This is a genomic window from Thermostichus sp. OS-CIW-30 (assembly GCF_054060215.1).
This window is the reverse complement of the sequence record NZ_JBSSCZ010000022.1, coordinates 1-57,351: the sequence shown is the minus strand read 5'-3', so window position 1 is coordinate 57,351 and position 57,351 is coordinate 1. Positions and strand designations below refer to the sequence as shown.

49 protein-coding genes and 2 pseudogenes (1 of these 51 only partly in view) are annotated in these 57,351 nt (G+C 58.6%); 26 read left to right on the top strand and 25 right to left on the bottom strand.

The annotated features are described in order from the left end of the window. Positions 1-1,750, top strand: the 3' portion of a protein-coding gene (locus ACVWZF_RS10325) for a transglycosylase domain-containing protein (RefSeq protein ID WP_457411391.1). The gene continues 605 nt to the left of window position 1, outside the view; only the last 1,750 of its 2,355 coding nucleotides appear in the window; its start codon lies off the left edge, out of view; it ends in the stop codon at positions 1,748-1,750. 147 nt (positions 1,751-1,897) lie between these two features. Here ACVWZF_RS10325 and ACVWZF_RS10320 read toward each other — a convergent pair. The 3 genes and pseudogenes from ACVWZF_RS10320 to ACVWZF_RS10310 form a co-directional block, all read right to left on the bottom strand. Continuing rightward, positions 1,898-2,172, bottom strand: a pseudogene (locus tag ACVWZF_RS10320) (YccF domain-containing protein); the annotation flags it as partial. 367 nt (positions 2,173-2,539) lie between these two features. Then, complete coding sequence (locus ACVWZF_RS10315) at positions 2,540-3,820, bottom strand: MDR family MFS transporter (RefSeq protein ID WP_011432585.1); 1,281 nt, start codon at positions 3,818-3,820, stop codon at positions 2,540-2,542. Positions 3,821-3,910: 90 nt separating this feature from the next. After that, the gene (locus ACVWZF_RS10310; protein WP_457411389.1) at positions 3,911-5,104 is read right to left on the bottom strand and encodes an RNA-guided endonuclease InsQ/TnpB family protein; all 1,194 of its coding nucleotides are present in this window, start codon (positions 5,102-5,104) and stop codon (positions 3,911-3,913) included. A gap of 997 nt (positions 5,105-6,101) precedes the next feature. Here ACVWZF_RS10310 and ACVWZF_RS10305 point away from each other — a divergent pair. Then, positions 6,102-6,335, top strand: a complete 234-nt coding sequence (locus ACVWZF_RS10305) for a zinc ribbon domain-containing protein (protein WP_457392703.1) — start codon at positions 6,102-6,104, stop codon at positions 6,333-6,335. Between the two features lie 166 nt (positions 6,336-6,501). Here ACVWZF_RS10305 and ACVWZF_RS10300 read toward each other — a convergent pair whose 3' ends face one another. Further along, complete coding sequence (locus tag ACVWZF_RS10300; RefSeq protein WP_011432587.1) at positions 6,502-7,020, bottom strand: HNH endonuclease; 519 nt, start codon at positions 7,018-7,020, stop codon at positions 6,502-6,504. 155 nt (positions 7,021-7,175) lie between these two features. Here ACVWZF_RS10300 and ACVWZF_RS10295 point away from each other — a divergent pair, with 155 nt between their 5' ends. From ACVWZF_RS10295 to ACVWZF_RS10275, 5 genes are all read left to right on the top strand, one after another. Further along, positions 7,176-9,383, top strand: a complete 2,208-nt coding sequence (locus ACVWZF_RS10295; protein WP_457411388.1) for a glycoside hydrolase — start codon at positions 7,176-7,178, stop codon at positions 9,381-9,383. 27 nt (positions 9,384-9,410) lie between these two features. Beyond that, positions 9,411-10,361 (top strand): prolyl aminopeptidase, encoded by a 951-nt coding sequence (pip, locus tag ACVWZF_RS10290; RefSeq protein WP_414329348.1) that lies wholly within the window; start codon positions 9,411-9,413, stop codon positions 10,359-10,361. A gap of 240 nt (positions 10,362-10,601) precedes the next feature. After that, the gene (locus ACVWZF_RS10285) at positions 10,602-11,141 is read left to right on the top strand and encodes a PDZ domain-containing protein (protein WP_238376905.1); all 540 of its coding nucleotides are present in this window, start codon (positions 10,602-10,604) and stop codon (positions 11,139-11,141) included. A 31-nt stretch (positions 11,142-11,172) separates the two neighbouring features. Beyond that, the gene (locus ACVWZF_RS10280; protein WP_457411386.1) at positions 11,173-11,481 is read left to right on the top strand and encodes a hypothetical protein; all 309 of its coding nucleotides are present in this window, start codon (positions 11,173-11,175) and stop codon (positions 11,479-11,481) included. 5 nt (positions 11,482-11,486) lie between these two features. Continuing rightward, complete coding sequence (locus tag ACVWZF_RS10275) at positions 11,487-13,082, top strand: hydantoinase B/oxoprolinase family protein (protein ID WP_457411384.1); 1,596 nt, start codon at positions 11,487-11,489, stop codon at positions 13,080-13,082. On the opposite strand, the gene ACVWZF_RS10270 is transcribed toward ACVWZF_RS10275, so the two are convergent. Together ACVWZF_RS10270 and ACVWZF_RS10265 are read right to left on the bottom strand one after the other, a co-directional pair. Continuing rightward, positions 13,019-13,411: a thioredoxin family protein gene (locus ACVWZF_RS10270; RefSeq protein WP_041437173.1), complete on the bottom strand. Its 393-nt coding sequence runs from the start codon at positions 13,409-13,411 to the stop codon at positions 13,019-13,021. The genes ACVWZF_RS10275 and ACVWZF_RS10270 overlap by 64 nt on opposite strands. 34 nt (positions 13,412-13,445) lie before the next feature. After that, positions 13,446-14,186 carry an NnrU family protein gene (locus ACVWZF_RS10265; RefSeq protein WP_457395819.1) on the bottom strand — a complete coding sequence of 247 codons (741 nt, stop codon included), beginning with the start codon at positions 14,184-14,186 and terminating at the stop codon, positions 13,446-13,448. 68 nt (positions 14,187-14,254) lie between these two features. Between ACVWZF_RS10265 and psb27 the strand changes: the two genes are divergently transcribed. Together psb27 and ACVWZF_RS10255 are read left to right on the top strand one after the other, a co-directional pair. Next, the gene (gene psb27 / locus ACVWZF_RS10260; RefSeq protein WP_011432596.1) at positions 14,255-14,656 is read left to right on the top strand and encodes a photosystem II protein Psb27; all 402 of its coding nucleotides are present in this window, start codon (positions 14,255-14,257) and stop codon (positions 14,654-14,656) included. 190 nt (positions 14,657-14,846) lie between these two features. Next, positions 14,847-15,350 (top strand): YHS domain-containing (seleno)protein, encoded by a 504-nt coding sequence (locus tag ACVWZF_RS10255; RefSeq protein ID WP_071818149.1) that lies wholly within the window; start codon positions 14,847-14,849, stop codon positions 15,348-15,350. A gap of 24 nt (positions 15,351-15,374) precedes the next feature. Here ACVWZF_RS10255 and ACVWZF_RS10250 read toward each other — a convergent pair whose 3' ends face one another. The 3 genes from ACVWZF_RS10250 to ACVWZF_RS10240 all read right to left on the bottom strand — a co-directional run bounded on the left by ACVWZF_RS10250 (position 15,375) and on the right by ACVWZF_RS10240 (position 18,026). Next, positions 15,375-16,157, bottom strand: coding sequence for a sensor histidine kinase (locus ACVWZF_RS10250; protein WP_011432598.1), 783 nt, complete (start codon positions 16,155-16,157; stop codon positions 15,375-15,377). Positions 16,158-16,277: 120 nt separating this feature from the next. After that, the gene (prmC, locus tag ACVWZF_RS10245; RefSeq protein ID WP_041436326.1) at positions 16,278-17,165 is read right to left on the bottom strand and encodes a peptide chain release factor N(5)-glutamine methyltransferase; all 888 of its coding nucleotides are present in this window, start codon (positions 17,163-17,165) and stop codon (positions 16,278-16,280) included. Positions 17,166-17,177: 12 nt separating this feature from the next. Next, entirely contained in the window at positions 17,178-18,026 is an 849-nt protein-coding gene (locus ACVWZF_RS10240; protein WP_414350234.1) for a Tic22 family protein, read from the bottom strand. Between the two features lie 503 nt (positions 18,027-18,529). On the opposite strand from ACVWZF_RS10240, the gene ACVWZF_RS10235 reads away from it, so the two are divergent. The 4 genes from ACVWZF_RS10235 (at position 18,530) to ACVWZF_RS10220 (ending at position 22,725) form a co-directional block, all read left to right on the top strand. Then, positions 18,530-18,721, top strand: coding sequence for a hypothetical protein (locus tag ACVWZF_RS10235; RefSeq protein WP_011432601.1), 192 nt, complete (start codon positions 18,530-18,532; stop codon positions 18,719-18,721). A 145-nt stretch (positions 18,722-18,866) separates the two neighbouring features. Then, complete coding sequence (locus tag ACVWZF_RS10230; RefSeq protein ID WP_457411383.1) at positions 18,867-21,380, top strand: DUF3656 domain-containing U32 family peptidase; 2,514 nt, start codon at positions 18,867-18,869, stop codon at positions 21,378-21,380. Positions 21,381-21,544: 164 nt separating this feature from the next. After that, a complete protein-coding gene (gene ilvN / locus ACVWZF_RS10225) occupies positions 21,545-22,069 on the top strand; it encodes an acetolactate synthase small subunit (protein WP_011432604.1) in 525 nt (174 codons plus the stop codon). 74 nt (positions 22,070-22,143) lie between these two features. After that, positions 22,144-22,725, top strand: coding sequence for a hypothetical protein (locus ACVWZF_RS10220; protein WP_187147264.1), 582 nt, complete (start codon positions 22,144-22,146; stop codon positions 22,723-22,725). Positions 22,726-22,750: 25 nt separating this feature from the next. Here ACVWZF_RS10220 and ACVWZF_RS10215 read toward each other — a convergent pair whose 3' ends face one another. After that, on the bottom strand, positions 22,751-23,497 hold the full coding sequence (locus tag ACVWZF_RS10215) for a DUF3120 domain-containing protein (protein WP_148202699.1): 747 nt from the start codon (positions 23,495-23,497) through the stop codon (positions 22,751-22,753). Between the two features lie 152 nt (positions 23,498-23,649). Here ACVWZF_RS10215 and ACVWZF_RS10210 point away from each other — a divergent pair, with 152 nt between their 5' ends. Both ACVWZF_RS10210 and ACVWZF_RS10205 read left to right on the top strand, forming a co-directional pair. After that, complete coding sequence (locus ACVWZF_RS10210) at positions 23,650-24,693, top strand: glucokinase (protein WP_457411381.1); 1,044 nt, start codon at positions 23,650-23,652, stop codon at positions 24,691-24,693. Between the two features lie 262 nt (positions 24,694-24,955). Beyond that, complete coding sequence (locus ACVWZF_RS10205) at positions 24,956-25,960, top strand: methyltransferase domain-containing protein (RefSeq protein ID WP_414355484.1); 1,005 nt, start codon at positions 24,956-24,958, stop codon at positions 25,958-25,960. Here the strand turns inward: ACVWZF_RS10205 and ACVWZF_RS10200 are convergent. Continuing rightward, on the bottom strand, positions 25,897-27,624 hold the full coding sequence (locus tag ACVWZF_RS10200) for a helicase HerA domain-containing protein (protein WP_457411379.1): 1,728 nt from the start codon (positions 27,622-27,624) through the stop codon (positions 25,897-25,899). The genes ACVWZF_RS10205 and ACVWZF_RS10200 overlap by 64 nt on opposite strands. Before the next feature lie 327 nt (positions 27,625-27,951). On the opposite strand from ACVWZF_RS10200, the gene ACVWZF_RS10195 reads away from it, so the two are divergent. After that, complete coding sequence (locus tag ACVWZF_RS10195) at positions 27,952-29,175, top strand: RNA-guided endonuclease InsQ/TnpB family protein (RefSeq protein ID WP_457387689.1); 1,224 nt, start codon at positions 27,952-27,954, stop codon at positions 29,173-29,175. Positions 29,176-29,407: 232 nt separating this feature from the next. Here ACVWZF_RS10195 and ACVWZF_RS10190 read toward each other — a convergent pair. Together ACVWZF_RS10190 and ACVWZF_RS10185 are read right to left on the bottom strand one after the other, a co-directional pair. Next, positions 29,408-29,818 (bottom strand): annotated as a pseudogene (locus tag ACVWZF_RS10190) (Ig-like domain-containing protein); the annotation flags it as partial. Positions 29,819-30,074: 256 nt separating this feature from the next. Continuing rightward, positions 30,075-30,443 (bottom strand): AbrB family transcriptional regulator, encoded by a 369-nt coding sequence (locus tag ACVWZF_RS10185; RefSeq protein ID WP_011432615.1) that lies wholly within the window; start codon positions 30,441-30,443, stop codon positions 30,075-30,077. Between the two features lie 339 nt (positions 30,444-30,782). Here ACVWZF_RS10185 and coaBC point away from each other — a divergent pair, with 339 nt between their 5' ends. Then, positions 30,783-32,021 (top strand): bifunctional phosphopantothenoylcysteine decarboxylase/phosphopantothenate--cysteine ligase CoaBC, encoded by a 1,239-nt coding sequence (gene coaBC, locus ACVWZF_RS10180; protein ID WP_011432616.1) that lies wholly within the window; start codon positions 30,783-30,785, stop codon positions 32,019-32,021. 89 nt (positions 32,022-32,110) lie between these two features. Here the strand turns inward: coaBC and sppA are convergent, their stop codons facing one another. The 5 genes from sppA to ACVWZF_RS10155 form a co-directional block, all read right to left on the bottom strand. Then, the gene (gene sppA / locus ACVWZF_RS10175) at positions 32,111-32,917 is read right to left on the bottom strand and encodes a signal peptide peptidase SppA (RefSeq protein WP_011432617.1); all 807 of its coding nucleotides are present in this window, start codon (positions 32,915-32,917) and stop codon (positions 32,111-32,113) included. A 74-nt stretch (positions 32,918-32,991) separates the two neighbouring features. Beyond that, positions 32,992-33,696, bottom strand: a complete 705-nt coding sequence (gene fabG / locus ACVWZF_RS10170; protein ID WP_457411377.1) for a 3-oxoacyl-ACP reductase FabG — start codon at positions 33,694-33,696, stop codon at positions 32,992-32,994. A 105-nt stretch (positions 33,697-33,801) separates the two neighbouring features. Then, positions 33,802-34,650 (bottom strand): 16S rRNA (adenine(1518)-N(6)/adenine(1519)-N(6))-dimethyltransferase RsmA, encoded by an 849-nt coding sequence (rsmA, locus tag ACVWZF_RS10165; RefSeq protein ID WP_457411376.1) that lies wholly within the window; start codon positions 34,648-34,650, stop codon positions 33,802-33,804. Between the two features lie 75 nt (positions 34,651-34,725). Continuing rightward, positions 34,726-36,465 (bottom strand): sensor histidine kinase, encoded by a 1,740-nt coding sequence (locus ACVWZF_RS10160; RefSeq protein WP_457411375.1) that lies wholly within the window; start codon positions 36,463-36,465, stop codon positions 34,726-34,728. Between the two features lie 44 nt (positions 36,466-36,509). Next, positions 36,510-37,643, bottom strand: coding sequence for a PIN domain-containing protein (locus ACVWZF_RS10155; protein ID WP_457387685.1), 1,134 nt, complete (start codon positions 37,641-37,643; stop codon positions 36,510-36,512). Positions 37,644-38,157: 514 nt separating this feature from the next. Between ACVWZF_RS10155 and ACVWZF_RS10150 the strand changes: the two genes are divergently transcribed. The 5 genes from ACVWZF_RS10150 to ACVWZF_RS10130 all read left to right on the top strand — a co-directional run bounded on the left by ACVWZF_RS10150 (position 38,158) and on the right by ACVWZF_RS10130 (position 42,792). After that, positions 38,158-38,400 carry a NifU family protein gene (locus tag ACVWZF_RS10150; RefSeq protein ID WP_011432622.1) on the top strand — a complete coding sequence of 81 codons (243 nt, stop codon included), beginning with the start codon at positions 38,158-38,160 and terminating at the stop codon, positions 38,398-38,400. A gap of 132 nt (positions 38,401-38,532) precedes the next feature. Next, positions 38,533-39,630: an RIP metalloprotease RseP gene (gene rseP, locus ACVWZF_RS10145; RefSeq protein ID WP_011432623.1), complete on the top strand. Its 1,098-nt coding sequence runs from the start codon at positions 38,533-38,535 to the stop codon at positions 39,628-39,630. A gap of 6 nt (positions 39,631-39,636) precedes the next feature. Beyond that, complete coding sequence (nth, locus tag ACVWZF_RS10140; protein ID WP_011432624.1) at positions 39,637-40,341, top strand: endonuclease III; 705 nt, start codon at positions 39,637-39,639, stop codon at positions 40,339-40,341. Positions 40,342-40,451: 110 nt separating this feature from the next. Next, positions 40,452-41,435 (top strand): RNase adapter RapZ, encoded by a 984-nt coding sequence (gene rapZ, locus ACVWZF_RS10135; RefSeq protein ID WP_011432625.1) that lies wholly within the window; start codon positions 40,452-40,454, stop codon positions 41,433-41,435. Then, positions 41,428-42,792, top strand: coding sequence for a gluconeogenesis factor YvcK family protein (locus ACVWZF_RS10130; RefSeq protein WP_011432626.1), 1,365 nt, complete (start codon positions 41,428-41,430; stop codon positions 42,790-42,792). Before rapZ ends, ACVWZF_RS10130 begins: the two co-directional genes overlap by 8 nt. A 24-nt stretch (positions 42,793-42,816) precedes the next feature. Here ACVWZF_RS10130 and ACVWZF_RS10125 read toward each other — a convergent pair whose 3' ends face one another. Continuing rightward, positions 42,817-44,403, bottom strand: coding sequence for an ArnT family glycosyltransferase (locus ACVWZF_RS10125; RefSeq protein WP_457411373.1), 1,587 nt, complete (start codon positions 44,401-44,403; stop codon positions 42,817-42,819). Between the two features lie 75 nt (positions 44,404-44,478). Then, on the bottom strand, positions 44,479-45,330 hold the full coding sequence (locus tag ACVWZF_RS10120; RefSeq protein WP_414388112.1) for a hypothetical protein: 852 nt from the start codon (positions 45,328-45,330) through the stop codon (positions 44,479-44,481). 555 nt (positions 45,331-45,885) lie between these two features. Here ACVWZF_RS10120 and ACVWZF_RS10115 point away from each other — a divergent pair. Together ACVWZF_RS10115 and ACVWZF_RS10110 are read left to right on the top strand one after the other, a co-directional pair. Then, complete coding sequence (locus ACVWZF_RS10115) at positions 45,886-46,032, top strand: hypothetical protein (protein WP_414344636.1); 147 nt, start codon at positions 45,886-45,888, stop codon at positions 46,030-46,032. Next, positions 45,981-47,726, top strand: a complete 1,746-nt coding sequence (locus ACVWZF_RS10110) for a peptidoglycan D,D-transpeptidase FtsI family protein (protein WP_457385773.1) — start codon at positions 45,981-45,983, stop codon at positions 47,724-47,726. The genes ACVWZF_RS10115 and ACVWZF_RS10110 overlap by 52 nt, the downstream gene beginning before the upstream one ends. A gap of 111 nt (positions 47,727-47,837) precedes the next feature. Here the strand turns inward: ACVWZF_RS10110 and ACVWZF_RS10105 are convergent, their stop codons facing one another. From ACVWZF_RS10105 to ACVWZF_RS10090, 4 genes are all read right to left on the bottom strand, one after another. After that, positions 47,838-49,061, bottom strand: coding sequence for a glycosyltransferase (locus ACVWZF_RS10105; protein WP_011432630.1), 1,224 nt, complete (start codon positions 49,059-49,061; stop codon positions 47,838-47,840). A gap of 174 nt (positions 49,062-49,235) precedes the next feature. Then, positions 49,236-51,728, bottom strand: a complete 2,493-nt coding sequence (locus ACVWZF_RS10100) for an HD family phosphohydrolase (RefSeq protein WP_457411371.1) — start codon at positions 51,726-51,728, stop codon at positions 49,236-49,238. Between the two features lie 69 nt (positions 51,729-51,797). Beyond that, positions 51,798-52,220: a plastocyanin/azurin family copper-binding protein gene (locus ACVWZF_RS10095; RefSeq protein ID WP_457411370.1), complete on the bottom strand. Its 423-nt coding sequence runs from the start codon at positions 52,218-52,220 to the stop codon at positions 51,798-51,800. Between the two features lie 208 nt (positions 52,221-52,428). Continuing rightward, positions 52,429-53,166, bottom strand: coding sequence for a 4'-phosphopantetheinyl transferase family protein (locus ACVWZF_RS10090; protein WP_071818151.1), 738 nt, complete (start codon positions 53,164-53,166; stop codon positions 52,429-52,431). Here ACVWZF_RS10090 and ACVWZF_RS10085 point away from each other — a divergent pair. Further along, entirely contained in the window at positions 53,165-54,634 is a 1,470-nt protein-coding gene (locus ACVWZF_RS10085; protein ID WP_011432634.1) for an LCP family protein, read from the top strand. The two genes, ACVWZF_RS10090 and ACVWZF_RS10085, sit on opposite strands and share 2 nt — an antisense overlap. Before the next feature lie 107 nt (positions 54,635-54,741). Continuing rightward, positions 54,742-56,601 (top strand): molecular chaperone HtpG, encoded by a 1,860-nt coding sequence (gene htpG, locus ACVWZF_RS10080; RefSeq protein WP_457395793.1) that lies wholly within the window; start codon positions 54,742-54,744, stop codon positions 56,599-56,601. Here htpG and ribH read toward each other — a convergent pair. Beyond that, positions 56,595-57,179 (bottom strand): 6,7-dimethyl-8-ribityllumazine synthase, encoded by a 585-nt coding sequence (gene ribH / locus ACVWZF_RS10075; protein ID WP_414421259.1) that lies wholly within the window; start codon positions 57,177-57,179, stop codon positions 56,595-56,597. The two genes, htpG and ribH, sit on opposite strands and share 7 nt — an antisense overlap. Positions 57,180-57,351 lie beyond the last annotated feature (172 nt).

Below are 57,351 nucleotides of genomic sequence, written 5' to 3'. Positions count from 1 at the left end.
GTGGAGCAAGTTCTCAGTGGAGCCACCCCTCTCCGCAGATCGCAACCCCCTGATCGTCCTGGCCGGGGATCAGCAGACGGAGCTGCGCCGCCATCAGGGGGACACCTACCGGGAGCTGCCCAACCTAGAAGCTTTTGGGCCGATTTTGCCCAAGGTGGTGGTCGCCGCCGAAGATCACCGCTTTTACTCCCACTTTGGGGTGGATCTGCTGGGCATTGCCCGCGCCTTTTGGGTGAACCTGCGCTCGGGGGAAGTGCAGCAGGGGGGCAGCTCCATCAGCCAACAACTGGCCCGCACCGTGCTGCGGGACTACACCGGCTCCGGCAACACCTTCGGGCGCAAGCTGCGGGAGGCCGTCGCTGCCCTGAAGCTGGAACAGCGCTACAGCAAAGACGAAATCCTCGCTCTCTACCTCAACAATGTTTACCTGGGCAACGGCATCTACGGCTTTGAAACTGCTGCCCAGTTCTATTTCGGGATCCCAAGCCGCCAGCTCAGCCTTTCCGAAGCTGCGACTCTGGCGGCCATTTTGCCCGCGCCCAACGCCTTTAACCCCGTCGCCAACTATGATGCCGCCGTTCGAGGCCGGGATCGGGTGTTGGATCGCCTGAGCGAGCTGAAAGTCTTCCCCGAAGAGGAGATTCGGCGGGCCCGGCGCAGTCGCCTCACCCTCAACCCCAATTTGCGCTCCCAAACCATGACAGTTGCTCCCTACTTTTACAGCGCTGTCTTCCAGGAGCTGCGGCAGCTTTTGGGCCAAGACCTCTCGGCAGAGGGCAACTTCATCATCGAAACCACGGTGCATCTGCCCTACCAGCGTTTGGCAGAGCAAGTCCTGGCCCAAACGGTGCGCGAGTCGGGATCCCGCTTGGGCTTCAGCCAAGGCGCTTTGGTCAGTCTCGACAGCCGCAACGGCGAAGTGCTGGCTTTGGTGGGCGGGATCGACTACAACGCCAGCCCCTTCAACCGGGCTACCCAAGCTCAAAGGCAGCCGGGCTCCACCTTCAAAGTGTTCACCTATGCGGCTGCCCTCACCCAGGGGATCCCTCTCTCCCAAGTGTTGTCTTGCGAGCCCCTCACCTGGGGCAACCTCACCTTTCGGGGCTGTCGCTCGGGATCGGCCCCTATGGATTTGGCCCGCGGCCTGATCCTCTCCGAAAACGTGATTGCCCTGCGGTTGGCCCAACAAGTCGGTCTAGAGCAAGTGGTGGCGACGGCCCGGCAAATGGGCATCCAATCGCCGTTGCAACCCTATCCTTCTATGGTGATCGGCACCATGGAGGTGAACTTGCTGGAGTTGACAGCGGCCTTCACTCCTTTTGCCAATCGTGGCCTTTGGTCAAGGCCCCACACCATCCGCCGCATCTTGGATAGCAGCGATTGCGCCAACCCCAACGACTTTCGCACCTGCCGTGAGATTTACCCTGGTCGGGAGGATCCCCGCTCTCAGCGACTTGTCCTGCCAGAAACCGTCGCCCAACAGATGACAACCGTACTGCAAGGGGTGATCAGCTCCGGCACCGGCACTGCTGCCCGGCTCGGCATTGGAGAAGCCGGTAAAACCGGCACCACCACCGCCAACAAGGATCTGCTCTTTATCGGCTACACGCCCAACCCTCCCCTGGTGACCGGCATTTGGCTGGGCAATGATGACTCTAGCCCAACACGAGGAAGCAGCAGCATAGCCGCTCAAACTTGGGGAAATTACATGAGACAAGTCATTACCAATAGTTTGACGATGGTTCAATAGAGCAACTCCGAGAGCAGCCTTGGCAATTGGCAACCCCAAATCCTGACAACCCGACAGAAAACTCTCCTGCATCCCAAGTGAGAAATGCCTAATAACCAGTTTGGCCGTACCCCTCAATAAACCCACAATCTAGGTTCACCCACTTTCTCAGCGCAGATCTCGGCCAAAGGGCAACAACGACAAAATAATTAACTTCATGTGTTGTTTGGCAAAGGGGATCCCAACAATGGTGATTGCCAGAATCACAGCCCAGAAGAGATGGTTAAGCACCAACGGCCAGCCAAACAGCAATAGCCAGATGACGTTAAAGATCAGCAGCAGCGGGCTGTTGGCATCGGGATACTCCACCACTTTCTTTCCGAAGGGGGCAAGAACCCCAGTTTGATGCTCTGCCAGCCAAAGGGAATGCCGATGATTGTCAGCTAGAAATTGCAGGAGCCCCGCACTGTACCCGTAGGGTCGGTGTCGGGAGGAATGCTATAATAATACTGCGGACACCAGAAACGGCTGTTTAGGGCACTGGTAACGGTCGATTGGGGGTGCTGTAAACCACCCCAGAGGCTCGTGGTTGGCTTGCTAACTGCAGGGCTACTAAAAGCCCGCTCCGTACCGCCTAGCGGTTGGTGTCGGGTAGTTTACGCAAAGGCTCAGTCCTCTAAGATGTAGCCCAAACCTGTCAGCTAGAAATTGCAGGGTACAAGAGCAGAACTAGCCTTCCTGTTCGACATCCATACTCTAACCAGCTGTTGGCCAAGACTGGGATCCCAAAATCTGCTTCTTTCCTGGGCTCTAGCGTTCTGCGTCACCGAGGGGAGCGGGCTCCATCACCGGAGGCACTGCGGCCCTATTCACCTTGCAGGGCAGAATGCGGTTCAGAAAGCGGAGGATCCCCCAAACCCAACTGACGGTGATCACCCAAAAGATCCACAACCCGCTTGCCCACGGTTGCGGCAAGTCCAAGGCCATCCCCCCAATCATTGGGCCAAGAGCAAACCCCGCCGCCCAGCAGAGGGAGTTGACCGACAGATACACCCCCCGCAAGTGATCCGGCGCCAAATCCGCCACCAAAGCAGAGGCAGAGGGGTTGTAGCTCACCAACGCCAAAGAGAGCACCGCCAGCGCCAAGACTGCCACCGCCGGGGCCGGAGCCCCCAATTCCGCCGCCAGACCGCTAAGCCAAACCAAAAGAAATCCCACCCCCCACATCAGGGCGGATCCCTGCAACCCTTGGATGCGCGTCCGGCGATTCAACCAACGGGCCACCGGCATCTGCAGCAGAGCGATCAAGGCCCCATGCAAGGCAAACAAAATGCCGATTTGCACCTCTGGGATCCCTACCCCATTGCGGAAGTAAAGGGGCATGCTGCTGCTGAGCTGGGCCACATAGGTGGTGAACAGGATATTCGACAGGCCAAACACCAAAAGGGAGCGATCTCTAAGGGCGGTTTTCCAACCTGCCAACACAGGCTCTGCTGCCGGACAAGTCGCCCGAGTTTCCCGGATAAAAAACCAAAGTACTGCCAGAAAGATTAGAAAAGTGACACCGTCGATTACAAACAAGAGCCGATAGGCCCCCGTCAGAGCCACCAGCGTGCTGGCCATAGCCACCCCAAGGCTGAGGCCCAGGTTATCCCCCAGACGGTTGAGAGCGTAGGCTTCGTTGCGCTGCTCACGAGTGGTTAGATCTGCTACAATCGCTTCCGCAGGCGGCCAGTACAACCCCTGCCCCAAGCCTGCAGCCATATTGGCCAGGGCAAAACTCCAGAAGTCATAGGAGAGCGCAAACCCAAACGACCCCAAGGTGGAAATAGCCAGAGAGAGGATCAAAGTGGAACGGCGCCCCCAAGCTCCATCGGCCATCGAGCCGCCCAGGATGCGGCCAAACACCCCGGCAAAAGCCATAATGCCTAGCCCCAGGCCCACTTGGGTGGCGGTCAGCCCCACCTGATTCACAAAAAAGAGACTGGCATAAAACAAGGTAAAGCCGGTTCCAGTTTGGGAAAGCAGCCGACCGATAAAGATCAGCCAAACCTGAAAACTGAGCTTCGGCCACCAAGAAGGGATCCACATGTTGAGTGCAGCAGGGGAGGGCCTACCTAGCCTACGGGATCCCGATCCTTGAGGCCAGGGCAAGGAGCCTGCTCTGACAAGTAAAGTAAACTACCCGACCCTGACTGCTTCGCAATACAAAGCGGGCTTTCGGCAGCCCTGCAGTTGGCAAGCCAACCACGAACCTCTAGGCTGGTTTACGGCAGCCCCCAAAAGCGCAATCACCTTCGCACCGTTAAAATCCGCATCCCCTTCCCAACCGCAGTGCCCGCATTTGAACTGCTTACCCTTGCGACAGGATTGAGCGGAGTCGGGATGAATATGCAGGCACTTGTGGCAGATCTGCGAGGTATAGGCCGCAGGGACAGCTACCACTTTGACACCCGCCCTCACAGCCTTGTATTCGATAAACCGCCGCAGCTGGTAGAACGCCCAGCTATTGCTACGCCGCCGCTCCTCACGACTGCGGGGGTGTTGATTGGTGCGTTCTCGAATGCCGCTTAAGTCCTCAATGGCAATGCAGGCAGAAAGAGACTGAGCTGCTTTAACGATGCGCTTAGCGATACTGTGGTTCACCCAAGCTTGAAAGCGTCTCTCCCTGCCAGACAGCCGTTGCAGCAGTTGACGGCATCGCCGCCTGCAACTGCGGGTGCCCTTACTGGCCTTGCGCTGAAGAGACGCTCTTAACCGACAGTAGTGATCTCGGACTTTGTTCAGCTGCTGTCCATTCCAGTTGTCTCCTTCGGAGGTATGTGCAATGTCTCGCCGTCCCAGGTCAACACCAATCACCTTGTCGGTGTTCTGTTGCTTGGGGGGCTCTGCCTCGACACAAATCTGGATGGAGTAGGAGCCGTCTTTGCGCTGGACTAGGGTGGCCGATTTGGGGTTAGAGCCAGCCAGCATTCCCCTCTGGTAGTTGCCAATGGCTAGCTCAAAGCGTTCTCTTCCATCAACCGTGGCAAGCGACACTGTCCAGTCTTTCTCGCGAAACGAGAAGATACGTGCATCGTAGGTAACGAACCTACGCTTGAACTCTTTAACTGGACGGTTGCGCTGTCTCGCCACTTTGCGAGCGCCTGCCACCCGTCTGCAGACCTGCTGGGCCAGATTACTGGACAAGCCAAACCGAGCGCGAATCTGGTAATAGCAAAGGGACTGGAGTTTGACTGCGTTGACTACTTTTTCTGGTGTGTTTTGGTTGACCCAGTTCAACGCCTGCACAAAGGCATCCATTGTCGCATCCAACTTTGCGGCTTGCGACTGGGACACCTTGAGCTTGCAGGGGACGGTCAGGACTTGGGTCATGGTTCTATCATAACTTCCGCATTCCTCCCGACACTGACCCTACGGGTACAGTGCGGGGCTCCTGCGATTTCTAGCTGAAAATTTGTGCAGCCAGGCTTGATGTTCGTTGCCAGAAGGCTCTTCACCCAGCGAGCCAGCAGACAGGGCAACCCATTTCCCCAACTCCAATCGCGTCAGCGGGACGGAGTCCAATATATTCGCTCAACAGCCGCGCCAACTTATAAACTCGATAATCGAGCTGCACTAAGCTACTTTTCATCTGCCCCAAAACACCCAGTCCTCTTCTGAGCCGACTTACAACCTTTCCCAAAACCTGCTGAGCAGGAAGCCAACCCCCACCTTGCTTGCTGCAGCCGAGGTGCAAGTTCCCTTTGCCCACAACAGAGCACCTGTAGCTCAGCCGCAAACCTGGACAAAGCTAGAAGAAGCTGTGCCTTACAGTTCTAGTACCAACAATTTTAACTAACGGGGGTGCGGGGGCAATAGGTCCCATGCTCTAGCCGCAGGGTGAGCACTGGGATACATGGATCCCCGCCATACCCCTGAGCGAAATCTGTAGTAAAGCCTACTTATGCTGGCGGTAACCTACAAGTACTGGGCTTATCCAGATGCCTCCCAACAAACCAGCTCACGGGCGGACGACGGGGATTGACCTGGTTTTGGAGCAATTCCTGACGACTTCAGAGGGCGCTTTTGGGAACGGCCCAAGGGCTTCAAAGCCCTGCAAGGCCAGCTGAGAAGGCTGCAACCCAGGGGGGCGAGAAAACAGCAGGGGTCTTGCCACTGGAAGAGAGCACCACTGCAGGTTGCCAGGATGCAGCAGGGCATTGCCAATGGTTGCCAAGAGTTTCATTTCCAGAGGGCCCATTGGCGTTGAGACCGAGGGCAGACCCTCTCTATCTTTTCTTTGTGGAAGATCTTTGTGGAAGACCTCAAGGCCAAGGGCTGGGCAAGGGGGATGTTGCCCAAGGATTGCGTCGAGGCTGCCTGGGGATAGATTCTCTGCCTTCTGAAGTGGGTTTGCTGGAAGGGTGGGGTGGACTTTGCCAAGGTTGACCCCAAAGGAAGCGGCCAAATCGGTTGCAAGTGCTGGGGGATGGTTAGCAACAGCTGGGCTGTCGGGGGGCCTCAGTGCCCTGAATGCCGGTACCGGGTGCATCGGGACTCAGCCTCAGCCTTGGGAACTGTGCTGGGTGGATTAGAGGTTGTTTTGCGAGCTGGCAGTGCCTAGGGGGGAGGCTGGGGAAGGGGAACCGCCTGTCCAGTTGTTCTGTCGGGGGTTGTAGACCCAGACAAGTGGCGTGGGGCAGGAATGCCCGACCGCGAGGTAAGGACTCCGTCCTGCTGACGGGAAGGGTGGCCCGCGCTCTGTCCATAGGATGAGCGCCGGGAGGATGTCACTCTTGCCGACTTTGGTGTTCGCGCCAGAACTGCTCCGCAAAAGCCACCGTCGGGTGGAGAGGGGCACGGGGTTTGCTGCGCAGGGGCATGTTGGCTTCTTCAGGGGTGCGGTTGCCCTTGCGTTGATTGCAGCGTTCGCAAGCCGTCACCACATTGTCCCAACTGTGGGATCCCCCTTTGGAGAGGGGCACGACATGATCCAAGGTCAAATTGTGGGTGGTGCCACAATACTGGCAGGTGTGGTGATCCCGCCGCAAAACCTCCCGCCGATTCACAGGGGGCACGCGCCAAGCGCGCTCTTTGCCCTTGATGGTCAGGCGAATATGTTCGGGCACTTCAATGACCTGGCTGGGGGAGCGCACCTTCCACACCGGCACATTCATCATCGAGAGCGGTTCGGCTTTGCCTGTTAGCAGCAGCACGATTGCCCGCTTGATATTGACCCGGCTGATGGGCAAATAGTTTTGGGAAAAGACAACGATCGACTGTTCCAGAAGGTGGGTAGCGGCAGTCATGGCTCAGCTCTTCCTTTTGCCGCCATTCTCCTGAGGAATCTTGCGAATGGCAAGCTTTTCCCCACCGGCAGCGCTCAGACATTCAAGAGTTTCTTACGATCGCGAGCCAGACAGATGGGCTAGTATCCGGGTGATGGTTGGATCCGGTACCGCCCATGACCTACCCGCTGCACGTCGCCCTGGTTTGGCACCAACACCAACCCCTCTACAAAAGTCCGGTGGCGGGTAAATATCGCATGCCTTGGGTGCGCCTACACGGGATCAAAGATTACCTGGACTTGGTCTTGCTGCTGGAGCGCTATCCCCGCTTGCACCAAACGATTAACCTGGTGCCCTCCCTGATTCTACAGATCGAAGAGTATGTGGCCGGCTCGGCTTTTGATCCTTACCTGGAACTGACCCTATCCCCTGTCGAAAAGCTCAGCCCCGATCAACTGCGCTTTGTGGTCGAGCGCTTCTTCGACAGCCACTACCCCACCATGATCGAGCCCTATCCCCGCTATCGGCAGCTCTACAACCAACGGGAATCTCAGGGGGTGAACTGGTGTCTGCAGTACTGGACTCCGCAGGACTTCAGCGATCTGCTGGCCTGGCACAACCTGTCTTGGTTTGATCCTCTCTTTCAGGAGGATCCTGAGATTGAGGGCTGGATCAAAATGGGATCCGGTTTTACCCTGGCGGATCGGCAGCGGATCTACGCCAAGCAACAACAGATCCTCGGCGCTATCCTGCCCCAGCACGCCAAACTGCAGAGCAGCGGCCAACTGGAACTGACCACCAGCCCCTATACCCACCCCATCTTGCCCCTGTTGGTGAGCGAGCGCTCGGCGCGGGTGGCTCGGCCAGGGTTGCCTTTGCCTCGCTACCCCTTTCACTGGGAGCAGGATGTCCACAGCCAACTGGAGCGGGCTAAGCAGATCTATCGGGAGCGCTTTGGCCGGGATCCGCGGGGCCTGTGGCCTTCCGAGCAATCCGTAAGCCCTGCCATTGTGCCGATTGTGCAAAAACAGGGCTTTGAGTGGATCATCTCCGACGAAGGGGTTTTGGGGTGGAGCCTGGGCCAGCCTTTTCATCGCGATGGGCAGGGCCACATTCTGGAGCCGGAGAAGCTCTACCGCCCCTACCGCCTGGAAACCGAGCGGGGGGATTTGGCGATTGTCTTTCGGGATCACCGCCTTTCGGATTTGATTGGCTTCAGCTACAGCGCCATGCCCGCCGATGCTGCCGCCAAAGATCTCATTGGCCATCTGGAGAGCATCCGCAACCGCCTGCCCCAGGAGCAGCCCTGGCTGGTGACCATCGCTCTGGATGGGGAAAACTGCTGGGAGTACTACCCCCAAGATGGCCGGCCCTTCTTGGAAAACCTTTACACCCGCCTCAGCCAGCACTCCTCCCTGCGGCTGGTGACCGTTTCGGAGTTTCTGGATCAGTTTCCGCCCACCGAGTTTTTGCCGGCAGAGCAACTTCACAGCGGCTCCTGGATCGAGGCAGATTTCACCACCTGGATTGGGGATCCCGTCAAAAACCGCGCTTGGGAGCTCTTGGCTCAGGCCCGCCAGGTGATTCAGGATCATCCCCGCGCCAATCCCCAAGCCTGGGAAGCCCTCTGGGCCGCCGAGGGATCCGATTGGTTCTGGTGGTTTGGGGCAGGCCACTCTTCCGCCCATGATGCCGTTTTCGATCAGTTGTTTCGGGAGCACCTGCAGGCGCTCTACACCGCTTTGGGAGAGGCAGTGCCGACCGTGCTGCAATTTCCCCTAGAGGATCATGACGGCCTAGGGGATCGTCTGCCGCAGGGGTTTATCCACCCGGCCATCAACGGTCGTCCGGCAGAACGGGAGTGGAGCCAAGCGGGGCGGGTGGAGATTGGAGCGGCCCGAGGCACCATGCACCGCAACAGCGCCGTTCGCCGCCTCTGGTACGGGTTTGATCACTTCAACCTCTACCTGCGGCTGGATTTTAACTCGGTGGTGCAGCGGCCCAAGCAATTGCTGGTGCTGTGGTTCTACCCCAACCGTGTCACCGTCAACAGCCCCATTCCCCTGCAGGGGTTGCCGGCAGAAGCTCCTCTCAACTACCACTACCGCCACCTGCTGCAGCTGTCGCTGCCGCCGCCTGGCACCGGCCAGCATCCGGCGGAGGTGCAAGCTCAGCTCTTGCAAGCAGGGGAGTACCACACCTGGCACGCCATCGGCCATCAAGTGAAGGCGGTGGTGGATGCCTGTTTGGAGGTGGCCATCCCCTGGAGCAATTTGGGCGCCCAGCCGGGTCAGGAGCTGCAATTTGTCATCCTGGCCGCGGATGGCGAGACCTTTCAGGAAGGGATCCCGCCCAAGGCCACCATTGCCCTGCGCAGACCCTGAGAGTGATGACCAGCAGAGCTTCAAGTTATGTCGCGCGATCTCTATCCCCCCATCGAGCCCTACGATCAAGGCTTTCTGGCGGTTTCCTCCCTCCACACCCTGTACTACGAGCAGTGCGGCAACCCGGCAGGCAAGCCGGTGGTGTTTTTGCACGGGGGGCCTGGAGGCGGGATCGATCCCATCTACCGGCAGTATTTCGATCCCAGCCGCTGGCGGGTGGTGCTGTTCGATCAGCGGGGTTGCGGGAAAAGCCGCCCCTATGCCGAGCTGCGGGAGAACACCACCTGGGATCTGGTGGCGGATATCGAGAAGTTGCGCCAGCATCTGGGCATTGATCGCTGGTTTGTGTTTGGGGGCAGCTGGGGCAGTGCCCTTGCCCTGGCCTATGGGCAAACCCACCCCCAATCCTGCCTAGGGTTTGTCTTGCGGGGCATTTTTCTCTTGCGCCCTTTTGAGCTCCGCTGGTTTTACCAGTCGGGGGCCGGCTACTTTTTCCCCGACGCTTGGGAACATTACCTGGAGCCGATCCCTCCCGAAGAGCGGGATGACCTGCTGGCAGCCTACCACCGCCGCCTAAACGACCCAGATCCCCAGGTACGGCTGAGGGCAGCTCGCGCCTGGTCCGTCTGGGAGGCCAGCACCAGCAAGTTGATCCCCAGCCCAGAGCTCATCGAGCGCTTTGGTCGGGGAGAGTTTGCCGAGGCCTTTGCCCGCATTGAGTGCCATTACTTTGTCCACGGCGGTTTTTTGGATCCGGAGGATCAGCTCCTCAGGGGGGTGGGACGGCTGCGGCATCTGCCGGCGGTGATCGTCCAGGGGCGCTACGACGTGGTGTGCCCGCCCATCTCTGCTTGGGAGCTGCATCAGGCTTGGCCAGAAGCAGAGTTTCGGATGATCCCCGATGCTGGCCATTCCATCACCGAGCCCGGAATCCGCACCGCCCTCCTGGAAGCCACCGATCGCTTTGCCGGTTTGTGAGCCCCGCCGAGCCAACCCAGTGCTGCCAGGGATCCCAAGACCTTGAAGAATTGCTACAGGAAGGCCGGCAAAACCTTGGGATCCAGCCCAGAAGCACGGCCAAGCCTATCGACAGTTGGCGATTTTGGGTTTATCACTGAGGGAGGGGCGGTGCAAGCTGCCCACACCTGGCTGGTGCATCCACCCAAGTGCTTCGCGGATTCAAGCTCATTTCTACTTCACCGTTTCCAGGGTCGAACCATGCAGAAACCAACCCATCTGTTCAAGCTTGCCCTAGCCCTGCCCATCTCCTTCTTGCTGGCAGATGCAGTTGTGGCCTACCCCTGCGACTCGGTTGGGGGTGAAGCTTACAACCACCACGGCTCCACGGTTCAGGTCAGCAGCGACGCCAACAGCTTCGGGGTTCAGTGGTCGCCTGCCTCCTATGCTGTCGGCAACGGCTTCATTGGAGTTGCCATTGAAACGGTGAACGGCGAGCAAGCCCAGAGCGCCATCAGCCGTCGTCTGTTCGGCCCCGCACTTCGAGTTCAGGGGGTGCAGGTGGTCGGCTTGCTCCAGGATGGTCCTGCTCAACGAGCCGGTCTGGCCCAGGGCGATATTTTGATTGGAGTGGATGGGCAGCGGGTCACCTCCGTGCAACATGTGCAGCAGATCATCCAAAATACCCCGGTAGGCCAATCGGTGCCGATTACCTTCCGCCGTGGTGAGCAGGTGCTGTCAACGGTGGTTGTGGTGGGGGATGGCCGGGTGTTGCGCCCCTTGATGCTGCAGCAGCAGTGAGCCTTGTCGGGATCCCTACCCGGAGCTCTCTGTGAATGCCAATTGGAGTTCGGGATGGGCTGTCTGGGCAGTTTGCGGCCTCAACGGCTTGCTGTTTTTGGCCCTGGTTGCTCTCATTCCTGTCATTTTGAAGCTGCGCTCGGCTCTTGGGGTCACAGATCAGGCCATGGCCGATTGGCGAGAAGCAGCTCAACAGGCCTTGGCTCCCACTCCCGCTGAGTTGCTGCGTCTGCGGGATCGTCTGCGCGAGAATCGCCATACCCTTGCCCGCTGGCAACGTCGTTTGCAGTTCTGGCAAGGGATCCGCAGGGTGGCCGTTTGGCTGGGGCGTAGGCTTTGAGGGATATGGATAGCAACTATCCTGTCTCCAATCCCATCCGGTTGCAGGTCATGGCCAACGCTCTGGCGGGGATTGCCGAAGAGATGGGAGCCCGCCTCATCCGCGGTTCTTATTCGGCCAACATCAAGGAGCGGCGGGATTGCTCCACAGCTCTGTTTGACGCGCAAGGGGCTTGCATTGCCCAGGCAGCTCACATCCCGGTGCATTTGGGAGCCCTCTCGGAGGCGGTGCGAGCGGTGGTGGCAGCCAACCCGCGACCCGGAGATGTGTTTCTCCTCAACGATCCCTACCAGGGGGGATCCCATCTGCCAGACGTTACGGTGGTCGCGGCCATTCCCGGCTGGAGGGATCCCGACCGGATTTGCGCCTATGCTGTGAACCGTGCTCATCACGCTGATATTGGAGGGATGCGCCCTGGCTCCATGCCCGCCGACTCCACAGAACTTTGGCAAGAGGGGCTGGTGATCCCGCCGGTACGGCTGGCTGGGCTTTCTCTGGAAGGAGCGTTGCACTGGCAAGAAGATCTGCTGCGCCTAATCCTGGCCAATGTGCGCAATGCCGAGCAGCGGCGGGGGGATCTGCAGGCCCAGGTGGGGGCCAGCGCAGTGGGGATGAGCCGGTTTCGGGAGTTGCTGGCCCGCTTTGGAGAAGAGGAAGCTTGGCAGTTGATCGCAGGGGTCATCGAGTACAGCCGCCGGCGGATGCGGGCGCAAATTCAGGCTCTGCCCGATGGGATCTACACGGCTGAGGATTGGTTGGAGGGCTACGGGGATCCGCCCGCGCCCCTTGAGATTCGGGTGCAGGTGGAAGTAGAGGGCGAGAAGCTGCGGGTGGACTTCACCGGCACTGCTCCGGCCATGGCGGGAAACCTGAACGCGCCCCTGGCCGTCACCCGCTCGGCGGTGTTGTTTGCCCTGCGCTGTCTGTTGGATCCCACGGCCCCCAGCAATGTCGGCTTGGAGGATCCCATCGAGATCGTGGCGCCGCCCGGCTGCTTGGTGAATGCCCAGTTTCCGGCAGCAGTGGTGGCGGGCAATGTGGAAACCTCGCAGCGCATTGCCGATGTGGTGTTCAAAGCTCTGGCTCCCGTGGCCGGATTGCGGAGCATCGCTCAGGGGCAGGGCACCATGAACAACTGTGTGCTGGGCAACCGCCACTTCACCTACTACGAAACCCTGGGAGGTGGTCAGGGGGCCAGCCGGCAACGACCGGGTTTGGACGGAGTGCATGTGGGCATGAGCAATACCCTCAACACCCCCATCGAGGCTCTGGAGCTGGAGTATCCCCTGCGGGTACTGCGCTACGAGCTACGCCAGGATTCCGGCGGCCATGGCCAACAGCGGGGCGGCTGGGGGCTAATCCGCTCCATCCAGACTTTGCAGGATTGCACCCTCTCCCTGCTCACCGAGCGGCGCCATTATGCCCCCCAAGGAGAACAGGGGGGTGGGCCAGGCCAGGTGGGGATCAACCTCCTCAACGGGGATCCCCTACCCGGCAAAATCAGCCGCTCCCTAAAAGCCGGCGACGTGATCACCCTCTACACGCCGGGCGGCGGGGCTTGGGGCTCAAACGAGGATGAGCAGGCTCCCGAACCCAGGTAGCGCAGGTGGTCAAGAAACAACTGCTCGCAGCGGCGAAGCACCTCATCGCGGCTGGCGAAGTGCTCCAGCCTTTGCACTTCTTGACCTTTCTCAAACAAAATTAGGGTTGGCAAAGAGCGCACCCGATAGCGGCGCGGCAGCCAAAAATTGTCGTCTACATTCACCCGCAGTACTTTGACCGCTCCTCCCCACTCGGCTACGAGACGGTCGGTAATCGGCTGAATGAAGCGACACAGGCCACACCAAGGGGCGCCGAAATCCACCAAAACCAACCCGTCACTTGTCAAAAGTTCTTGATTAAAAGCATCTAAAGCAACTTGCAAGGCCATCACTCCCAAACTAAAGAAGTTCTTTGGGATCATGCTACCAGGCAACTCGGCTGGCTGCAGAAACCATTTGGGGATGGAAGGCATAAAGAATCACTACAAAGCTGAACACCCCCAAATAGGCCCAGCGCAGAAACTCTCGCGGGCGCAGTTGCTGTCGCTTCTGCAGAATGGCCAAGCCGGGGATCACGGAGGTGCGCGCCTTGAGATCGCGGAAGGCCTGCCCGTATTTCCGCTCCAGGCGGTGATCCCCGTGCCAAACCGCAAACAGGTGGTAGGCAATGAGCCCAAGCGAGGTCACCACCATAAAGCTGGAGCCAATCCAAAGGGTATGGGCTACACACCAGATCACCTGGCCCACCATTTGGGGATGACGGGTGATACGGATGATCCCGGTTTCAAACAGGTGGATCTCCGGCTTGCGAATGGCGGCGATCTCCAGCAAGTTGAAGGTGGCCGGATACAAAAAGAAAAAAGAGAGGGCAGACAAAAGAGCAACGGTGGTGCGAATGCCCGGGACGGCTTGGAGATCCCAGAGAATCACCCCGTCGTAGCGGTGGTTGAAAAAATAGATGAGCAACAGCGGTGCCAAACTGAGGCTCACCAGAGCAAAGAAGATGCGGTACAGACGGGATCCCAGCCGGCTTTCCCCCCAGGGTCGCAAGTAGGCCAGTCCGCTGTGAGCACAGGCAAATCCCAAGATTAGGGCCAGCACTGTCCAATGGGATCCGTACTGGCCCAGCTTCTGCAGAAAGTCGCTGAAGGGGGTGAACAGCATCTTTTGGGTGACTCCTCTTCTGGTGTTGCTGTGGCTTATGCTTAAAAGTAAGTTACATTAGGTTCCCCATGCTCAAAACTTTTTTTCTGCGTCTTGTCAGCCTGCTCCTATCTGTAGCCCTTTTGCTGGGCTCAGCGAGCTCAGTTGCTCAGGCTGCCCGTCTCACCGGCAAGTATTACGAAGACAGCATGACCCTGATCCAAACCCTACGCACCGTCCTTTCAGAAGGGGATCCCCTGATGAACCCGGAAGAGGCGCGAGCGGAAGCCATGCAAGCCATCCAGGAGTTTTCTGGGCGCTACCACGGCCATCGCTACGATAAGCTGCAGTCTTTTACCACTTTGCGCACGGTGTTTAACACGCTGGCCTCCCAGTACCGCACTTCCAACCGGCCTCTCAACCCCGAAAAGGTGGAGCGGGTGCTAATGCAACTGGATCGGGCCGAATTGGCCCTGCGCCGAGAAGGTTGAGCTTTTTTTAGATTGGATCTCCCCGATCCAAATCACAGGCAAATCTCCTCGCTGTGGCCAAACTGTTCCCAGTCCCCGGAAGCCAGCATCTCCTCAGATGTCTTTTGTCAGATGTCTTTTGGAACCTGAAGGGGAAGAGTAAGGCTTTCTTGCTCATTTCGATTTTCGATTGAGGACTTGGGAGGTTGTGATGGTCAAAAATCGTTGGGCTTTGATCCCGCTGCTGCTGATGGTTGGGGCTGTTGCTTCTCACCCAGCTTGGCTCCTGTCTCTCCCAGCCCAAGGACAGGTTGTTGGGGCTGTCGAGGAGGGATCCCCGGGCCCCTTTTTTGCAACGGATGGCCTGGCCCTGCGGGGCTATGACCCGGTGGCCTATTTCATCGACGGCAAGCCGGTCAAGGGATCCCCAGCGTATGAATGGGAGTGGGGAGGGGTAACCTGGAGGTTTGCCAGCGCCGACAATCGAGAGCGGTTTCGCAACAACCCAGAGCGCTTTGCCCCCCAGTACGGCGGGTTTTGTGCCTGGGCCGTGGCCCACAACTACCTTTACCCGGTGGATCCCTTTGCCTGGAAAATTGTTGATGACAAGCTATACCTGAACGCCAACCAGCGGGTACAGCGTAACTGGGAGCGCGACATCCCCGGCTTGATCAAGAGGGCAGATGCCAACTGGCCAGCTTTGAGAAGCCGATAGGCCCAAGTCCCTCTGGCCTGGGGTTCAATGGGCGAGGCGCAGGGTCACCTTGATGCCAACTCGGTAGGGGCCGCTTTCGCAGAGTTCCAGCTGGCCTCCCATTTCTCTCAGGAGCCGCTCGCTTACCCGCCAGACAGCACAGCCCTCTGTTTGAATGGGCACATGGCATCGCCCCTCAAGGTTCCACCCCAGGCACAGTCGCCCCTCTTCTTCTGCGGTGGGATAGGGGTGCAAAGCCATCGAACCGTAGCGTAGGGTGCGGATGCCCCAGCGACACACTCCCAGCAGCGCCTGCACCAAGCCGTGGGGATCCGCCCAAACGGTGAGGCTGTCGGGGAGAAGGGGCACCTCAGAGGCTGGGGCTGGTTGTAGAACCGGCCATTCGTAGCGAATGCCCTGATCCTGGGCCTGTAGGCGAGTTAGGCTGTACACATCCTGCAGGAGGGGGCGTAGTCGGGTCGGTTCCGGTCGCAGAGGTTGGATGGGCAGGTCATGGCGAGCCAGGCGGGTGTATTCCTCAAGCAGCTTGATCAGGCGCTCTACCGCCTCTTTGGCACTTTGAAGGTATTCCCGCTCCTCTTCGGGGGAATCACACAGATCTGACAGCACCAACTGCAGGGATCCCATCTGGCTGCTGAGGGGATTGCGCAGCTCATGGCCGATGCTGACGAGCAACTCTTGTTGAAAGGCCCGCATCACCTCAGAGCGTTCAAAAGCAAATTGCCAATCCACAGCCTCTTGCTTGTCGGCAGAGGCAGCCTGCTGTAAGGGTGGGTCGGGTTTGGCTGTAGGCGAAGGCTCCCTCAAGAAGTGCTCCTGGCGAAGGACAGGGGATCCCATCCGTGCTCAGATCTCTGGGCTCGGAGCTTTAAGTTTTGGACAGTTCCGGCTCCGGCGATACCCCATCTTATGGGATCCTACCCTTTTCTATCCGACGAAGTGGGCGCTGACCACCCGTTCAACCCCGGCCAGATCTCGGTGAACTTGGATCTGCCGATAGCAGCTTCTAGCTTGCAACTGCTCCGCCACCCAAGGGGCTTGGCCTCGCATCACTTCCACCGCCCAAAAGGAGTTCGGGGCCAGGTAATCCGGTGCTGCTTGAATCAACAGTCGCAAGTGGGCTAGGCCATCTTCTCCGCCATCCAGAGCCTGTCGCGGCTCGTGCAGTCGCACCTCTGGCATGAGCGAGGCCAGGTCGGCAGAGGGAATGTAGGGAGGGTTGGAAACCAGGCCGCGCAGCCGTCCTCGCCAGGGATCCAAAGGTACAAACCAGGATCCCAGCAGCAAGTTCACCCGCTCCTGCAGATGGTGGGCTACCACATTGTCTGCCGCAACAGCCAATGCCTCTGGGCTAGAATCCACGGCCAGAAGCCGCAACTGGGGGTGCTGATGGGCCAACGCAATGGCAATCGCTCCGCTGCCTGTACCCAGGTCGGCAAAACAGGATCCCGGCGGCAGAGGATTGGCCTGTAGCCAAAGGGAAGCCTGCTCCACCAGCAGCTCGGTCTCCGGGCGCGGGATCAGCACCGCCGGCGTCACCCGCAAGCTCAAGCCCGCCCACTCAACTTTGCCCAACAGGTACTGTAGGGGGATGCGCTCTTCCACCCTTTGCCGCCAAAGGGCCTGCACCTCCTCCAGGGGATCCCCCTCCCCAGCCGGAGCGCGACCCATCAGCCGCTCCAACGGCCCCCACCCCAGCCGTTCTTTGAGCAAAATGTCCACTTCCTCGGCAGGGATCCCAGCCGCTTTTGCCGCCCTCAGGGCTTGGGCACGCCACTCTGTTAACCGCTTCACCAGAGCAGACGGGGATCCCATCAGGGGCTTAGGTTAACGCTGAGGCTGGGGACTTGCAGAAGGATTGGCAGGCCGGGCCAGGGATTGGATATACTCCAGCGCCGAGCGAGAGGGGATAAAAGCGATCTTCTGCACATCGGCCTGTGCGTCGGGAGCCAACATGCGCTCCACCACAATGGCCAGCGAGGTCACTTCAATCTGGGTCTTTCCAACTACATCCGGGTTCTGCGCTGCCGCTCGATCCAAAGCCCTCCGCAAATCGTTGCGGTCGAAGAAGAAGGGCACCACCTCATGGCCATCCTGCTCGATGGTCAGCAGCCCCTCTCCGGAGCGGCCATAGAACAGAGGCACACCAATCGCTTCTGCAGGCACATCTTGACCGGTTTCCTTCAGCACCTGCTTGGCTGCTTCCACATCAGAAGCCCGAGGCACCACCTCAAAATACAGGTCACTATTCTTGGCGCGCTCCTCTTCCGATTTTTCGTAGGCATACCCCAGCGAGAGAGGCACCACCCGGGCTTGACTGGCTATCTCGGGGTTGCTGGCTTTCACCTGCTCCAACACTTGCTGGGCCTGGGCCTGATCCAGCCAGAAGGAAACCACTTGGATGGTGCGGCCATCTCGCTCCACATTGGCGACAACGGGGGTGCCGTTCTGAGACACAATGGCAAAAACAGGCACCAGATTTAGCCGCTCCGCCACCTCTTGCCGGCTCATGGGGCCTGCGGCTGCCTGAGCCAGTAGGGCATTCTCCTGAGCCCAAACAGGAGTCACAGCCAAACCCCCCCAAGCTGTTCCGATCAGGATCCCGGCTACGCCGCCCACCTGAGCTGCACAGCGGCAGAGGGAGCGCACAGGCGATACTACATTACAACGCGTCATTCTCATCTCAACTCCCGGCATCGCGCCTTGTTCTGGTTGCTATGGGGTCAGCTTCCTAAGTACTAACCAACAGCCTGGGGCAAATCAAAAGCTGCCTAGATTAAACCCGCTCAACAGGGCTTAGGCTAGCGATGCGGCACACTCTCAGCCTTAGGATCCCGGTTGGCCATCGCTGACAACACCCCGGCACACCTATCTTGAAGAGCGCTCTTGGGCCACCCTAGAAGCCAAGGTTAGAACATCTGCTCGACCTCTGTCGAGGGGCAAAGCCCCTGTTTTGGGTGGGGATCCCGCATCACCCAATACTATATACGGAGTCGCATACAACTGATCCACGCTAGATGCAGATCCCTCCGAGGGTTGTGTACCCAGCTCTCCCATAAAACGCTGCCTATTCCAGCCTTGTTCGGCGGTGTCCTGATGTAGCCGCGCAAACGTGGCAGCTGCTGTTAACTTTTGTTAAGGTAGGGGTGTTAACCCACAGCTGTAGGGAGCATTGAGTCATGGCTAAGATCTTCACCGCTGAATTCAACCAATTTGAGACCATCAACGCTACTCAGGCCTGGTCTTTGTTTTTCACCATCAGCGCTTCCGATCGGCTGCTGGGTGACAACCCGGCTGTTGGCCGCTACCTAACGTTGGCTTTGTTCAGCGCCGTCCTCACCGGGATCCTGAATGTGCTGGTGGCTTCTTAGCTAGACCCTTTGCGGACGGAACGAGTTTTTTGTTAAGAGGTCGCCGGCAGAGGCAGCTTGACCTGAGACAAGGGGATCCTGCTCTCAGGTTTTTTGATTTTGAATGGGAAAGGATCCCTTGTTCTCTTTGTGGGGCTGTCTTCCGATGAAAGCTGCTGGGATAGATTTCGCGGAAACGGATCACTTTGAGGCGCCGCCTCTGACCACCAAGTTGCCCCTGCTGCTGGCCCCGGCGGGGGATTGGGAGTGTGCCAAGGCGGCAGTGGAAAACGGAGCCGATGCCATTTACTTTGGGCTGGAGCGCTTCAACGCCCGGATGCGCGCCCGCAACTTTACGGAAGCGGATTTGCCGGAACTGATGGCCTGGCTGCACCGGCGGGGGGTACGGGGCTATGTTACTTTGAATACTCTGGTTTTTCCAAGGGAGCTGACGGAAGCCGAGGGATACATCCGCTCGATGATTGCGGCGGGGGTGGATGCGGTGATTGTGCAGGATATTGGCATCGCCCGCCTGATCCGGCATCTTTCCCCCGATTTCCCCATCCATGCTTCCACGCAAATGACCATCACCAGTGGAGTGGGAGCGGAGTTTGCCGCTGAGCTGGGCTGTGAGGTGGTGGTGCTGGCGCGGGAATGTTCCCTCCAGGAAATCGCCCAGATCCAGGCCTATCTGCAAGAGAAGGGATCCTCCCTATCTCTGGAGGTCTTTGTGCATGGGGCGTTGTGCGTGGCCTACTCGGGGCAATGTCTGACCAGCGAGGCGCTGGGGGGGCGTTCGGCCAATCGGGGGGAATGTGCCCAAGCCTGCCGCATGCCCTATGAGCTGGTGGTAGACGGGATCCGCCGCGACTTGGGGGAGAAGCGGTATCTGCTCAGCCCTCAAGATTTGGCCGGGCTGGAGGTGCTACCGGAGCTGGTGAAGCTGGGGATCCGCTGTCTGAAAATTGAGGGCCGGCTGAAATCCCCAGAATATGTAGCCAATGTAACGCGGGTGTATCGGCAGGCCTTGGATGCGCTGGGGGTGGGACAGCCGTGGCAGCCCTCGCAACAGGAACGCTACGAGCTGGAGATGAGCTTTTCTCGCGGGCTCTACACAGGCTGGCTGCGGGGCATCAACAACCAGGAGCTGGTGCACGCGCGGTTTGGCAAGAAACGGGGGGTTTACCTGGGGCAGGTGGTGGGGATCCAACAGGATCAGGTGGGGATCCGGCTGGAGGCACCCCTCAAAGCCGGGGATGGCGTGGTGTTTGACCAGGGGCAGCCGGAGTTACCGGAGCAGGGGGGACGGGTTTACCGGGTGCAAGAGAAGCAGGGGCTGGCCTGGCTCAGCTTCGGAGAGGGGGTCATTGATCTCAAACGTCTGCGGGTGGGGGATCGCCTCTGGAAGACCAGCGACCCGGAACTGGAAAAGCGCCTGCGCCAAAGCTACGCCGGGGATCACCCCCGCTTTCAGCGGCCTGTCCACATGGAGGTTCACGGCCAAGTGGGATCCCCGCTGACGCTGATCCTGCGGGATGAGCAGGGACACACGGTGCAGGTGGATTCGCCGCTGCCCCTGGAAGCTGCCCACCGCCAACCCCTCACCACCGAAAAACTGCGACAGCAACTGGGCCGTTTGGGCTCCACTCCCTTCAAGTTGGGATCCCTGCACAATGCCTTGCAGGGGGAGGTAATGCTGCCGGTGAGCCTGCTCAACCAGATGCGCCGACAAGCGGTGGAACGCCTACAAGCTCTGCGAGCTCAGCCCCCGCGCTGGCAACTCAATCCCGAAGCTCGCTGGCAAGATCTGGTGCCTTCTCAGGAGGAGCCCGCAAGGGGATCCCCGCAGTTGGTGGTGTTGGTGCGGGATCCGGCGCAACTGCCGGCGGCGATAGCCAGCGGTATTAGGCAGATCTATCTGGAGTTTGAGGATCCCCGCCGCTATCGGGAGGTGATCCGCACAACCAAAGCCGCCCATCCCGAGGTGGAACTGTGGGTCGCTCCGCCCCGCATCACCAAGCCAGGAGAAACCTGGATCCTAAAGCAAGTGTTGGTCGGCGGAGCCGATGGCTACTTGGTGAGAAATTACGACCATCTCCGTTTTTTTGCCGGGCAGCGCTGCATTGGGGATTTTTCCTTGAATGTGGCCAATCCCATCACGGCCCACTATCTCAAAACCCGTTACAACCTGGAGCGCCTGACGGCTTCCTATGACCTCAACCACGAGCAACTGGGATCCCTGCTGCAAGCCGGCCCCGCCCATAGGTATGAGGTTACCCTTCATCAACATATGCCCCTGTTCCACATGGAGCACTGCGTCTTTTGCGCCTTTTTATCCAGCGGAACGGATTACACCAATTGTGGTCGCCCATGTGAAAAACACGAGGTGAAGCTGAGGGACAGGGCCAATGTCGAGCACATTTTGAAGGCCGATGCCGGCTGTCGGAATACCCTCTACAACGGCAAGGCCCAAACGGGGGCAGAATATGTGCCGAAATTATTGGCCTTGGGCCTGCGCTATCTGCGCATCGAATTTTTGCATGAATCCCCCGCCGAGATCCAACAAACCCTGCACCGCTATCAGCAACTCCTACAAGGTCAACTCAGCGGATCCCAACTGTGGCAGGAGCTGAAGCTACACAGCCAATTGGGGGTTACGCGCGGGTCTTTGGAGAGTTAACGGCTGCGCTGTCTTTCTCTAGGGCGCCGGCTCTGCAGCTGTGCTCCGACCGGAGCAATGCGAAAAACATTCCGGCAAAGTTGGCGTAAAATTTCCTCAGGGTATTGTTATTCCCAGGTGCTTCCCCAACCTCTTCTCAGCTTTTTCTCTATCCTCTGGTTGCCGTGAAACACACCCTCAGCGCCCTCGTGCAGGATCAGCCTGGCGTTTTAACCCGCATTGCGGGGATGTTTGCCCGTCGCGGCTTTAACATCGACAGCCTCACCGTTGGCCCCACCGAACGACCGGGGATCTCTCGCATCACCATGGTGGTGCAGGGAGATGAACACGATGTGGAGCAGATGACGAAGCAGCTCTACAAGCTCATCGACGTGCTGAAAGTTACCGATATCACCCATGTTCCCTGCGTGGAACGGGAGCTGATGCTGGTCAAGGTCAATGCCAGCCCCGATACCCGCTCCGCCATTATGGATGTGGCCCAAATGTTTCGCGCCCGGATTGTGGATGTGGCGGAGGAGTCTTTGACTCTCGAGGTAACCGGGGATCCCGGCAAAATGGTGGCCATCATCAAGATGTTGACCAGCTTTGGCATCCGTGAGATCGCCCGTACCGGCCTGGTGGCTCTCACCCGCGAGTCCGGCGTGAATACGGAATACCTGAAGCAACACCCCACCTTAGTTACCGTCTGATGGCCTCAGGGGAAGCGATGCCAAAACTGGGGTGGAGTTGTAGGGGATCGGTTCTGCGGGGCACGATTAGCCTTGTGGCTATTGTGCTGGTGGGGCTGCTGGCCGGCTGCGGACCTAGACCGCCAAAGCCGATTGTGCAGCAGGCCCTCGCCTATCAGATCGCTCATTTGTCCGGGCCGGTGGGATCCTTAGTGGGCAGCGACCGGTTGTCGGCACATCTGGAATTGCAGGATGTGAAAATCCGCCAGGATCGCCGTGAACCTTTGCTGTTAGTCTCAGGAGAAACCCTGGAAGGCCATCACCTCAGCGGCACCTACACCCTAATCGTGCATCCGCCGGGATCCCGCCGCCCCTATCGCCGCAAAGGGGATCCCTTCCAGATCACCCTGGCCCACCAAAAGGCACAAACTGTTGCTACACAACGCTCGCCCGACCGCGTCAAAACCGTGCCCGAACGGTGGCTGCTGGCCTACAGCTCACCGGATTCCAAGACTTGGGAGGTCATCGACTTTCTGCCTCAGCCCGCACCGGCACCGGAGTTGCCTCCTGCTGGGCCAGAACCTACACTGCCGGCAACTGCACCTGCTGCCGCCGACGTTGGCAGGACGGAGTCCGATGGAGCTCCCAGCCCTACCAATACTTCTACTCCCACCTGAAGCAGAGTTATGGGGATGTCCCAGCTCACCGCAGCAGAGCTGCCCCCCAGCCAAATAGCCCATCCACCAACAGGGTATTCAGCACTGCTCCCGCAAATGCCCAATGGTGCAAGCGGCGGGATCCCTGGACTCTCCACAATCCAACACCCAGCAACAGAAGGCCCAAGCCGATGCCCCAACCCAGGCCCCAGGGGGTAGCCATTTTGTCGAGGGCCGCCCTAAAAGGGACAACCGCCTGCTCCAACCGGTCAAACTGCATCGCCTGCCGCCACTCAGGCAGCAGCCCCACCGAGTGAATGTAGAGATCTGTAACCGCCGTACCCCACAGGGAGCCGAGATAAAACCAGGTACCGATGCGGGCAAACCGTCGCCGTATCCCCCACCAGACAATCGGGATCCCCAAGGCTTCCATGGGCATGTGCCAAAGAGGCTCAAAGCGCAGCCATCCCCAATACAGGGATCCTGCCAGCCAAGTCAGGGTAAAGCCGTACAGCAAATCTCCCCACAGGCGGGTACGGGGCTGGGAGTAGAGATGCAAGCTAAGGCCCAGCCAGCCCAAAGACATCACCAAGCTGACCCAAGGGGCATACCGCACCAGGGGCGCTTGCACAAAAACGGGCAGACTCACGAGCAGAGCTGCCACTCCCCCAATGGCATGGTGGGATCGGAAACGCCTTTGAACCGAGAGAGGGTGGGGATCCAGCCCGGCCAAATGCTCAGAGGACAGCAGAGGCTCATCTTGGAGAGGGGGTAAAAAAGGTGTAGAAGACAAAATGCAATATTAAAAACCTTTACATCAGTTAACATAGCACCTTCTTTGCCCTTCCCTCTTCTCCCCAGCAGGAGCGGGGAAGCCTTGGGGGCCTGGCATTCTCTCTCCAGAGATGTCAGGGTGGGAAGGAGGTGCTGGCCGGAGGAAACTGTATGGACTTGTTGTTGGCAGGAGACATCGGGGGCACCAAAACCAGCCTCAGCCTTGTCAATGCCGAGGATCCCGAGCACAGCCTTTACCACTGCCGCTATGCCAGCCAAGATTACGCCAACCTCGCCCCAATGGTGGGAGAGTTTCTGGCCCAGGCTCGGCGGGAGCTGGGGCGAGATCCACAGCCTGCTGCCGCCTGTTTTGCAGTGGCCGGCCCCGTCATGGAAACAAGGGGCTCAGGGTCTGAGGGACAGACTGCCAAAGTGACCAACTTGCCCTGGGATCTGCAGTCGAGCCAATTGGCCGCAGAGCTGGGGATCCCGCGCGTAGCCTTGATCAACGACTTCAGCGCTGTGGGGTATGGCGTGCTTGCCCTCGGCGACCAGGATCTGGACACCTTGCAAGTGGGTGAGCGTCAACCGCGGGCTCCGATTGGCGTGATGGGAGCAGGCACGGGTTTGGGGCAGGCTTACCTTACCTGGGGAGAAGGGGGTTACCAAGTTCATGCCAGCGAGGGCGGTCACGTGGACTTTTCCCCGCGCACCCCTCTGGAGTGGGAGCTCTTGAGGTATTTGCAAAAACGGCACGGACGTGTCTCCACCGAGCGGGTGGTCTCGGGGCAGGGGATCGTTGCCATTTATCAATTTTTGCGGGATAGCCAGTGGGGCTCAGGAGAAGAACAGCTGCTGGCCCAAATTGAGGCTTGGGAAAAGGGAGCTAAGCATATTGACCCGGCAGCCCAAATTGCCAATGCTGCCGTGGAAGCACGGGATCCCCTGGCGGTGGAGTGTCTGCGGCTTTTCATCAGCCTGTACGGGGCTGCAGTCGGGAACTTTGCCCTACACCTATTGCCGCGCGGGGGCCTGTTCATCGCTGGGGGGATCGCGCCCAAGCTCTTGCGCCTACTGCATCAAGGGGAGTTTTTGTCCTCGTTTTTGGATAAGGGGCGGATGCGTCCTCTTCTGGAGCAACTGTCGGTGCAGGTGGTGGTGAATGCGCAGGTGGGGCTGAGGGGAGCTGCTCGCTACGCCGCCAACCTTTGGTAGGGAGCAGCCGCTGCTACTGAGGTTGCCGCCCCGGCCCAGCAGGCGATCGCAGCAATCCCAATGGGTGCTGGAAAATCTCGCCCAGCTGCCCTTTGCCGGGATCCCAGACTTCTTCCTTGAGCCAGCAGATGGGTCAAGATGGGATTGCGCCTTTGCTTGGCTGGCCCCATACCGGAAAGCACTCCGCCTGGGGCTGCGCTATCCAACCGACAATGATTGCCACTACGCAGAGGGACTTCATAGAAACTTCATGGTTGATCCGATGAATCCAATCTTTTGGGCTTTGGGCATAGCTGTGCTGCTGGCCGTGGGCTTGGCAGCCTATCTGTTGACTGCTCGCAAATACGAGTCTCCCGCCTCTGTGGCCAAGTCTTACGACGAGTGGACTCGGGATGGGATCCTAGAGTTTTACTGGGGCGAACACATTCACCTAGGCCACTACGGCTCTCCTCCCCAACGAAAAAATTTTCTGCAGGCCAAGCACGACTTTGTCCACGAGATGGTGCGCTGGGGGGGGTTGGATCGACTGCCTGCAGGGACAACCGTGTTGGATGTGGGCTGCGGCATTGGTGGGAGCTGCCGCATCTTGGCCCGCGACTACGGCTTTGTTGTAACCGGTATCACCATCAGTCCTCAGCAGGTGAAGCGGGCCCAGGAGCTCACCCCCCCTGATCTGCCTGTCCAGTTTCAGGTGGCAGATGCCCTCGACCTGCCCTTCCCCGATGCCAGCTTCGATGTGGTGTGGTCCATTGAGGCAGGGCCTCACATGCCGGACAAGGCCCGCTATGCCCAAGAGATGCTGCGGGTGTTGAAGCCAGGGGGAATCCTGGTGGTGGCCGACTGGAACCAGCGGGACGACCGGCAAAAGCCCCTGAACTTTTGGGAGCGGCTGGTGATGCGGCAACTGTTGGATCAATGGTCACACCCTTCCTTCTCCAGCATCGAAGGCTTTGCCGAGCAGTTGGAGGCTACTGGCCTGGTGGCGGGACGGGTAGAAACCGCCGACTGGACTCAGGAGACCCTTCCCTCTTGGCTGGATTCCATCTGGCAGGGCATTGTCCGTCCCGAAGGGTTGCTGAAGTTTGGCTTGGTGGGCCTGATTAAGTCGCTACGGGAGGTGCCCACTTTCTTGCTCATGCGCCTGGCCTTCGGCACCGGCCTCTGCCGCTTTGGCATGTTCCGAGCGGTGCGGGCAGCTTGTGCTCACAGCCCCAGCTCGGACTTAGCCTGTTGGGCGGCCAGGAGCACCTCCGCATCCTCAGCCTGAGACCAGTCAGGATCGGCAATTTCGGCGTAGAACCGCTGGTCGTAGGGGCGGGTTTGCACCACCACCGGCATGGGCACGGCATGGCCCAGAATTAGGGCTTGCTGTTTGGAGTCCAACTTGGCCAGCACCGTTTTCAGGTTCTGGCTGCCCGCCACCCCTGTGAACACCGCCTCGATATCTTGGTCGTCGTTGAGCAGCGCCGTGATGCGAGTGCCCAACTGCGACATCACTTCGCTATCGATGCTGGAAGGGCGTTGATCCACCACCAGCAGCGTGACAAAGTACTTGCGCATCTCGCGGGCAATGGTGCCGAAAATGGTCTGCTTGGCCGCCCGCGGATTCAAAAAGCGATGGGCCTCCTCGATGGTGATGCACAGTTGACGGGGCCGGTCGAGGGGATTTTTGGATTGCAAGTACCGCTCCGTCTGATGTACGTAGGCCTGGTGAATGCGGCGGGTGATGACGTTGGCCGCCAACATGTAGGAGAGCAGGTTGGACTGGGATCCAAACTCGATAACCACGTGAATGCCGCGGCTGAGGGCATCCAAAATCTGGCCGATGTAGTTGTGGGGCAGGGTGTTGCGGATGTACTTGAGGTTGTCAAGGCGGGTGAGCTTGCGCTGCAGGGCCATCATCGAGGCTTTGTTGCCCATTTTCTGTTCGCAAAACTCTTGAATCTCGGTGTTGGAAAGGCTCAAGAGGCGGCTGATCCAGTCGCGGCCAAACTCGTTGCGCAGGATAATGGCGTTTTCCAGGCTGGCTTCCGATAGGTTCAGCTCCTCTGCCAACAGGGCCAGATCCTCCACCTCGATCTGGTTGTAGGCGATGAAGAGCTCCTGCGCATCCCGCACCCCTCGCCGCCGGGTGGAATCGGGATCCAGGGTGTAGATTTGCACCTGACCGGGAAAGAGCTGCCGCAAGCCCTTGACGGTGCTGGCGTGTTTGTCTTCGCTGGCCGCCTCCCAGCCGTACTCGGAGTGCATGTCAAAGATCAAGTTCACCGCTGCCCGTTTGCGGATGATGCCGGCCAGGATCAGGCGGGCTAGAAAGGACTTGCCGGTGCCCGATTTGCCGAAAATGCCGTTGCTGCGCTCCACCCAGCGATCCAAGTCCAAACAGATGGGCACAGCCATGTCGAGGGGCTGGCCGATAGCAAAGTTGCGCCGCTCCGGGTCGTCTTCCCAGCCGAAGACGGTGCGAAAGTCCAGTTCCCGTGCCTCATACACTTGCGAAAAATGGGCGGGCACTGTTTTCACGGGCAGCAGCTCCATGGCGCCAGCGGAAGGGGGTTCTTGGCCGAGGGGAGCTGCCAACGCTTCTGGCCGTTCGGGATTGACCAGGGGATACAGCCTTTCCCCTTCCGTCTGCCGCGGCACCAACATCAGCATCGGGGTGAGGGCAATAATGCCGTAGGTACCGGTACCGGCCAGCACCTCCTGCAGCAAGGTCTCTTCCGGGCGGGGGGGATTGACCAGAATTTGGGGGTTGCTGGTTTCTAGGGTAACGTCAGTAAGCAGGCCAAAGAAGCGGTTGCGCTGCCCCTGGATCACCACGAATTTGCCCACCCGCAAGTCTTCTACCGAGACACCGGGATTGAGGCGAGCTTCCAGCCCTCGACTCAGGGATCCCTGAATCACGGTAGCCAAAGGTTGAGGAGGGGTCATGGCGGTGAGGCTTGGGTTCCAGATGCCTTATTCAGTTGCCCATCTGTAAGCGGGCGCTGGTGCGGGAGGCGCCATCCTGCACAATCCAGGTGCGGACGATCTCCACTTCCTCCGGCGTCCAAAAGCCCAGACGGGACAGGGGCAGCCCGCGGGCCTGAATGTAAGCAATCTCCGGGGAGTCGCCGCGAGCTTGGGGGCGGTTGAGCTGAACTCTAGTCTCGACTGAATGTAGTGTACATTATAACATTATATATATATTCAGTATGCCCCAATTTGTAGCTCCAAAGGGAACAGCAATAGGTTTAGTGCTGAACTAGAGGTCGTACTTTGTTATTAGGATTCAAGACGGAGTTAAGACTGAATAACAAGCAAAGGACACTGGCGGCGCAGCACGCTGGGGTTGCTCGGCACGCTTACAACTGGGGACTGGAGCTTTGTAAGCAAGCTGTGGCAGAGAAGCGGAAGATTCCCACGGCAGTTGATCTGCACAAGAAACTTGTAGCCGAGGTGAAGAGGGCTAATCCTTGGTACTATCAGGTTTCTAAGTGTGCCCCGCAGGAAGCTCTTAGGAATCTGGAGAGAGCAATTAAGAGGTGGCGTGCTGGGAAGTCTAGATTTCCAGTATTCAAGAAGAAGGGGAAGCTGGACAGCTTTTACCTAGAAGGTGGGATTAGAATTTCCGGCAACAAAATCAAGGTTCCGATTTTCGGCTGGTTAGCTTGTTACGAGGTCTTGCCTGCGGTTGTGCCCAAGAATGTTGTTATCAGCCGGCGGGCCCACCGTTGGTTTATTTCCTTCAAGTATGAGGCGCCTGAGCCAGGGGAGCTGGAGAAGGAAGGGGACGTTGTTGGGGTTGACCTAGGAGTTAACAATCTAGCCACGTGTTCTGACGGGGGGACTTTTGGCAACCCCAAGCCCTATTGTAAGGCTAGGAAGCGGCTGAGGAGGTTGCAAAGGCGGTTGTCCAGGAAAGTTAAGGGGTCGCAAAACCGGCGGAAGGCAGTTAAGAAGGTGGCAAGACTCCACAAGAGAGTAGTTGATATTCGTCGGGACAACCTACACAAGCTTACTACCTATCTAGCTAAGAGGTATCGGGTGGTAATTATAGAGGACCTGAACGTCTCGGGGATGCTCAAGAACCACAAGTTAGCTAGTAGTCTAGCCGAGTGTAGTTTCTATGAGTTCAGGCGACAGCTAGAGTATAAAGCTAGGCTCTACAGCTGTCAGGTGGTAGTGGCGGATAGGTTTTATCCGTCCAGCCAGCTGTGTTCTTGTTGCCAGCATAAACAGCAGATGCCGCTGCACCAGCGGGTGTTTCGTTGTGAGAGTTGCGGTTTAGAGAAAGACCGGGATCTCAACGCAGCGATTAACTTGGTGGGGTGGTATTTTGAGGTGTATCTACCCTCAACTACCCCCAGCTTGGGGGGAAGTCACGCCTGTGGAGATCCCGCTGCCGGGGTTGGGTTGCAAGCCCAGCTAGGCAAGGGTCGTAGAAGCAGGAAGAAAGCATCAACGCTGGTCGAAAGTCCACTTTTGTCCAATGTTGTTTAAGTCTTTCGGAGCGGTTAATGGCGTTGAGGATGTAGGCGTGGCGGCTCGTCCACCGGGGATTGATCAACTCGCTATTGGGATCCCCGGGCCTGACATAGGCCATCGTGGCCTCATAACTGTCCAGCAACTGGGTGCGCTGCCGTCCTGCCGGCTGATGGCAACCCACACAACTGGCTTCTAGCAGCGGTTTGACATCCCGTTCGTAGGTAAATTGCGGTTCGGTGCGAAAACTCAGCTGAATGGCCTGCTCGAGGGGCAGCCCCTCTTGGGGAGAAAGCGTGAGGGTGTAACGGGTGCTAAAGCGCAAGGGATCCCGAGGCTTAAGCAACAACTCGTCTCCCTGCACATCAAAAATAACCGCTGCCGGCGGATCCAACTGAACCGCCAGACGTTGTAGATTGGGATCCAGTGGCCGATTGAATTGCAGCCGAATGACTCCATCCACAAAAACATCCTGCTGTTCGGGGGTAGGCTGGGAAGACACCCACTCCAAAAATGCCTGACTTTGAGAAGCATTCGACTGAGGCCAAACTTGCCGATGAGACTCGATGACAAAGAACGCTGCTGCCAACAACAACAGCCCCGCCCAAGTTCGCCACCGCCGCCAATGGCGAAAGACATTTGGCACGGTCGGAGTGTTCATTGCCGCAGACCCAATTCAACTGTTGTCAGAATAGCGAACTTGCCCACACTTCAGCCATTGATGAGGTACAAACTGCCAGGGATCCCCAGCGGATCATGAGGATCCCTTGTTCTGAAAAGTAGAAAGACAATGAGCACCGGAGCGAAGGGAAGAGGTCGCTGCTCCCAAGCCCCTAGAGGCCGAAAGGAATACCAAAGGCTTTACCCAAGCTGAGATGAACTCACCAGCAGGGAAAAGCATCCAGGGAGACAGCAAATCAGTTGACCCGCTCCAGCTTGATGTTGTGGTGGCCCAGCTTGATCTCGAACTCATCTCCGGGCTTGAGGCCCATCTTCTTGGTGTAGGCAGCTCCAATCAGGAGGTTGCCATTCTTATGAACCGAAACCCGGAAGGTAGGAGCGCGGCCACGGGATCCATTTTCGTCACTAGCGCCGAGATCCACGCCAACGGCCTTCAACAGGGCGTTGTTAAACTGCATCAGATTCACTCGCTCCTGACCATTCTTGGTGTAGGTGACATAACCACAGGCGCGAGCTTTTTCCTTGCGATCCGCATTTCCCATTGAAGTTACCTTGTCGAGGAGCTCTTGGCCAGTGAGTGGTTTTGGTTTACTGGTTGTAGCCATATCGAGATGGTTTTAGGGACAACTGTTAGTGTAGCCAGAAACAAACAGCGATTGCAATAGAGTTTGATCCAACTCTTCTTAATTAGAGGGAATGAGTGCGCGACTGCAATGGGATCTGAGGGCTGGTTGCGCAAAACAGCAGTGGGGAATTCCCTCTGAAGGCCAGAACCTATGGGGGAGACTTTGGCTGAAATGGGGAATGATAGGCTCTCAGGCCCTATTCTCGACAGGGTCATCCGTCCAAGTCAAAGTATCTTTGGGCGAGGGATCCCCGCTTTGCCGCCGGAATTGAGCAAAAGCAGGGAAACTGGAAACAAGGCTGTTTGCGTGTCACTCGATATGGATCCCTTTTGGTCGGGGCGGCGTCTCCTCATTGGGGTGAGCGGGGGGATTGCTGCTTACAAAACGGCAGCTTTGGTGTCTGCTCTGGTGCAGCAGGGAGCAGAGCTCAAGGTGGTTTTGACAAAAGCTGCGGAACATTTTATTTCTCCTTTGACTTTTGCCACCTTGTCCCGCCAGCCGGCTTTTACGGATGCCGCCTTTTGGCAGGCAACACGAGGACGACCGCTGCACATCGAGTTGGGGGAATGGGCGGAGGCTCTCCTCATTGCACCCTTGTCGGCCAACACCTTGGGCAAGTTGGCTCATGGGCTGGCGGATAATTTGCTCACCAATGTGGTTTTGGCTTCCCGGTGTCCGGTGGCGGTGGCACCGGCTATGAATACGCAGATGTGGAAGGCGGAGAAGGTGGCCGAGAATTGGCAGCGGCTACACCAGGATCCCCGTTTTTGGGCCTTGCCGACGGCCAGTGGCCGCCTGGCCTGTGATGCGGTGGGGGAAGGGCGCATGTTGGAGCCGGAGGCGCTGCAGGAGTATGTGCGGGCTTTGCTCTGGACAGGGGGGAAAAAAGATTGGCAGGGCAAGCGGGTGTTGGTGACGGCGGGGGGGACACGGGAGCCCATCGACGCGGTGCGTTTTATCGGCAACCCGGCCAGTGGTCGGATGGGCGTGGCATTGGCGGTGGCGGCGGCCTGCCGAGGAGCGACGGTGACGCTGGTTCATGGGCCGTTGGGGATCCCTTTTGAGCCGGAACCCTTTGGCATTCGGGCCATTCGAGTGGAAACGGCAGCCCAACTGGAGGCGGCTTTGCAGGCGGAATTTCCCCAGGCGGATCTCTTGTGGATGGCTGCTGCTGTGGGGGATGTGCGCCCCTCTCAGGTTTACGCGGGGAAGCTGCCCAAAGCCGATCTACCCCAGATGTTGCCGTTGGAGCCGATCCCTGACCTGCTGGCAGCTCTGGCCCGCCACAAACGCCCTGGCCAACGCCTCATCGGCTTTGCCGCCCAAAGTGGGGATCCCTTGCCGCCGGCCAGAGAGAAGCTCCGCCAGAAGGGCCTGGATGCTATTGTGGCCAACCCCATCGACCAACCGGATAGCGGCTTTGGCAGCAGCCACAACCAAGGCTATTGGATCCCCCAGCAGGGAAGTCCAGAGCGGATCCCATTGGCAACCAAGCCAACCCTGGCCCACCGGCTGCTGGATCTGGCCCGGCAATTGGAGTTGGGCTACTTTAGTTAAACTCCCTCTCCCTCTGGAAGAGGGGCCGGGGGTGGGGGCTGTGCGGTACAGAACGCTAAACTTCCCGGAATAGCTGTTCGCGAACTGCCTCAAGAACCTGTGTAAAGCCACAGGGGCAAGCCCGAGGTGCTCACTTCAAACTGCAGACGGGCCAAGGCTTCTGCTGCCGGCAAAAACCGAGACCAACCTCTGCGCCGCGGGAGCAGGTCGTAGAACTTCGCATCCGTCGGCAAACCCGCCAGCTCTGCCGCCCAAAGGCGGGCATCTTCCTCTGTGCCCAAGCGATCCACCACACCCAAGTGAAGGGCCTGCTCTCCGCTGAAAATGCGGCCATCGGCAAAAGTTTTGACCACATTCAAACTCAACTTGCGGGCAGCAGCAACCGTCTGCACAAACTGGCCGTAGGTGATGTCGATCAACTCTTGCAGGATGTTTCGCTCTTCTGGGGTCAGCTCGCGATCAAACGAGAGAATATCTTTGTAGGGGCCAGACTTAATCACCTTAAATGAAATCCCCACCTTATCCAGGAGGCGTTCGATATTGTTGCCTCGAATGATCACGCCAATGCTACCGGTGATTGTTCCTGGGTTGGCAACAATTTTTTCGGCTCCCATGGCAATATAAACCCCCCCAGAGGCAGCAATGTTGCCAAAGCTGGCGACAATACGGGTGCCCTTTTTCTCTCGCAAACGCAAGAGGGCATTGTAGATTTCTTGGGAGTCGGCCACCGTCCCGCCTGGACTGTCGATGCGCAGCACCACGGCAGGGATCTGGTTTTCTTCCACCTCTTTCAGGGCCTTGAGAACCCGCTCGCGAGTTTTGCCATCAATGGCCCCTGCCACCTCAATGCGACCGATTTGCCGGCGCAAACCACCCAAGAATAATCGCTTCAGCATGGAAAAGAACTGGATAGGGATAAGTGCATATTCTGTATCATGAATGGCGGCTCATGGCTTGGTCAACCAGTTGCCTAGACGTTGCCATACACCGGGATCACCGCCCCTCGCAGATCCCGCGCTGCTTCTGAGACCAAAAAGGCGATCACCTGCCCGATGGACTCTGGCTTTACCCACAGCTCGGCTTGCTCGGATCCCATGGCAGCTCGGTTGGCCGGCGTGTCGATGAGGCTGGGCAGGATGACGTTGGCTGTGATGTCTGTGCCTTTGGTTTCGGCGGCAATGGTACGGGTCAGGGCCACCACCCCCGCTTTGGAAGCGCAGTAGGCAGCCAATTGCGGGCCCGGCTCCACCGCTCCGCGGGATCCCACCGTTACAATCCGCCCATAGCCCTGTTGCCACATTCTGCGCAGGCTGTGCTTGCAGGTCAGAAAAGTGGTGGTGAGGTTGAGGTCGAAGTCGCGATACCAGTCCGCCAAGCTGTACTCGTGGGTGGGGCCCATGGCAAAGCCCCCCACCAGGTGGATCAGCCCATCCACGCGGGGTAGGTCGGCAATGACGCGGGCAACCGCCGCCTCATCTGTTAAATCCACCTGCACAAAGCGAACCCGATCCAGAGCATTGGCCGGCAGGCGCTCCCGCAAAATGGTGAGATCTTTTTCTTGTCGATAGGTCAAGGTCAGCTCTGCTCCGCTGGCCAGCACCACGGGAACCACCCCCAAACCCAGCCCGCCTGTGCCACCGGTCAAGAGGATTTGCTTGCCTTGGTTGCCCTGCATGGATGCACCTGCATTGACGAAAGGGATCCAGAACAAGATCGGGAAGGGACTTCAAAAACCCCAGAGGATGTTTGGGTTCGTCCAACTGAGCTTCCCTCTCTTACCCTACCCCGGTTCCTGCCCCTCTTGAAGAACAACAGCCCTTTTGGGCGCTTTCTCCAGCAGCAGGTCGCTCAAGGCCAGCCAGTGGGGCAGGGCCAGCTCTTCGGCGCGGGCATCGGGGTTGAGGCGGAGCTGAGCCAAAGCTGCTGCAACCGCTTCTCGCTCCACCAAGCTTCCCAGGGCATTGACGAGCTTCTTGCGACGGGTGGAGAACCCCTGCCGGAGGAGTTGGTGAAACCAGCGGGGATCCCGGGCGGGGGTGGGGGCGGGGCGGGGGGTGAGGCGAATCACGGCAGATTCCACCTTGGGGGCGGGCTTGAAAGCGGTGGGGGGCACCCTGCAGATCAGCTCGCAATCGGCCAAATACTGCGTCCGCAGGCTCAGAGCACCATAGGCTTTGCTGCCGGGGCCGGCCTGCAAGCGCTCGGCCAGCTCTTTTTGCACCAGAAGGACAATGCGCTCGAACTGCAGAACCGGCTGGGCTGGGGATCCGAGCACCTTTTCCAAAATGGGGCCGGTCAGGTTGTAGGGAATGTTGGCCACCAGCAGGCGGGGTTGAGGAGGCAGCGGCAGGCGGAGAAAATCTCCCTCCAGCAGGTGAAAACGGGGTTGGCCGGCGAACCGTTTTTGCAGCAGTCGGCACAGATCCCGGTCGATCTCCACCGCCACCACCTGGACACCCTGGGCCAGCAATCGCCGCGTCAGTTGGCCGGTGCCGGGGCCGATCTCCAGCACCCAAGTGGGATCCGCGTCTCTCTCCAGATCATTCAACTGGGCAGCCCGCAAAATCGCCTCGTGAACAGCGGGATCCTTGAGCCAATGCTGACCAAACCGTTTACGAGGATAGGGCATGGGGGAATGTTCGCGCAGTGCTGCGCCGCAACCGAGAGGTACCCAGAGCGGTTGAAGGAGAAATGGCCGGGTGGGTCATCGCTTGGCTGAGTTGGGAACAGAAATCAAGTTGGGATCCGCATCCTCAGGTTTCTCTGGCTTGACAGGGATTGCCTCTGGGTTCGGATCCCCGCTCAGGAGCGGCTTGCGGTAGAGGGGCACCGTAAAGGTGACGGTGGATCCCAGCCCTTCGCCCAGGCTGTAGAAATTGATTTCCCCTCCCATCGCCTCCACCAGGCGTTGGCTGATGGCCAGGCCCAAGCCCGTCCCCCCATATTGGCGGGTGGTGGAACCATCCACCTGTGTGAAGGCCTGAAACAGTTTTTGCTGCTTTTCCAGCGACACGCCGATCCCGGTGTCGATGACGCGGATGCGGGCCAACCCCGGATTGCCGGGCAGGATATCCGCTCGCACGGTTACCGAGCCTTTGGGGGTAAACTTGATGGCATTCCCCACCAAATTGAGCATGACCTGCAACAGGCGTTGGTAATCGCCCAAGAGCAAAATCTGATCCGAGGTGTTGGGCAGGTGGAAGCTCAGTTGTAGGCCCTTTTGGCTGGCCTGCAGGCTAGTCTTGGCCTCCACATCCTTAAACAAAGCTCGCAGGTCGCAGGGCTGGAACTCCAACTGCATTTTGCCCGCCTCGATCTTGGCAATATCCAGCACATCGTTGATTAGGGCCAACAGGTGCAGGGCAGAGCGATAGGCCTCCTGCAAGAAGTCCAGCTCCTCTTCGCGGTTTTCGGCCATCCCGTCCAGCACCAGCTTGATAAAGCCGATGATCCCGTTTAGGGGGGTGCGCAGCTCGTGGGAGGTGTTGGCCAGGAATTGGCTTTTCAGTTGGTTGGCCGATTCCGCTTGGGCACGGGCCTGCTCCAGCTCCTTATTTTTCTGACGCAGAGTTTGGTTGGCTAACTGCAAGCGGGTTGCCAGTTGGCGACTTTGATCCAGCAAAATGGCGTGGGCAATGGCTGCGCCCAGGTAGGTGGCAATGCTCTGGAGTACCTGAATGTGGCTTGGCTGCCAAACAGGAACCCTGTTCGGATCCAGCATTTCCAGCCAGAGCAGGCTGTTGGCGTAGCCCTGGTAAGACATGGCAATGGCCAGATGTCGCCCCGCCTCCACCGGTTCTTCCTGTCTGAGGGCCTGCAACAAATGGGGGTAATCTGCCAGCTTCAGGGTCTGGTTGAGGAGGGAGGGATCCCCAGGGTGGCAGCGATACTCGGCATTGACCGTGAGGGAGTCCTGCCCCACCTCGTAGAGGGCCATTAGGCAGCGGTCTACCCCAAACAGTTGCCCCAACTGCTCCACGGTCTGCTGGCACAGTTGCCGGATATCCAGGGAATGCCGGATGTTGCGCACCAACTGCGTCGTGATCCCCTGTACCGGATCGGCCGGGAGAGCATGGGGCTGGCTGTTGGGGCTGCTGGTTCCTCCGGCCAACGCAAAAGGCGTAGCCCCCAGCAACTTGCCCACTGCCGCAACCGCCACCACCTCCCCTTCCATGTCCCGTACAGGGTTGAGAGAAAGATGCAGATGCAACTTGTAGCGGGGCGAGAGCACCTGACATTCGTAGGAGAGGGGATCCCCGCTTGCAAAGACCTGGTTGAGCTTGGCTTCGTACTCTCCAGCGTTGGCCACCTCCCAGATTTGCTGTCCGCTCACGATGTGCTGAGGGTGGATGCCATATTTCTCGGCATCTTCCCAGTAAAAACTCCAGAAGCGCCTCTGGCGATCCTGCGTGTAGAACATCGGAGTGGGTCGGAGGGCGCCCATTTGGGATGAAGCCATCATTGCGCTAGGGGAACGTAGGCCAAAACTCAGGTTTTTCCAGAGGAAGCCGGGCTGGCCGGATCAGAGGCCGGGCGGGTTAGTGGGGCAGAGTCCTTGTTGAGGCGGGCGAAGATCATGCGGCCTGCTGAGGTTTGAATGGCGCTGGTCACAACTACAGAGCGGGTTTTGCCCACAGAGCGCTGCCCTTCTTCCACCACCACCATAGTGCCGTCTTCCAAGTAGCCTACCCCTTGACCTGGCTCTTTTCCTTCGCGGGTGATCTTGATATCAAAGCTGTCGCCGGCAACATAGATGGGCCGCAGCGCCTCGGCCAACTCATTCACATTCAGCACCTTGACCCCCTGCAGAGCCGCCACCTTCTTCAGGTTGTAATCGGTGGTAAGCAGCGTTCCCCCCACGGTTTGGGTGAGGCGCACCAGCTTTTCATCGACAGTGGTCAGATCTGGATAGTTGGCTTCGTGAATGACGAAACGATCGGGGTAGGCCTCTCGCAAAGACTGCAGGGTATCCAAGCCTTTGCGGCCCCGCTCTCGTTTTTGGGCATCGGCTTTGTCGGCGATGGTTTGCAATTCCGTCAGCACAAAGCGAGGAACCACCAGGGTTCCTTCCAAAAAACCTGTCTCGATTAACTGAGCCACTCGGCCATCGATGATGGAGCTGGTGTCCAAAACCTTGGCCGTGGCAGCCACCACATTGCCCTCCGCCCAGAGGGCTGCTTGTAAAGCATAGTTGGGGTTAAACAGCCGCAGCAGCGAGGGGCCGTGGGTATCGGCCAGGCTGACCCCCAGATAGGCAAAGGCCAAGCTGAAAAAGACCGAAGCCAGTGGCTCGAGGAACCTGTTGAGTTGGGGAGGCAAGGGCAGCAAGTACACAGGAGCCATGGCCAGATTGGCGATCACCAAGCCGATCACCAACCCCACCGAGCGGCTGATCAACACGTCCGGCGGCAGGGAGCGCACATTGGCCTCGAAGCGACGGTAGCTCCAGCGCACCAGGGATCCCAAAGCCAGTCCTGCCAGCACGCCAAAGCCGCTGGTGACGACACGGGCTCCTTCCACATTGGCCCCCTGAATGGCGGCAGGAGGGAGCAAATCCAGGCCGTAAAACCCGAGACCAGCCCCGGCCAACATGAAGATCGCGATCAGTAAAGCGTCTAGCATAAGAAATAAAGACGGCCCTGCTGAGTGGGTGATGCTGCTGGGAATAGGCAAATCTGCTTCCTACTCATTCTAGTCGTCTGGTGTTGGAGGGATCCGGACAACCAAGCCAGCCCTCCCCCAGAAGGATTCAGACTATGCTGAAATCATAGCGATCCCTTGCCAGCTTGAGGGATCTGTGGAGCATGCCTCTAACCCCCAAAACCCTGAACTTTGCTGAATTTACTGAGCTTTAGGCGGTTTGGCAAAAGTCATTGAGAGGGATATAGTAGACCAAGTTTCCCCCTGATCCTTGAGTCCACCGCAACGGTTGCCGGGAAGTGAAGGGGGAAAGCGCTCGGGGGGTATTCCTCAGGGCTTTGCGGGATACCGCCTTCCTGCTTGGACTCCGTCCCGCTGACGCGAACAGAGATAGGCAGGATGCGATCGCTTCTTTCCTGAACCATGTTCAGGAGAGTTCAGCGTGAATGTATCAGAAACCGCTACAATCCAAATCTCAACGAGGCTAAAAGCAACCATGGCACAAGCACTGGAACTCAATACCGAGAACGTCGAGAAAGTCCTGAACGAGCTGCGTCCTTACTTGATGGCCGATGGGGGCAATGTGGAATTGGTGGAAATCGATGGCCCGGTGGTCAAGCTGCGCTTGCAGGGGGCCTGTGGAGCCTGCCCCAGCTCGACCATGACTCTAAAGATGGGCATTGAGCGCAAGTTGCGGGAGAGCATTCCCGATATTTTGGAGGTGGAGCAGGTATTCTGAGGGGCCCTGTAGGTTTTTGTGAGATTCCTTTAGGGTTCTTTATCATGTGTTGGATTATGTGCCTTGACAAATAGCCTCGGGTGGCTCTCTGCTCCCCACTTCTTTCTTCTGTGCCTTCTTCAGAGCTAGCGCATGTCTGTTCTCCTCTCCATCGCCATTCTCGCCCTGCTGATCCTGGTGCATGAGGCAGGGCACTTTGCGGCAGCCAAACTCCAAGGGATCCACGTCAACCGCTTCTCGCTGGGGTTTGGCCCGGTGTTGTGGCGATACCAGGGCAAGGAGACAGAGTACGCCATTCGCGCCCTGCCGCTGGGGGGCTACGTGGGCTTTCCTGACGAGGATGAACATTCTCCCTACCCGCCCGACGACCCGGATCTGCTGAAAAACCGCCCCGTGTTGGATCGCCTGGTGGTGATGAGTGCAGGGGTGATGGCCAACCTGATCTTCGCCTATCTGGTGCTGGTGTTGATGTTTGCCTGGGTGGGGATCCCCTCGGTAACGCGCCTCCATCCCGGCATTCTCATCCCTCAGGTGATGCCCGATAGCCCGGCGGAGCGGGCCGGCCTGAAGGCAGGGGATGTGGTGTTGCAGGCAGCAGATCGCGATTACAGGGGGATTGCCGACGAGACGGCGGCCTTGGCAGCTCTGAACGATTTTCAGGTGCTGATCCGCAGCAGCGAGAACCGGCCCATTCCCCTGGAGGTGCAGCGTGGGGAAGGGGATCCCCTGCAATTGACGGTGATCCCAGAGGTGCGGGGAGAGACGGTGGCCATTGGAGTGACCTTGGCCCCCCACCAGGAGGTGACCTTGCGTCCCCCTCAGAGTGTGGCTGAGATCCTCACGGAGGCGGGAAATGCCTACCAGCGGGTGGTGATGCTCAATCTGAACGGCTTGCGGCAGTTGCTGCAGAATTTCCAAAGCACGGCTGCTCAGGTCTCCGGCCCGGTGGGGATCGTCAAGATTGGGGCGGATCTGGCCCGCGATGACGCCGCCAGCCTGTTTAATTTCACCGCTTTGATTAGCATTAACCTGGCCTTTCTCAACCTGTTGCCCCTGCCCGCCTTGGACGGGGGACACATTGCCTTTTTGATCCTGGAGGCGATTCGCGGCAAACGGCTGCCCAAGCATCTGGAGGAGCGGGTGATGCAGACGGGCTTGGTGTTGTTGCTGGGATTGGGGGTGGTGCTGATCTTCAAAGACACCCTCGCCATTGTCACCGGGTCGGGCTAGGGGAAGATGGCCAGCAAACGGGCCTTGCGCCAGCGAGCTTTGGAGATCCTGCTCCGGCTGAAGCGCCACTACCCCAACTCCACCTGTGCCCTCCACTACCGGACGCCGCTGCAACTTTTGGTGGCAACCATCCTCTCGGCTCAGTGTACGGATGAGCGGGTGAATCAGGTAACGCCAGAGCTGTTTCGTCGCTTCCCGGATGCCCAGGCCCTGGCGACAGCGCCGCGAGAGGAGATCGAGGCTCTCATCCATTCCACCGGCTTCTATCGCAACAAGGCCAAGCACATTCAGGAAGCCTGCCGCAGGATCTTAAGCCATTTCGGTGGCCAAGTGCCCCGCACCATGCCGGAGCTGCTCACCCTACCCGGCGTAGCTCGCAAGACGGCCAATGTGGTGTTGGCTCATGCTTTTGGCATCAATGCCGGGGTTACCGTCGATACCCATGTTAAGCGCCTCAGCCGCCGCCTCGGCCTCACTGAGCACGAGGATCCCGTGCGCATCGAAAAGGATCTGATGCAGTTGTTGCCGCAAGCGGACTGGGAGAACTGGTCTATCCGTCTGATCGACCACGGGCGGGCCATCTGCACTGCCCGCAGGCCTCTGTGCCAGCAATGTTTTTTGGCGGATCTCTGCCCCAGCGCTCCCCTCCTGAGACCGGCGGCACCGGATGAGAAAATGGATAAAAAAGCTACCAAAGCCTCGCCAACCTGAGAGGATGGTTTCTGGGCGCCCTGTATGGCTGAGCCGGCAGGGATCCCTCCCTTGCAGCACTTGTTTTGGCCGCCTCTCGCCCTAGAATAAGCTCCATGCAGGATAAACCCATGTCAGTCGCGCCCCCCGTTCTGGTCATTGCCGGCCTGACGGGAGCCGGGAAAACTTTGGCCATCCAGCAGTTGGAACAACTGGGGTACACCAGCCTAGAAGGGATCCCGCCTGCCCAGGTGATCCCCTTGGTTGAGGCGATGCGGACCCATCACGCTGCTTTGGCCATCAGCTTGAATCTCCACGCCCAGGAGTACCGGGATCAAGTTCCCACCCTGGCTGCTTGGGTGCAATCGCAAGGGATCCCTTTCCTATTCTTGGAGGCCCGCTCCCCAGTGTTGCTCAACCGTCTCAGCGCCCACCGCCGTCCCCATCCCTACGGGGAAGCTGCGGGTTTGTGGGAGGCCATTGAGCAAGAGCGGCTGGCTCTGGCCCCGGTGCGGGAACGCTGCACCCACTGGTTGGATACCTCCGACCTCAATGCCCAGCAACTGCGGCAGCAATTGCAAGCTTTGGTGCAAGGGATCCCCCAGCCCCTCAACCTAAGGCTGGTCAGCTTCGGTTTCAAATACGGCGTTCCCCCCGATGCCAACTTGCTGTTCGATGTGCGTTTTTTGCCCAACCCCTTCTTTCAGCCCCATCTGCGTCGCCTCACTGGGCAGGATCCCCTGCTGCAGGAGTTCTTGTTTGCGGATCCCATCACACAATCCACCTACCAGCACATCTTGTCCCTGATCAAAGCGTTTTGGCCCCACTACCGCGCAGAGCGTCGCCCCCACCTGACTTTGGCTATCGGCTGTACCGGCGGTCAGCACCGCTCGGTGGCCCTGGTGGAGCGCCTGGCCCAGGATTTGCAGCCTTGGACTGTCCCTGCCGGCAACCACGTTCTTCCCGACCTGAATGTTCAGGTTCAGCATCGCCATCTGCTCGACTCTCAGCGGGAGCTGGAAGCCCGCTTTGGCCCGGTGCCCGGCGAAGCCGGCGTTGCCCAGCAACAGGTTAGGATCCCTTTGGCCGGCGTTCCTGCACCTTCCCATGCCTAAGCCTGTGCCCAGCAACAAGTCCGCCGCTTGGGGCATTCGCCGCCGCAAGGCTGCTTGGCCGGGAAGTGGCTGGAAATGGCTCTTTCCCGGTTTAGCCGTTAAACGCTGGCTGAGCCTGGCGGTTGGGGGCGTGCTGCTGATGGTGCTGGGCATTGCCATCTGGACGGAGTTGACCCCCATCTTTCGCCTGAAGCGGCTGATCGACATCACCCTGCGCCTGATCACCACTTGGATCCCGAACAACATCAGTGGCCCCCTGGTGACTGGGATCGGGCTGGTGATGGTGGTGCTGGGGTTTCGCAGCGCCATGCGCTCCATCGAGGATGTGCTGATCCCCGAGGGAGATGAAGCGCTGGTGGATAAGCTGTTGTCGCGGCGGCGTCTCAGCCGTGGTCCCCGCATTGTGGTACTGGGGGGCGGCACCGGCCTCTCCAACCTGCTGCGGGGTCTGAAGCGCTACAGCTCCAACATCACAGCCATTGTCACGGTGGCCGATGACGGGGGATCCTCAGGGCGTCTGCGGCGGGAGATCGGCGTTTTGCCCCCCGGCGATATCCGCAACTGCCTCACTGCTCTGGCCAACGAGGAAAAGCTGCTCACCGAGCTGTTTCAATATCGCTTCCAGTCGGGGGAAGGGTTGAGCGGCCACAGCTTCGGCAATTTGTTCATCACTGCCCTCACCGCGGTAACCGGCGGCGACTTGATTCGGGCCATCACTGCCACCTCGCAAGTCTTGGCCATTCAGGGGCGGGTGCTGCCGGCCACCCTGGCGGATGTCACCCTTTGGGCGGAGCTGAGCGATGGCCGCCGCGTGGTGGGAGAGTCCAACATTGCCAAAGCCGGAGGACGCATTTGCCGAATCGGCTGTGACCCCCCCAACCCTCCCGCCCTACCGGAAGTCATCGAGGCTATTGAGGCGGCAGAGTTTGTGGTGCTGGGGCCGGGTAGCCTCTACACCAGCATCATCCCTAACCTGTTGGTACCGGAAATTGTGGAAGCTCTGGCCAAAAATATGGCCCCCCACATCTACGTCTGCAACATCATGACCGAGCCGGGGGAAACCGACGGCTATACTGTTGGGGATCACGTCATGGCTCTGGATCGGGTGGCAGGAGTGCGCCTATTTGACGGCGTGCTGGTGCAGCGGGAGCCACCCTCCCCGCGCGCTTTGGAGCATTACCGCCGCAGCGGTTCTGAGTTTGTGGTGCTGGATCCCGACAAACTGGCTTACCTGGGCTGCCGCGCCGTTTTGGCTAACGTCATGCAGGAGGATCCAGAGACCGGCTTGGTGCGCCACAACCCCGAACGCTTGGCTGCAATGCTGATGCGCTGGTTCGACAGACATCGCCCCCTCTAGCTTTGCCCAGGATGTCCTCTGCTGTTATTGCAGGCGGGAATAAGGGCGGGGATAGGGCTTGCGCATCTGTCGAGCCAGGTACACCTGAAAGGTTTGCGCCACCGCCCCTGCCCGCACCAGGGGAACCTCGGCCACAGGCTCGATTTGGGCAAAGTAGTCGCCATAGGTGGCTGGGATCCCTGCCCTCGGCTGGAACAGCTTGGAAGTGATGAGCAGCCCATCCTGCCCCAGCCAGTCCTGCGGCTGCGACCAAAAGGCAAAGCCCCGCAAATCCGCATCCAGGCAGGTCAGAGGCTTGTCCGTCAGCGGAGCCAGGGCCATGGCGATCTGACCGCCCAAAAAATAGACATTGGTAAAAACGAACTCTGCCTCCTCAAGGGCCTGAGCCAGGCGGGGATCCGTCCGAAAGCGCTGCCGCAACTGCTCAATTTCAATGAGCTGAGTAGAGGGATCCTGCTCCACAGGCCACAGGCCCAGCCCGCCAGGAGCCTGCAGCAGGCCATAGCGCACATGGGCCAGCCCCACCCCCACCACCAAACTCACCATCACCGCCGTCCCCACTAAGGTTCGCTTCGCTCCCGGCCACCGTTCCCAGAAGGATCCCAGCAGCAGCGTCAGCACCCAAAACCCCGGCATGGGCCAGGTGGGCAAGATGGGCCGGTAGCCTCCCATCAAGGTAAAGGCCAACACCAGCGGTAATCCACAGGCCAGGATCAAAAGGTGCTTGAGCTCTTCATCCGTCAGCCGCATCCCGCGGAGAATCTGCAGGGCCACCCGACCCGTCCCTGCCAAACTCGCCCACCCCAAAGGGATCCCCAAGCTGGGGAACAGGTAAAAGATTTCAGAAAGGATCGTCAGCCCCAGCGCTGGCAGTTGATACCCTGCCTCCGGCACCGCCCGCCCCGCCTGAAAGCGAAAGGAGACCCAATCCTGCTGGGCGTTCCAGATCAGCACCGGGCTGAAGGCCAGCACAAAGCCCAGCACCGCCAGCACCGTCCAGCCCGACCTCAAGGCACAGCGATGAACTGGGCTGAGCAGACAAAAGAGTACCAGGCCGAACCCCAAAGCCAAGCCGTGGTACTTCCCCAAGCAGGCCAGCCCCACCAAGAGACCTATGAGCGCTAGCCTAGGCCCTGGCCGATAGCGAGCCGCCCCATAGACTCCCAATTTCCCCTGCCCCAAAGGCACCGGGAAAAACTCCTGGCTGGCCACCCATAGGGTTGCTGCCGTAAAAAAGACCAGCGGGCTATCCGGCAAGGTCAGCACCCCAAACCCAATCCAAAGGATCGGCGCGATGCTGATAGCCGCCAAGCTGATCAGTCCTGCCCGATCAGAGAAAAGGCGCGCTCCGGTGTAGTAGAGGAATAGGGAAGAGCCACAATACAGCAGCAGGGATCCCAGTCGAATAGAAAAAGCCGACACCTGGCCGGTCAAGGCAGGCCCCAAGCCCGTTGTCCAGGCCACCAGCGGCGGATGGTCAAAATAGCTCCAATCCAGATGGCGGGTGTAGAGGTAGTAGTAGGCTTCGTCAAAGCCCGGCGGCAAAAGGGCAGCCACCAGGCCCCGCATGAACAAGCCCAACCCCAGGATTAGCCAAACCGCTCTAGGCAATGGAGGGGATCCCTATGGGCAGATGGACAGATCTAACTTACCTTGAATACCTCTCGGGGCTACGTCCCTCTAGTATTATGATTTTGCCTCCGGCAAAATGACCGGACACCCCAAAAATTGACCCAGCTTCTCGGCCTCTGCCCGCGCCTCTGGTTCCTTATCAGTGTAGCAGACTGACAGCAAAGGTTTCCGCGATTGCAATTTCACTTCTACCGAAAAGAATTCAACAAAATTCCTTTTGGCCTGAACCAAAATCTGCTGTACATCTCCAAAGGAATAAGTTTTCCGCCCTAGCGACCCAAAAGGAGTAAGGTGCTCCTCTTGGATTTGGTACCTAGAGCGGTCAAACGTTAGACGGCGACACCAAAAAGACACCTTCAGCATGAGAGCTCCTACCCAAAGAAGTAGAGCCAGAAATAGCCCTGGAAGGAGAGAATACAAGATCGCAAACACTAACTCCAGTAAGTGAAATCTATCGATATCTATCAAGAGCCGACTCTCTGTACTGTTCACAAAAGAATCAACGCGCCTTGCCAATTCCTGAGCTTCACTTTCACCAAAGGCCAACCAGGCTGGGGTTTCCCCTGTAGGCTTTTCCAGCGTGACATAGTAGCGCTCAGTCCTTTCTCCGTCGTCATCCTCCACAATTTCAGTTTTGACTGCAGCTCCTCTTACATCTATGTGAAGTGTAGTTTGGCTCGGCAAAGGTAGAAACGGCTGGAAAGACACTTCACAATTAACCGTAGACTGGTCAACTCGAAAACAAGTGAAACGGCGCTCACCCTGGGAAGACCAGATCGAAGATAAAGCCATAAAAAGGATGAACGCAAAGAAACAGATAAAAACAAAAGTAGCAAGAGACCCAAGGAAACCTACAGAAGACTCTTGGTACACGCGCTTGTTGGGGCTCTCCTCCACGCATTTCATAGACTCAACTCCGGGAAAGCTGGATTTGTTTAGATTATGGCTTGCTAGTCTGCCGGTCGTCTGTTTCCGAGAATACGAAGCGTTTAAAAAATTATGAAAAGCAGTAAGTCCTCCGGTTTTCGCTGTGCTGTATTCAACTTCCCCTCTCTCCAACCAGGAGCGGAAATTGAGTGGCTGACTGCACGAGGCGCCGGGAAGAGGTTTTAAATCAAGCAAGTTAAAGGTTTGAGCTGTTGAATGTACGCAAGTGAGTTGGGTTTTTCATATCCTCCCAGTTTCTTTTGAATGTGATTTAAAACTGCGGATCCAAGTGCGAAAAGTCTGAGGATTTGCCCGCACCTAATTCATGTTCTGAGGTATTATGTTATCTCCAATACCTCTAAAATGTCCTGGCTGCTTTTCGGGATCCCAAGGTCTCTTCCAAAAGCTGTGGGGTGGCATAACAGAGGGATGAGCGCCAAACTAGCGGTGGTGCTCATGTGAGGATTGCAATGGAAGGCAGACCTAGGGCTAGGGTAGGGCGGCCTGTGCCGAAATCTCTGGAGACAAGGCAAAATGGCCGGCAACTTGCTCAACGGCGCCGACGCAGAGGTTCTTGGATCCCTTCACCGCGAAGCTCTAGGCAGTGGGGAACAGCGCTGGGATGGCTCTTGGGGGAGCGGATCCCGACGGCCCGCCAGCTTGACTTTCGCGCCGGCATGACCGGACTGGCTTTAATCATCGCCGTATTTGTAACAGGAGCACGTCTGGTTTATTTGCAACATCAACAGGCACCCCTGTTGCAGCAGCGAGCCGAAGCCCAGCAGCGAGCCCAGCTAAGACCTTTCATTCCTCGTCGCTCAATTGTGGATCGTCATTCTATTGCCAAGCAGCAGGCAGAATTGCTGGCCGTAGATCGCCCCGTCTATACTCTCTGGGCTCATCCCCGCCTCTTTGGCAAACGCACTCCAGAGGAAATTGCCACCGCTCTTGCTCCCCTGTTGCGGCGTCCAGTAGAGCAACTGGCGCAGCGGCTATCGGCCAATCAGGCAGTGCGGGTGGAGCGCTGGGTATCCCAGGAGGTGGCAGATCAAATTCAGGCTCTGCATCTGGATGGCCTGGAGCTGGTGAGCGAGCGGCAACGCATTTACCCCCAAAAAGAGATGGCCGCCGAGGTGGTGGGCTATGTGGATCTGGATCATCAGGGCCAAGCGGGAGTCGAATATTCCCGGCAAGAGCTGCTGGAGCGTACTGTTCAGCCTGTTACCATTCCTCGCGATGGCTACGGACGACTGTTGGCTGCCGAGGTGCCGGAAGGGCTGCTGCAATCCGGCGAGACGGTGCTGCAACTTACCCTAGATATGCGCCTGCAAAGAGCTGCCCGCGCTGCCCTGAAAGTGCAACTGGAGCGGTTTCGAGCCCTGCGGGGCACGGTGATTGTCCTCCAGCCCCAGACAGGGGAAATCCTGGCGCTGGTGAGCGAGCCCACCTACGATCCCAACCGCTACTTCGAGTATGACCCCGGTCTTTTTCGCAACTGGGCCGTAACGGATTTGTATGAGCCGGGATCCACCTTCAAGCCCATCAACATTGCCATTGGGTTGGATGCTGGAGCCTTTACAGCAGATGAACGGGTCTATGACGAGGGTCGGATTCTCATCGGTCAGTGGCCCATTCAAAATTACGACTACCACCAGCGAGGGGCCCATGGCTGGATGAGCGTCACGGATATCCTGCGGCAATCCAGCAATGTGGGTATGGTACACCTGATGCGCAAGCTGGATCCCCGCCAGTACTACAATGCCTTGGTGCGGCTGGGGTTCAACGAGCGCAGTGGCGTGGATTTGCCCTTTGAGCCGGCCAGCCGTTTGAAACCGCTGCGACAGTTTGTTACGGTGCCGGTGGAGCGGGCCACTGTCGCTTTCGGCCAGGGGCTGGCCCTCACTCCTCTACAGTTGGCTGCCATGCACTGCATCATTGCCAATGGCGGACTGAAAGTACAGCCCCATGTGGTGCGAGGCTTGGTGGAAAAGGATACGGATACTCTGGTTTGGGGATCCCCGCAGCCGCAGCCGGTGCGGGTACTATCCGAGCAAGCCACGCTGGCAGTGCGTATCCAAATGCGGGATGTGGTGGACTTTGGCACCGGGCAATCGGCCAAGATCGAGGGGTATGAGATCGGCGGCAAAACCGGCACTGCCCAGAAAGCCGGGCCACGGGGGGGCTATTTGCCCGGCAAGCGCATCACCAGTTTTGTGGGCTATTTCCCGGCCATTCGCCCCAATTACGTGATCTTGGCGGTGATCGACGAGCCCCAGGGGGAAGATGCCTTCGGCTCGACGACGGCTGCTCCCGTTGTTCGCTCGGTGATCCAGGAGATCATCGCCCTAGAGGGGATCCGCCCTAACTCTACTTAGCGCAGCCATAGGAACAAGGGGCGAAGGTGGATGCCAAAGGGGGCCCAGACCGTGAGGAAATGAGCGAAATGCCCGTACTTTCCTATTGGCTCTTCCTGGAAAAAGCCATACTCAAGACTGGCCACCCACAGAGTCCGACTTAACCTCTGCACTCCTCCAGCTCAGCTTGGAGTTGAGGTAGAAGTTCCAGAATACAACAATACCGATGGCAATTAAGTTGGCCAACAAATAATGAATGCCCAAGCGCTCGCTCAGCAAGGTCACCAGTGAAGTGTTGAGAACCAAGCCAATTAAGCAGATAACGTTAAACTTCGCCAACCGCTTCAGGCGATTCCAGGGCCCCGGCTGCAAGCGGGTCACATGGCGAAAAGTCCACAGGTCGTTCCAGAGGAAGTTATTGAGAATGGCCACCTCCGAAGCAACCAGCTTACTGGTTATGAGATCCCATCCCAAGTTGGTGGGATCGTGCAAAACATAGAGCAAAGCCATGTCCACCAAGGTGCCGGATAGGCCAACTGTGCTGAAGCGCAAAAAGGATCCCACCTGCCCTAGCGAAAAGCGCAGCACCATCAGGTGGTGGAGATATTGGAGACAAGTTTGCAGTTGGATTTTGCTCTCCCCGTTTTGGCGCTCCTGAAAGATGTAGCCGACTTCAGCAATGGTTTTCACCCGGCCCCGCGCCAGCACCTCGATCAGCAGCTTGTAACCCTTGGGGTTGAGCGGGATCCCGGCAATGGCTTGGCGTCTGACCAGGAACAGTCCGCTCAACGGATCGGAAACACGGCTGAAAACTCCCGGCAGCAGAACCAGCCCAATCCATTGGGCCCCGCGGGAGACAATGCGCCGGCCCAGGCTCCAGTGGCTCACCCCTCCCGATGGTGCATAGCGGCTGCCCACCACCAAATCTGCCCCTTTCTGGATGAGCGGCCACAATTTGAGGACAATCTCCGGCGGATGCTGCAAATCCCCATCCATAACCCCCAACACCTCGCCGCGGGCAGCTTGCCATCCCCGCAGCACGGCAGTGGCCAGGCCTCGTTCGTGGTGGCGACAAATGACTTGCAGTTGAGGGAATTCTTTTTGCAATCCTTGGGCCACTTTGGCAGTGTAATCGGGGCTATTGTCATCCACCACAATCAACTCATAGCTTCCAGGCAGAATCGTGTCTAGGTGGGCACACAACTGCCGGATCAGGCTGCAGATACTGGAGGCTTCGTTGTAGGTGGGAATGACCAGCGACAGTTGGACAGGGCTGGACTGAGACAGAGGTGGAATCTGAAAAGGAGCTGCAGAAGCTTTGGGATCGGCAGAGGAAGTAGGAGCTTCATGAAGCATTCAGCAGGCCATCCAAAAACAATAAAACAAAAATCCTCCGCCTAGGGCTGCAAATCCTAGGACTGCCTTGGTTCATACTGGGTCCACAGAACGATCCCCTATCGTACTGATCGATGAGCCGCAGGGCTAGACCTTTCTCTACCTACCCAGCTTCTTCGGGAAGAGGTTACTTGGCTAAGGGGATCCCGTAGAGGGGCTCATCAACACCGGGATCTGGGCCTGAGCAGAAGGAGTCTCAGGCAGCGAGGGGGCAGGGGTGAAACTGGGGTAGGGGATGCGCTCGTGGTTGGATTCCCGCCAGACCTCCACGAAAGCGTCTGCCACCACCTCCAAATCCTCCAGCGTCAGCCCACTATCAACCAACTGGCCATCTTGCCAACGGGCCTGGGCAATTTTGCGGACAACAGCTTTTGCCCGCTCGACCACATCGGGGCCGAAGCCATCGCTCAGAGTCATGCTGCGCAGGGCGGCTTCACAGGCATCGGCCATCATCACCACCCCCGTCTCCTTGCTCTGGGGGATCGGGCCATCGTAGCGGAACGGCTCTTCGGGTACGGGCTGACCCCCGGCTTTCATCTGGGCTTGATGGTAGAAGTAGGCAATCAGGATCGTCCCCTGGTGCTCAGGGATAAACGCCTGGACGGCGGTAGGCAGATTATATTGCTTGGCCAGGCGCAAGCCATCGCTGACGTGGGCCTTGATAATCTGAGCACTGCGATAGGGATCGTCCAGTTGGGTGTGGGGGTTGAGGCTGCCCATCTGGTTCTCGATGAAGTAGCGGGCCTGCAGCATCTTGCCGATGTCGTGGTAAAGAGTGCCGGTGCGCACCAGCTCCACGTTGAGGTTCAGCTTCTGGGCAGCCCGTTCTGCCAAAGTGGCCACAAGCAGAGTGTGCTGGAAGGTGCCGGGGGCCTCTGCAGCCAGCCGCCGCAGCAGCGTGCGATTGGGATTGCTCAACTCGATCAGACGAATGGGGGTGGCTAAGTCAAATAGGCGCTCCAGGTAGGGGCTGGCTCCCAGGGCAACAATGCTCCATCCCAAGCTGGTTCCCCCTGCCAAAGCCATGGCCAACAGGTCGATGCCACCGGTGGTGGCCAAGCTAACCGCCCCGTAGGCCAGCATCTGCACCGCTGCCGCTCCTCCTCCCAACAAGGCCAGCTCTTCGCGGGAACGGGAACGCCCGGCCAGGGCAGAGGCCACCACGCTGCTGGAGAGCAAGGGTACAAGGGTGAGCAGGTTGACAGGGGAGACCAAGGGCAAAAACAGCGCCTGGCCTACCACCACCACCAAGCCCAGCCCTGCCCCGTAAAAACTGCCCAGCAACAGCCCCACTGCCGGCAGGGAGCTGAACTCCAGCTTGAACAAGGCCGCCAAAAGGGGAGCGGTCAGGGAAACTATGAGGATCAACACCCGATCCCGGCGGCGCAACCCTGGCCGCAAGCGTTGCTGCAGAGGCACAAAGACAGCCAGGCCCAGGCCCATCACGCCGGCCACCCCCACCAAGCCCCAGACGTTGATCCCGCGCTGGGTGAGCCCAAAGTGGTCCAAGATGAGAAAAATTTCAGGAGTGATGAGCTGATCTGCTCGCACGATCACCTGGTTCTCGGCAACCGAGATCAGAACCGGCTCGACTTTTTCCAGCTCGGCGCGGATGCGCTGCTCGGTGCGCTGGGGATCCACCTCCACGTTGGGAATGAGCACCTGCTGCAGCCACTGATAGACCAGGGCCTGCAGCTCCTGTCGTTGGGCGGCGCTGCCCGGAAAAATCAAATCGTCCAGTTGGGCTTGGATCCCTTCGGCACGAACTTCGCGGGGCAGGCCATCCACAATCCCTATCTTCTGCAGGCGCTCCAAGACCCGCCGGCTCAAGGTTTGCAAATGCTGCCAATCCGCATCTGCCAAGTTGAGAACTGTGGCCGGAACAGGGGGGGTGAGCTGCTCCAGAGCCGGCAAAGCTGCCCGATAGCGCTGCTGCGCCGCTTCCACCTGGGCAATTAGCTGAGTATAGGGATCCGTCGCCGCCATCTGGGTGGCCGATCCGTCCAACCAGACCCGCTGCCAAACCTCGACAAGCTCTTGCTTGGCCCGCTGCTCCGGAGGAAGCTGCTCCGGTCGCCCCGAAGAAGGCTCTTCCAAAGGAGATGGGGTGGCTCCGCGGATGGCCTCTTGTCGGGCGCGAGCCTGAAGGAGTTCCCACTCCTCTGGGGAAAGCTGGCGCAGGTAGATCTGCGTTGGCAGAGACAGCAACTGGACAGAAACATAGGGCAGAGAACCTGCCTCTTGGCGGATGGCCTCCACCTCAGCCAGGAGACCCTCCAGGTTTTGCCGCATGCTGTCGTTGGCGGTGCTGTTGATTTTGAGGGCCTGAACCACCCGCCGTCGCGCCTCAGCTTGTCGGGCCTGGGTAGCCTCCACATCTTCGATCTCCGCCGCAGCAGGGGCGAGAAACGTCTGCGGGGAGCGGCTGCCGACGGTCAGTTGTGGTTCGTTGTAGTAGCGGATCCCGTGGACGGCAGTGAGGGAGAGAAGCGCGAGGGCATAGCCAGCAACCCGTTCCGAAAGGGAGAGCCTGCTCTTTCGAGGGGGGGCTGCCTGGCATCCCCGAGTCCAGTGTTCCGCGTTCGCGTCGGCAGCGCGAAGGGCTTTGGGCGTGAGCGGGTTTTTCATGGATTGGCCTGGCAGCGTCCTTCTCCCTTTTCTACCCTCTTTATCACCGGCTAGCCTAGGGAAAATGGCTTAATCGCCAATGGTCATCTGCCCAATCATGCCCGCTTCAGCGTGGCCGGGGATGGTGCAAACCAAAGCGTAGACTCCAGATTTCAGAGGAATAAATTGCCACTCCACCGAAGCGCCTGGCTTCAGCTCCAGTTCTCGGATCTGGCCCTTAATTTCCACGCCGGCCACGTCCAGCTTGCGGGTCCAGACGGCATCGGCAAAATCCTTGGCGCTGAAATAGTGCTTCAGTTGGCTGGGGTTGCTCAGGCGGAGACGGTAGAGGCTGCCGTTGCGAAAAGACAGTTCCTTGGGCACAAACACCAACTGATTGTCGGCAGTACCCAACTCAATAACCTTCTCCTGCGGCGTTTGTCTGGAGAGATCCCGCGCCCATACCGGATGCGGGATCCCAATCATGAGGGCCGATAGCCAGATTCCCAGCACCAGGAAATGACAGAACCTGTTTAACATTGCAACAACGAGGAGAGAGGAAAGAGCAAAGAGAAAAGAGCAACGAGGAGAGAGAAAAGAGCAAAGAGAAGAGATTCCTCCTTCTCACTTCTCACTCCTCCCTTCTCACTCCTCTGCGAGTAGCCTGGAAACTCAAGATAGCATCTCTAGGCGGAGAGGTTTTGATTCCCTTCTGCCCTGTCTAGCCATCCACATCCTCGTAGAGCCGCACGGCTGGGGCTTCCTCTCCGTCTTTCCTTATTTCAAGGGCTACCGCAGCGGCGTAGCCACCGGCAACCCGAAGGGGTAGGGTTACCCAGCAAGAGTCCCCGTCCAAAGCTCTGGAGCCGGCCAGACCCCTGCCTGTTCCCTTCAGGAGCGCCTCCTTTTGTGTCCACATTTGAAAGAAAAGGGCATCTCGCTCTGGAGCTGGACAGCTGGCCAAACGGCCCTGCTCAGCAGCCGAAAAATAGCGTTGGGCGATGCGCTGCCAGCGGAGCACAGGTCGAACCCATTCCAGATCCACTCCAATGCGGTATTGCCATCTCAGGCCGATCAGGACGCGCTCGTGGGAGTGGCTGAGGTTAAACTGCAGCGGCAGGGGTGGATCCCGCCAGTAGGGTTTGCCGGTAGAACTGTGGTCGAGGGGGATCCCCTGGGGCGGAATGCCGCTGTAGCGGCTAAGCAAGCTCCGCAACCCAAGACGACCGGCCAGAAAGCGGCGCCGATCTGCCGGCAGTTGTAAACGCTCTGCCCGCCGACATTCTTCAGGGGAAAGAAGGCCGAGCTGGGGGAGCAACTTCTCCAACGGGGGGACTGTCTGCAGCCAAAGATGCACCTCTGACTTTCCCGACAACGGCTGCAGGGATCCCCCTGTGGCGACTGCTACCTCGCTGAAGTTGGATCCAGACAACTCTGAAAACTGAGGATAGGGTAACATGGCCTTGAATTGGTGGAGTTGGCAACACCACCCAGACAGTACACCCTTTCCTGTACGCGCTCGCGAGGCCTGGTCTGACCTGATGCCCTCCTTCCACTATCCCCCCCGTCCTGACCGTGTCCGCGCAGCTCGTCAGCAGGCCATTCGTCAGGGGATCCTCTGGCTGTTGTTGGGGTTCACGGCTGTGTTGGCGGGTTCTGCCGGTGCCCTCTTGGCCGTGATGTTGCCCCGTCAGGTGATCCCAACTTCCCTCACTCCTGCAGAACAAGAAGCCTTCCGTCCCGATGCCTTACGGGCTGCGGCTCTGGATCGCTCGTTGCATATCCTCATTCTCGGCACGGACAACCCGGATCCCACCCTGCCCTTGCCCACAGAGCGAGATCGCTTCCACACCCGCAGCGACACCATTCTCTTGGCCCGCTTTGATCCCCAGGCGCGGCGGATTACCGTTTTGTCCATCCCCCGCGATACTCGTGTGCGCTTGCCTGGCTTTGGTGTGGCCAAGATCAATGCTGCCAACTTGGCAGGGGGCCCGGCGCTGACGGCCCAGGTGGTCAGCCACTTGATGGGTGGGATCCCGATTGACCGCTACATTCGCCTCAATACCGACGCTCTGGAAAAGCTGATCGATGCGGTGGGCGGCGTGGAAATCTACGTGCCGGAACCGATGCAGTACGCAGATCACACCCAGCAGTTGTTCATCCACCTGGAGCCCGGCTGGCAACGCCTCAATGGAGAACAAGCCCACCACTTTGCCCGCTTTCGCCGCGATCACCTGGGATTGGGGGATATCGGTCGGGTGCAACGGCAACAGGAATTGCTGCGGGCCCTGAGCCGGGAACTGCTCTCCCCTGCTGTCTGGCCGCGGATCCCAAAGATTTTGCAGGTTATCCGCACCAACCTCGATACCAACCTCACCTGGGAAGAGGTTCTGAGCTTGGCCAAGTTTGTCCTCACCTCTGGGGGCGATCGCATCGACCTGGTGCTGCTGCCGGGCCGCTTCAGTCAGCCGGGAGAATTCTCCACCAGCTACTGGCTGCCGGATCCAGCCGGGATCCGACGGGTGGCCGTCTCCCACTTTGGCCTGGAGGCAGAGGTAGCCCGCATTCCTCCACACCGCCTGCGCATAGCCGTGCAAAACGCAACCGGAGAGCCGGGGATGGCCCGCCGTATGGTGCAAGAATTGGTGAGGCAAGGATACGCCCATGCTTTTGCCGTGGAAGACAGCACTCAGGTGCTGCAGCAAACGGAGATCCTCGCCCAGAGCGGGGATCGGGAGGGGGCTAAACAGATCCGCGCCGCCATTGGCCTGGGAGAAGTGCGGGTAGAATCTACTGGCGTTCTCAACTCCGATGTCACCATTCGAGTCGGCCAAGATTGGGCTCAACAGTTGGCTTTGGATGAAGCACTCCGCGCCGCTGACGCCAACGGCCAAACCCAAGCTCCGCCCGGAGCAGCTCAGCTCTAGAGAGCCGGTTCGGTTGCGAGTGCGGATTTCCGAAAAAGAGCCTGCTTGTCGGGGACTTTTCGGTCTCTGTAGATTAGCACTGAGCTTGTTTGAGTGCTGAGCCACCTATGACCGTGCTGGAACAGGGATCCATCACCATCCACACCGAGAACATCTTTCCCATCATCAAGCAGTCTCTCTACTCGGATCGAGAGATCTTCTTGCGGGAGCTGATCTCCAATGCTGCTGATGCCATCACCAAGCTGAAGATGGCCAGCCTTGCCGGCGAAGTGGCAGATCTCCCAGAGCCGGAGATTACGATTGCCCTCAACAAGGAGGCCAAGACCTTAGCGGTGGCCGATAACGGCATTGGCATGACTGCCGAGGAAGTGAAAAAATACATCAACCAGGTGGCTTTTTCCAGCGCTGAAGAGTTCATTCAAAAGTACAAGGGCAAAGACGCAGAGCAAGCAATCATTGGCCACTTTGGTCTAGGATTCTACTCCTCTTTTATGGTGTCGCAGCGGGTGGAGATCGACACCCTCTCCTATCGGCCCGGCAGCACGCCGGTGAAGTGGGCTTGTGACGGCACCACTACTTTTACCCTCTCCGATTCTGAGCGCTCCAGCATCGGCACCACCGTTACCCTTTACATCACCCCCGAAAATGAAGAATACCTGGAGCCAAGCCGCATTCGGGAATTGGTTCGTAAATACTGCGATTTCATCCCCGTTCCCATCAAGTTAAACGGGGAAGTGATCAACAAGCAAAAGCCCCTGTGGAGAACCTCACCTTCCGAACTCAAAGATGAGGATTACCTAGAGTTTTATCGCTACCTCTATCCCTTTCAAGAGGATCCCCATTTCTGGGTGCACATCAACACCGACTATCCCTTCATCGTGCAAGGGATCCTCTATTTCCCCAAGTTGCGCCCGGATATTGATCCCACCAAGGGTCAAGTCAAGCTGTTCTGCAATCAAGTCTTTGTCCAAGATAACTGTGAGGAAGTTATCCCCAAGTTTCTCCTGCCTCTGCGGGGGGCCATCGACAGCCCGGATATTCCTCTCAACGTCTCTCGCAGCTTCTTGCAAAATGACCGCACCGTAAGGCGCATTGGGGATCACGTTGCCAAAAAGGTGGCGGATCGTCTCAATGAACTGTACAGGGAAGATTACGAAAAATACGTCAAGGTCTGGCCCGACATCAGCCTCTTTATGAAGTTTGGGGCGATGAACAACGACAAGTTCTTTGCCCAGATTAAGGATATTCTCATTTTCCGAGTGGCCGGATCCCCTGCCGATAAACCCGAATATGTGACCCTGAAAGCGTACCTGGAGCGCACTCGCGACAAGCAAAACAAGCGAGTTTACTACGCCACCGATGAGGCTGCCCAGAGTGCCTACATCGATCTCCACCGCTCTCAAGGACTGGAAGTGATCATGTTGGATAGCTGGATCGACAGCCACTTCAGCAGCTTTTTGGAGCGGGAATACAAAGAAGAAGGGATCCAATTTAAGCGGGTGGACTCTGAGCTGGACGAAACGCTGGTGGATAAAGACAAAGCCGCCGAAATTGTTGACCCGGTAACGCAAAAAACCCGCAGCCAAAAGTTGATCGATCTCTTCCGACAAGCCCTGGGCAAAGACAAGTTGCAGATCCAAGCAGAAGCCCTTAAATCGGAGTCGGTTCCGGCCATGATCTTGCTGCCGGAGACGCTGCGGCGCCTACAGGAGCTCAACGCCGTCATCCAGCAAAAGCCGCTGGAGTTTCTGGAAGAGCACACCCTGGTTCTGAACACGGCCCATCCCCTTATCCAAAACCTGCAGTCTCTTGCCGATCAGGGCCGGGATCCCGACTTGGTTCACCTCATCTGCAATCACATCTACGATCTGGCTTTGATTACCCAGAAAAGCTTTGACCCGGCAGCCGCGCGGGCCTTTGTGCAGCGCTCCAACGAAGTGCTGACTCGCCTCACCCGCCCTCAATAGGCAGCGCTGTCCAGGGTAGACTGCAGGGCTTCCGCTCCACCGGGCAGAGACGGACGGGATCCGGCCCCGTTGCCGCTGTGGCTGTAGCTGCCTTGGAGCACGGGGGCAACTTGGCGCATCAGAGTAGCCATCTCCAGGGCACTCATGGCGTATTCCCAACCTTTGTTGCTCTTGACCCCGGCCCGCTCCAGAGCCTGCTGCAGGGTATCGGCGGTGAGGATCCCGAAAATAACCGGCACTCCGGTACGAAATCCTGCCGCCGCAATGCCTTTGGAGACCTCCGCCGCCACATAGTCGAAGTGGGGAGTTTGCCCGCGAATCACTGCCCCCAGGCAGATGATGGCGTCATAACGGCGAGATTGGGCCAGTTGGTGGGCCAGCAAAGGCACCTCAAAACTGCCGGGCACCCAGTAGTAGTCCACCTGCTTGCTCTCCGGGCCGACATCCACACCATGCCGCTTCAGCGCGTCCTGGCACCCTTCTAACAATTTGCCGGTGATCAGGTCGTTAAACCGACCGATGACAATGGCCAGACGCAGATCCTCCGTCTGAACAAAATTGCCCTCGTAAACTGCCATCTGCGCTGCTCCAGACCTACCCAAGAGAAGAATAAGCGGGCCGACACGGCAAAACCACGCTTTCCCATCCTAATTCAGTAAACTACCCGACCCTGACTGCTTCGCAGTACAGGGCGGGCTTAAGGCCTCCGGCCCGCTGGCGCGAACGGTAGCCCTGCAGTTGGCAAGCCAA

Coding starts and splice junctions, on each gene's coding strand:
- ACVWZF_RS10315 (WP_011432585.1), bottom strand. CDS start 3,820: ATGTGGATCCCTTCTTGGTGGCCGAAGCTCAGTTTTCAGGTTTGGCTG.
- ACVWZF_RS10310 (WP_457411389.1), bottom strand. CDS start 5,104: ATGACCCAAGTCCTGACCGTCCCCTGCAAGCTCAAGGTGTCCCAGTCG.
- ACVWZF_RS10300 (WP_011432587.1), bottom strand. CDS start 7,020: ATGACTGCCGCTACCCACCTTCTGGAACAGTCGATCGTTGTCTTTTCC.
- ACVWZF_RS10295 (WP_457411388.1), top strand. CDS start 7,176: ATGACCTACCCGCTGCACGTCGCCCTGGTTTGGCACCAACACCAACCC.
- pip (WP_414329348.1), top strand. CDS start 9,411: ATGTCGCGCGATCTCTATCCCCCCATCGAGCCCTACGATCAAGGCTTT.
- ACVWZF_RS10285 (WP_238376905.1), top strand. CDS start 10,602: ATGCAGAAACCAACCCATCTGTTCAAGCTTGCCCTAGCCCTGCCCATC.
- ACVWZF_RS10275 (WP_457411384.1), top strand. CDS start 11,487: ATGGATAGCAACTATCCTGTCTCCAATCCCATCCGGTTGCAGGTCATG.
- ACVWZF_RS10270 (WP_041437173.1), bottom strand. CDS start 13,411: ATGGCCTTGCAAGTTGCTTTAGATGCTTTTAATCAAGAACTTTTGACA.
- ACVWZF_RS10265 (WP_457395819.1), bottom strand. CDS start 14,186: ATGCTGTTCACCCCCTTCAGCGACTTTCTGCAGAAGCTGGGCCAGTAC.
- psb27 (WP_011432596.1), top strand. CDS start 14,255: ATGCTCAAAACTTTTTTTCTGCGTCTTGTCAGCCTGCTCCTATCTGTA.
- ACVWZF_RS10255 (WP_071818149.1), top strand. CDS start 14,847: ATGGTCAAAAATCGTTGGGCTTTGATCCCGCTGCTGCTGATGGTTGGG.
- prmC (WP_041436326.1), bottom strand. CDS start 17,165: ATGGGATCCCCGTCTGCTCTGGTGAAGCGGTTAACAGAGTGGCGTGCC.
- ACVWZF_RS10240 (WP_414350234.1), bottom strand. CDS start 18,026: ATGACGCGTTGTAATGTAGTATCGCCTGTGCGCTCCCTCTGCCGCTGT.
- ACVWZF_RS10235 (WP_011432601.1), top strand. CDS start 18,530: ATGGCTAAGATCTTCACCGCTGAATTCAACCAATTTGAGACCATCAAC.
- ACVWZF_RS10230 (WP_457411383.1), top strand. CDS start 18,867: ATGAAAGCTGCTGGGATAGATTTCGCGGAAACGGATCACTTTGAGGCG.
- ACVWZF_RS10210 (WP_457411381.1), top strand. CDS start 23,650: ATGGACTTGTTGTTGGCAGGAGACATCGGGGGCACCAAAACCAGCCTC.
- ACVWZF_RS10205 (WP_414355484.1), top strand. CDS start 24,956: ATGAATCCAATCTTTTGGGCTTTGGGCATAGCTGTGCTGCTGGCCGTG.
- ACVWZF_RS10200 (WP_457411379.1), bottom strand. CDS start 27,624: ATGACCCCTCCTCAACCTTTGGCTACCGTGATTCAGGGATCCCTGAGT.
- ACVWZF_RS10185 (WP_011432615.1), bottom strand. CDS start 30,443: ATGGCTACAACCAGTAAACCAAAACCACTCACTGGCCAAGAGCTCCTC.
- coaBC (WP_011432616.1), top strand. CDS start 30,783: ATGGATCCCTTTTGGTCGGGGCGGCGTCTCCTCATTGGGGTGAGCGGG.
- sppA (WP_011432617.1), bottom strand. CDS start 32,917: ATGCTGAAGCGATTATTCTTGGGTGGTTTGCGCCGGCAAATCGGTCGC.
- fabG (WP_457411377.1), bottom strand. CDS start 33,696: ATGCAGGGCAACCAAGGCAAGCAAATCCTCTTGACCGGTGGCACAGGC.
- rsmA (WP_457411376.1), bottom strand. CDS start 34,650: ATGCCCTATCCTCGTAAACGGTTTGGTCAGCATTGGCTCAAGGATCCC.
- ACVWZF_RS10160 (WP_457411375.1), bottom strand. CDS start 36,465: ATGGGCGCCCTCCGACCCACTCCGATGTTCTACACGCAGGATCGCCAG.
- ACVWZF_RS10155 (WP_457387685.1), bottom strand. CDS start 37,643: ATGCTAGACGCTTTACTGATCGCGATCTTCATGTTGGCCGGGGCTGGT.
- ACVWZF_RS10150 (WP_011432622.1), top strand. CDS start 38,158: ATGGCACAAGCACTGGAACTCAATACCGAGAACGTCGAGAAAGTCCTG.
- rseP (WP_011432623.1), top strand. CDS start 38,533: ATGTCTGTTCTCCTCTCCATCGCCATTCTCGCCCTGCTGATCCTGGTG.
- nth (WP_011432624.1), top strand. CDS start 39,637: ATGGCCAGCAAACGGGCCTTGCGCCAGCGAGCTTTGGAGATCCTGCTC.
- rapZ (WP_011432625.1), top strand. CDS start 40,452: ATGTCAGTCGCGCCCCCCGTTCTGGTCATTGCCGGCCTGACGGGAGCC.
- ACVWZF_RS10130 (WP_011432626.1), top strand. CDS start 41,428: ATGCCTAAGCCTGTGCCCAGCAACAAGTCCGCCGCTTGGGGCATTCGC.
- ACVWZF_RS10120 (WP_414388112.1), bottom strand. CDS start 45,330: ATGAAATGCGTGGAGGAGAGCCCCAACAAGCGCGTGTACCAAGAGTCT.
- ACVWZF_RS10115 (WP_414344636.1), top strand. CDS start 45,886: ATGGCCGGCAACTTGCTCAACGGCGCCGACGCAGAGGTTCTTGGATCC.
- ACVWZF_RS10105 (WP_011432630.1), bottom strand. CDS start 49,061: ATGCTTCATGAAGCTCCTACTTCCTCTGCCGATCCCAAAGCTTCTGCA.
- ACVWZF_RS10100 (WP_457411371.1), bottom strand. CDS start 51,728: ATGAAAAACCCGCTCACGCCCAAAGCCCTTCGCGCTGCCGACGCGAAC.
- ACVWZF_RS10085 (WP_011432634.1), top strand. CDS start 53,165: ATGGCCTTGAATTGGTGGAGTTGGCAACACCACCCAGACAGTACACCC.
- ACVWZF_RS10090 (WP_071818151.1), bottom strand. CDS start 53,166: ATGTTACCCTATCCTCAGTTTTCAGAGTTGTCTGGATCCAACTTCAGC.
- htpG (WP_457395793.1), top strand. CDS start 54,742: ATGACCGTGCTGGAACAGGGATCCATCACCATCCACACCGAGAACATC.
- ribH (WP_414421259.1), bottom strand. CDS start 57,179: ATGGCAGTTTACGAGGGCAATTTTGTTCAGACGGAGGATCTGCGTCTG.